Origin of the sequence: Congregibacter sp. (assembly GCF_965662665.1) — a bacterium.
Lineage (GTDB): Bacteria > Pseudomonadota > Gammaproteobacteria > Pseudomonadales > Halieaceae > Congregibacter.
The window spans coordinates 1-57,671 of the sequence record NZ_CBFIIF010000003.1; the positions used below are offsets into that span (position 1 = coordinate 1).

52 protein-coding genes (1 of these 52 running past the window's edge) are annotated in these 57,671 nt (G+C 54.4%); 16 read left to right on the forward strand and 36 right to left on the reverse strand.

The features are described from left to right. Positions 1 to 396: YebC/PmpR family DNA-binding transcriptional regulator (locus ACTG39_RS01875; RefSeq protein ID WP_439105823.1), on the forward strand; the 396-nt coding region annotated here is incomplete at its 5' end. 37 nt (positions 397 to 433) lie between these two features. On the opposite strand, the gene ACTG39_RS01880 is transcribed toward ACTG39_RS01875, so the two are convergent. Continuing rightward, the gene (locus ACTG39_RS01880; RefSeq protein WP_439105824.1) at positions 434 to 742 is read right to left on the reverse strand and encodes a 4a-hydroxytetrahydrobiopterin dehydratase; all 309 of its coding nucleotides are present in this window, start codon (positions 740 to 742) and stop codon (positions 434 to 436) included. A 255-nt stretch (positions 743 to 997) separates the two neighbouring features. Here ACTG39_RS01880 and ACTG39_RS01885 point away from each other — a divergent pair, with 255 nt between their 5' ends. Next, positions 998 to 1,879, forward strand: a complete 882-nt coding sequence (locus tag ACTG39_RS01885) for a hypothetical protein (RefSeq protein ID WP_439105825.1) — start codon at positions 998 to 1,000, stop codon at positions 1,877 to 1,879. 280 nt (positions 1,880 to 2,159) lie between these two features. Here the strand turns inward: ACTG39_RS01885 and ACTG39_RS01890 are convergent, their stop codons facing one another. Further along, positions 2,160 to 2,888: a hypothetical protein gene (locus tag ACTG39_RS01890; RefSeq protein WP_439105826.1), complete on the reverse strand. Its 729-nt coding sequence runs from the start codon at positions 2,886 to 2,888 to the stop codon at positions 2,160 to 2,162. 105 nt (positions 2,889 to 2,993) lie between these two features. Here ACTG39_RS01890 and ACTG39_RS01895 point away from each other — a divergent pair, with 105 nt between their 5' ends. Then, complete coding sequence (locus ACTG39_RS01895) at positions 2,994 to 3,608, forward strand: transporter (protein WP_439105827.1); 615 nt, start codon at positions 2,994 to 2,996, stop codon at positions 3,606 to 3,608. A gap of 299 nt (positions 3,609 to 3,907) precedes the next feature. Continuing rightward, positions 3,908 to 4,285, forward strand: a complete 378-nt coding sequence (locus ACTG39_RS01900; protein WP_439105828.1) for an MAPEG family protein — start codon at positions 3,908 to 3,910, stop codon at positions 4,283 to 4,285. 3 nt (positions 4,286 to 4,288) lie between these two features. On the opposite strand, the gene ACTG39_RS01905 is transcribed toward ACTG39_RS01900, so the two are convergent. Beyond that, entirely contained in the window at positions 4,289 to 5,566 is a 1,278-nt protein-coding gene (locus ACTG39_RS01905) for an alkyl sulfatase dimerization domain-containing protein (protein WP_439105829.1), read from the reverse strand. 103 nt (positions 5,567 to 5,669) lie between these two features. After that, on the reverse strand, positions 5,670 to 6,935 hold the full coding sequence (locus ACTG39_RS01910) for a cytochrome P450 (protein ID WP_439105830.1): 1,266 nt from the start codon (positions 6,933 to 6,935) through the stop codon (positions 5,670 to 5,672). A gap of 151 nt (positions 6,936 to 7,086) precedes the next feature. On the opposite strand from ACTG39_RS01910, the gene ACTG39_RS01915 reads away from it, so the two are divergent. Then, on the forward strand, positions 7,087 to 7,275 hold the full coding sequence (locus ACTG39_RS01915) for a hypothetical protein (RefSeq protein WP_439105831.1): 189 nt from the start codon (positions 7,087 to 7,089) through the stop codon (positions 7,273 to 7,275). 20 nt (positions 7,276 to 7,295) lie between these two features. Here the strand turns inward: ACTG39_RS01915 and ACTG39_RS01920 are convergent, their stop codons facing one another. From ACTG39_RS01920 to ACTG39_RS01935, 4 genes are all read right to left on the reverse strand, one after another. After that, positions 7,296 to 8,456: a DUF819 family protein gene (locus tag ACTG39_RS01920; protein WP_439105832.1), complete on the reverse strand. Its 1,161-nt coding sequence runs from the start codon at positions 8,454 to 8,456 to the stop codon at positions 7,296 to 7,298. 63 nt (positions 8,457 to 8,519) lie between these two features. Continuing rightward, complete coding sequence (locus tag ACTG39_RS01925) at positions 8,520 to 9,539, reverse strand: D-2-hydroxyacid dehydrogenase (RefSeq protein ID WP_439105833.1); 1,020 nt, start codon at positions 9,537 to 9,539, stop codon at positions 8,520 to 8,522. Then, positions 9,539 to 11,143: an N-acyl-D-amino-acid deacylase family protein gene (locus tag ACTG39_RS01930; protein WP_439105834.1), complete on the reverse strand. Its 1,605-nt coding sequence runs from the start codon at positions 11,141 to 11,143 to the stop codon at positions 9,539 to 9,541. The genes ACTG39_RS01925 and ACTG39_RS01930 overlap by 1 nt, the downstream gene beginning before the upstream one ends. An 8-nt stretch (positions 11,144 to 11,151) precedes the next feature. Next, positions 11,152 to 11,493, reverse strand: a complete 342-nt coding sequence (locus ACTG39_RS01935; protein WP_439105835.1) for a PBPRA1643 family SWIM/SEC-C metal-binding motif protein — start codon at positions 11,491 to 11,493, stop codon at positions 11,152 to 11,154. A 124-nt stretch (positions 11,494 to 11,617) separates the two neighbouring features. On the opposite strand from ACTG39_RS01935, the gene ACTG39_RS01940 reads away from it, so the two are divergent. Further along, complete coding sequence (locus ACTG39_RS01940; protein WP_439105836.1) at positions 11,618 to 12,637, forward strand: MBL fold metallo-hydrolase; 1,020 nt, start codon at positions 11,618 to 11,620, stop codon at positions 12,635 to 12,637. A 6-nt stretch (positions 12,638 to 12,643) separates the two neighbouring features. On the opposite strand, the gene ACTG39_RS01945 is transcribed toward ACTG39_RS01940, so the two are convergent. Beyond that, on the reverse strand, positions 12,644 to 15,754 hold the full coding sequence (locus ACTG39_RS01945; protein ID WP_439105837.1) for a WD40/YVTN/BNR-like repeat-containing protein: 3,111 nt from the start codon (positions 15,752 to 15,754) through the stop codon (positions 12,644 to 12,646). A 180-nt stretch (positions 15,755 to 15,934) separates the two neighbouring features. On the opposite strand from ACTG39_RS01945, the gene ACTG39_RS01950 reads away from it, so the two are divergent. The 4 genes from ACTG39_RS01950 (at position 15,935) to ACTG39_RS01965 (ending at position 18,387) form a co-directional block, all read left to right on the forward strand. Next, positions 15,935 to 16,636, forward strand: coding sequence for a spondin domain-containing protein (locus tag ACTG39_RS01950; RefSeq protein WP_439105838.1), 702 nt, complete (start codon positions 15,935 to 15,937; stop codon positions 16,634 to 16,636). Between the two features lie 14 nt (positions 16,637 to 16,650). After that, a complete protein-coding gene (locus ACTG39_RS01955; protein ID WP_439105839.1) occupies positions 16,651 to 17,364 on the forward strand; it encodes a spondin domain-containing protein in 714 nt (237 codons plus the stop codon). A gap of 25 nt (positions 17,365 to 17,389) precedes the next feature. Then, positions 17,390 to 17,800, forward strand: coding sequence for a response regulator (locus tag ACTG39_RS01960; protein ID WP_439105840.1), 411 nt, complete (start codon positions 17,390 to 17,392; stop codon positions 17,798 to 17,800). Between the two features lie 332 nt (positions 17,801 to 18,132). Further along, the gene (locus ACTG39_RS01965) at positions 18,133 to 18,387 is read left to right on the forward strand and encodes an ATP-binding protein (RefSeq protein WP_439105841.1); all 255 of its coding nucleotides are present in this window, start codon (positions 18,133 to 18,135) and stop codon (positions 18,385 to 18,387) included. A gap of 60 nt (positions 18,388 to 18,447) precedes the next feature. Here ACTG39_RS01965 and ACTG39_RS01970 read toward each other — a convergent pair whose 3' ends face one another. Further along, positions 18,448 to 19,743: a Xaa-Pro dipeptidase gene (locus ACTG39_RS01970; protein ID WP_439105842.1), complete on the reverse strand. Its 1,296-nt coding sequence runs from the start codon at positions 19,741 to 19,743 to the stop codon at positions 18,448 to 18,450. Between the two features lie 102 nt (positions 19,744 to 19,845). Here ACTG39_RS01970 and ACTG39_RS01975 point away from each other — a divergent pair, with 102 nt between their 5' ends. The 3 genes from ACTG39_RS01975 to ACTG39_RS01985 all read left to right on the forward strand — a co-directional run bounded on the left by ACTG39_RS01975 (position 19,846) and on the right by ACTG39_RS01985 (position 25,843). Beyond that, positions 19,846 to 23,079, forward strand: coding sequence for a VPS10 domain-containing protein (locus ACTG39_RS01975; protein ID WP_439105843.1), 3,234 nt, complete (start codon positions 19,846 to 19,848; stop codon positions 23,077 to 23,079). 23 nt (positions 23,080 to 23,102) lie between these two features. After that, a complete protein-coding gene (locus ACTG39_RS01980; protein ID WP_439105844.1) occupies positions 23,103 to 24,152 on the forward strand; it encodes a M14 family metallopeptidase in 1,050 nt (349 codons plus the stop codon). Positions 24,153 to 24,232: 80 nt separating this feature from the next. After that, on the forward strand, positions 24,233 to 25,843 hold the full coding sequence (locus tag ACTG39_RS01985) for an amidase family protein (RefSeq protein WP_439105845.1): 1,611 nt from the start codon (positions 24,233 to 24,235) through the stop codon (positions 25,841 to 25,843). An 82-nt stretch (positions 25,844 to 25,925) separates the two neighbouring features. On the opposite strand, the gene ACTG39_RS01990 is transcribed toward ACTG39_RS01985, so the two are convergent. The 4 genes from ACTG39_RS01990 to ACTG39_RS02005 all read right to left on the reverse strand — a co-directional run bounded on the left by ACTG39_RS01990 (position 25,926) and on the right by ACTG39_RS02005 (position 32,900). Further along, on the reverse strand, positions 25,926 to 29,030 hold the full coding sequence (locus tag ACTG39_RS01990) for a VPS10 domain-containing protein (protein WP_439105846.1): 3,105 nt from the start codon (positions 29,028 to 29,030) through the stop codon (positions 25,926 to 25,928). Between the two features lie 127 nt (positions 29,031 to 29,157). Continuing rightward, complete coding sequence (locus tag ACTG39_RS01995) at positions 29,158 to 30,453, reverse strand: M24 family metallopeptidase (protein ID WP_439105847.1); 1,296 nt, start codon at positions 30,451 to 30,453, stop codon at positions 29,158 to 29,160. 224 nt (positions 30,454 to 30,677) lie between these two features. Continuing rightward, positions 30,678 to 31,469 carry an alpha/beta hydrolase gene (locus ACTG39_RS02000; protein ID WP_439105848.1) on the reverse strand — a complete coding sequence of 264 codons (792 nt, stop codon included), beginning with the start codon at positions 31,467 to 31,469 and terminating at the stop codon, positions 30,678 to 30,680. Positions 31,470 to 31,580: 111 nt separating this feature from the next. Continuing rightward, a complete protein-coding gene (locus ACTG39_RS02005; RefSeq protein WP_439105849.1) occupies positions 31,581 to 32,900 on the reverse strand; it encodes an alpha/beta hydrolase in 1,320 nt (439 codons plus the stop codon). 85 nt (positions 32,901 to 32,985) lie between these two features. Here ACTG39_RS02005 and ACTG39_RS02010 point away from each other — a divergent pair, with 85 nt between their 5' ends. After that, positions 32,986 to 33,693, forward strand: coding sequence for a pseudouridine synthase (locus tag ACTG39_RS02010; RefSeq protein ID WP_439105850.1), 708 nt, complete (start codon positions 32,986 to 32,988; stop codon positions 33,691 to 33,693). On the opposite strand, the gene ACTG39_RS02015 is transcribed toward ACTG39_RS02010, so the two are convergent. From ACTG39_RS02015 to ACTG39_RS02030, 4 genes are all read right to left on the reverse strand, one after another. Beyond that, complete coding sequence (locus ACTG39_RS02015; RefSeq protein WP_439105851.1) at positions 33,671 to 34,045, reverse strand: DUF5329 domain-containing protein; 375 nt, start codon at positions 34,043 to 34,045, stop codon at positions 33,671 to 33,673. The genes ACTG39_RS02010 and ACTG39_RS02015 overlap by 23 nt on opposite strands. Next, on the reverse strand, positions 34,042 to 34,941 hold the full coding sequence (locus ACTG39_RS02020) for an endonuclease/exonuclease/phosphatase family protein (protein WP_439105852.1): 900 nt from the start codon (positions 34,939 to 34,941) through the stop codon (positions 34,042 to 34,044). The genes ACTG39_RS02015 and ACTG39_RS02020 overlap by 4 nt, the downstream gene beginning before the upstream one ends. Positions 34,942 to 35,084: 143 nt before the next feature. Continuing rightward, positions 35,085 to 36,524 (reverse strand): amidohydrolase, encoded by a 1,440-nt coding sequence (locus tag ACTG39_RS02025; RefSeq protein WP_439105853.1) that lies wholly within the window; start codon positions 36,522 to 36,524, stop codon positions 35,085 to 35,087. 109 nt (positions 36,525 to 36,633) lie between these two features. After that, positions 36,634 to 36,843 (reverse strand): zinc ribbon domain-containing protein, encoded by a 210-nt coding sequence (locus ACTG39_RS02030; RefSeq protein ID WP_439105854.1) that lies wholly within the window; start codon positions 36,841 to 36,843, stop codon positions 36,634 to 36,636. 197 nt (positions 36,844 to 37,040) lie between these two features. Here ACTG39_RS02030 and ACTG39_RS02035 point away from each other — a divergent pair, with 197 nt between their 5' ends. Then, positions 37,041 to 37,433 (forward strand): hypothetical protein, encoded by a 393-nt coding sequence (locus ACTG39_RS02035; RefSeq protein WP_439105855.1) that lies wholly within the window; start codon positions 37,041 to 37,043, stop codon positions 37,431 to 37,433. A 47-nt stretch (positions 37,434 to 37,480) separates the two neighbouring features. Here the strand turns inward: ACTG39_RS02035 and ACTG39_RS02040 are convergent, their stop codons facing one another. The 18 genes from ACTG39_RS02040 to ACTG39_RS02125 form a co-directional block, all read right to left on the reverse strand. Then, positions 37,481 to 38,413 (reverse strand): D-hexose-6-phosphate mutarotase, encoded by a 933-nt coding sequence (locus ACTG39_RS02040; RefSeq protein WP_439105856.1) that lies wholly within the window; start codon positions 38,411 to 38,413, stop codon positions 37,481 to 37,483. 20 nt (positions 38,414 to 38,433) lie between these two features. Next, complete coding sequence (locus ACTG39_RS02045) at positions 38,434 to 38,871, reverse strand: nuclear transport factor 2 family protein (protein ID WP_439105857.1); 438 nt, start codon at positions 38,869 to 38,871, stop codon at positions 38,434 to 38,436. Positions 38,872 to 38,969: 98 nt separating this feature from the next. Continuing rightward, positions 38,970 to 40,304: a DEAD/DEAH box helicase gene (locus ACTG39_RS02050; protein ID WP_439105858.1), complete on the reverse strand. Its 1,335-nt coding sequence runs from the start codon at positions 40,302 to 40,304 to the stop codon at positions 38,970 to 38,972. Between the two features lie 224 nt (positions 40,305 to 40,528). Beyond that, positions 40,529 to 41,365, reverse strand: coding sequence for a CvfB family protein (locus ACTG39_RS02055; RefSeq protein ID WP_439105859.1), 837 nt, complete (start codon positions 41,363 to 41,365; stop codon positions 40,529 to 40,531). 101 nt (positions 41,366 to 41,466) lie between these two features. Then, entirely contained in the window at positions 41,467 to 41,880 is a 414-nt protein-coding gene (locus ACTG39_RS02060; RefSeq protein ID WP_439105860.1) for a CBS domain-containing protein, read from the reverse strand. 34 nt (positions 41,881 to 41,914) lie between these two features. After that, the gene (locus tag ACTG39_RS02065; protein ID WP_439105861.1) at positions 41,915 to 43,357 is read right to left on the reverse strand and encodes an NADH-quinone oxidoreductase subunit N; all 1,443 of its coding nucleotides are present in this window, start codon (positions 43,355 to 43,357) and stop codon (positions 41,915 to 41,917) included. Next, positions 43,354 to 44,859 (reverse strand): NADH-quinone oxidoreductase subunit M, encoded by a 1,506-nt coding sequence (nuoM, locus tag ACTG39_RS02070; RefSeq protein ID WP_439105862.1) that lies wholly within the window; start codon positions 44,857 to 44,859, stop codon positions 43,354 to 43,356. Before nuoM ends, ACTG39_RS02065 begins: the two co-directional genes overlap by 4 nt. Further along, the gene (gene nuoL / locus ACTG39_RS02075) at positions 44,856 to 46,694 is read right to left on the reverse strand and encodes an NADH-quinone oxidoreductase subunit L (RefSeq protein ID WP_439105863.1); all 1,839 of its coding nucleotides are present in this window, start codon (positions 46,692 to 46,694) and stop codon (positions 44,856 to 44,858) included. The genes nuoM and nuoL overlap by 4 nt, the downstream gene beginning before the upstream one ends. Continuing rightward, positions 46,691 to 47,005 (reverse strand): NADH-quinone oxidoreductase subunit NuoK, encoded by a 315-nt coding sequence (gene nuoK / locus ACTG39_RS02080; protein WP_439105864.1) that lies wholly within the window; start codon positions 47,003 to 47,005, stop codon positions 46,691 to 46,693. Before nuoK ends, nuoL begins: the two co-directional genes overlap by 4 nt. Continuing rightward, positions 47,005 to 47,514, reverse strand: a complete 510-nt coding sequence (gene nuoJ, locus ACTG39_RS02085; RefSeq protein WP_439105865.1) for an NADH-quinone oxidoreductase subunit J — start codon at positions 47,512 to 47,514, stop codon at positions 47,005 to 47,007. The genes nuoK and nuoJ overlap by 1 nt, the downstream gene beginning before the upstream one ends. Continuing rightward, positions 47,511 to 48,038 carry an NADH-quinone oxidoreductase subunit NuoI gene (gene nuoI, locus ACTG39_RS02090; protein WP_439105866.1) on the reverse strand — a complete coding sequence of 176 codons (528 nt, stop codon included), beginning with the start codon at positions 48,036 to 48,038 and terminating at the stop codon, positions 47,511 to 47,513. Before nuoI ends, nuoJ begins: the two co-directional genes overlap by 4 nt. Positions 48,039 to 48,041: 3 nt before the next feature. Then, on the reverse strand, positions 48,042 to 48,995 hold the full coding sequence (nuoH, locus tag ACTG39_RS02095) for an NADH-quinone oxidoreductase subunit NuoH (protein WP_439105867.1): 954 nt from the start codon (positions 48,993 to 48,995) through the stop codon (positions 48,042 to 48,044). Continuing rightward, positions 48,992 to 51,739 (reverse strand): NADH-quinone oxidoreductase subunit NuoG, encoded by a 2,748-nt coding sequence (gene nuoG / locus ACTG39_RS02100; RefSeq protein WP_439105868.1) that lies wholly within the window; start codon positions 51,737 to 51,739, stop codon positions 48,992 to 48,994. Before nuoG ends, nuoH begins: the two co-directional genes overlap by 4 nt. After that, positions 51,739 to 53,040 carry an NADH-quinone oxidoreductase subunit NuoF gene (gene nuoF / locus ACTG39_RS02105; RefSeq protein WP_439105869.1) on the reverse strand — a complete coding sequence of 434 codons (1,302 nt, stop codon included), beginning with the start codon at positions 53,038 to 53,040 and terminating at the stop codon, positions 51,739 to 51,741. The genes nuoG and nuoF overlap by 1 nt, the downstream gene beginning before the upstream one ends. Next, positions 53,033 to 53,524, reverse strand: a complete 492-nt coding sequence (gene nuoE / locus ACTG39_RS02110; protein WP_439105870.1) for an NADH-quinone oxidoreductase subunit NuoE — start codon at positions 53,522 to 53,524, stop codon at positions 53,033 to 53,035. The genes nuoF and nuoE overlap by 8 nt, the downstream gene beginning before the upstream one ends. Continuing rightward, positions 53,524 to 55,272, reverse strand: a complete 1,749-nt coding sequence (gene nuoC, locus ACTG39_RS02115) for an NADH-quinone oxidoreductase subunit C/D (RefSeq protein WP_439105871.1) — start codon at positions 55,270 to 55,272, stop codon at positions 53,524 to 53,526. Before nuoC ends, nuoE begins: the two co-directional genes overlap by 1 nt. A gap of 94 nt (positions 55,273 to 55,366) precedes the next feature. Continuing rightward, positions 55,367 to 56,011, reverse strand: a complete 645-nt coding sequence (locus ACTG39_RS02120) for a NuoB/complex I 20 kDa subunit family protein (protein WP_439105872.1) — start codon at positions 56,009 to 56,011, stop codon at positions 55,367 to 55,369. Then, the gene (locus tag ACTG39_RS02125) at positions 56,011 to 56,421 is read right to left on the reverse strand and encodes an NADH-quinone oxidoreductase subunit A (protein WP_439105873.1); all 411 of its coding nucleotides are present in this window, start codon (positions 56,419 to 56,421) and stop codon (positions 56,011 to 56,013) included. Before ACTG39_RS02125 ends, ACTG39_RS02120 begins: the two co-directional genes overlap by 1 nt. Before the next feature lie 422 nt (positions 56,422 to 56,843). Here ACTG39_RS02125 and ACTG39_RS02130 point away from each other — a divergent pair, with 422 nt between their 5' ends. Next, positions 56,844 to 57,671: the 5' portion of an ABC-F family ATPase gene (locus ACTG39_RS02130; RefSeq protein WP_439105874.1), read on the forward strand. It continues 783 nt past the right edge of the window; the window shows 828 of its 1,611 coding nt (coding positions 1-828); its start codon is at positions 56,844 to 56,846; the stop codon falls past the right edge of the window.

Genomic DNA, 57,671 nt, shown 5'->3' on the forward strand with positions numbered 1-57,671 from the left:
TTTGGCGATGTGCGCCAATGTTTCAACAAGGCTAAGTGCAAGCTAGGCAACACCGGCAGCGTCAGCCACCTGTTCGATCACAGCGCCATTTTCGTGTTCTCGCATAGCGACGAAGAGGCCGTGCTTGAGGCGCTAATGATGGCTGACGTGGATGTTAGCGATATAGAAAGCGAGGACGGGAAAGTGACCGTTTTCGCACCTCACACCGAGTACTTCAAAGCCAGGCAGGCCATCATTGACGAATATGGCGAAACCGAATTTGACGTTGATGAGATACAGTTCGTGCCACAACTCACTACACCACTTGGCGATGAAGATCAGGCGATCATGGACACTCTCATCGATCTACTGGACTACCTGGAGGATGTGCAGAAGATCTATCACAACGCTGCCTAGCGGGCGGCGCCAGACCTACGACGCGCACGAGTAAGAGTCAGCCCACAGCGCAGTCGTTCATAAATACCGCCAAGGCGAAGTCTTTATCAGAAATGCCACCTACATCATGGGTCGTCAGTTCTACGCGGACGCGGTTATAAACGTTAAACCACTCTGGGTGATGATCTCTGCGCTCCGCAAAGAGCGCGACTCGTGACATAAAACCCCAGGCGGCATTAAAGTCGTCAAACTTAAATTCTTTCTCAAGTTTCCCGCTTTCGTTCAATGTCCAAGGGGCAGTGGATGACGCGTTCAACTGTTCGACCCTATCGTCCAAAGCGGCCCCCACCAATAATCGATCGTCCATGTCTTTTCCTTGTCTATGGCTCTCTGGGTGAAAGAATAGAAGAAACCAAGAGCCGCTAACAGAGCGTGTTCTTTCAGGACTCGGAGTACCCCACCCTACTCACATCCTCCTCTCACCCTCCTTCGACAACGCTTCTCAACGACTCACCCTATCGCGTAGTTAATTCAGTTCACCTGAATTCGATAGCGGATTAGATCGCTCGTGGCAGAATGCCGCCCACACTGAACTCCTCACCAACATCAACGGAAAGATAAAATGCAATCTTCACGGACTCGTTCCGCGCTGTTTCTCTCAGTGCTGGCCATTACAACCACTAGCCAAGCTCGAGAATATCCCGAGCTCGAAGGCCCTTACATGGGCCAGACAGTCCCGGGTAACCTTGCCGAAGTATTTGCGCCAGATATCGTTTCAACCGACGGCTGGGAGGTAGAAGGTGTCTTCGCGCCAGGTATGCGTGAGTTTTACTTCACTACCAATGGCGGCGAATACAGCGTGGCAACGGTGGTGGGCTTCCGTCAGGAAGGCAACATCTGGAAAAAGTACACCGAGTTCCAGCGCGACGGAGAAGTCACGTTCTCTCCCGATGGTCAGCGCATGCATATGGCTGAAGGATACAAAGATCGTGTAGGCGACGACTGGTCAGAGCGCAAAGAACTCGGCCCTATGTTCCAGCGAGAGGATTGGGGAATCATGCGGCTATCAGCCTCCGCAAAGGGCACCTATGTTTTTGATGACTATAAGAGCGGTGACCTGATACGGATCTCCGCGCTCGTCGATGGTGAACGCCCAGAGCCCGAAGAAATGGACCCCGTGGTTAACACCGGCGAGTGGACAGCCCACCCCTTTATCGCGCCGGACGAAAGCTACCTGATTTGGGATAGTGAGAGAGAAGGCGGTTTCGGAGACTCCGACCTTTACATCAGTTTTCGCCGCCAGGACGGATTATGGGGGCCCGCTATCAACATGGGTGAAAGGGTAAATTCCGATAAGTGGGATGCCTATGCCACCGTTACGTCCGACGGAAAATACATACTCTTCAATAGGGGGGTGGACCCGGAAAGCAACAACATAGATATCTACTGGGTCAGCGCAGACATTATTAGTGAGCTAAAAGCGAAGGACTTGCAGGAAAGATAAGGAGCAAAACCGCCGCCAACAAATGCGGTGCAGAGTTCGCCATAGACCTTGCTACGTCGGCATGCTTAGCCTTCCCCAGCTTCGCATGCGACGTACCAAACAAGTGGACATGGATCGCAGTGTTCTTCGACAGCATTCCATCCTCAACGGAGACCACACCACTCTCGGCAGCCACTAAATTGCTACTCGCTAAAACTAAGCCAGCAGTCAGGGCTGCTGATTTCAAATTTTTTGCTAAGACAAATTCCGGTCATCTTCATGCACTGGGATTTCGAGCGATTTAAGGACCAGTGGCGATATCGTTATCAAGGAGCGTTAGGATTTTATCGATTGAGTCCACGATGGGACCAATGTCCCGCAAGACAATCTGTTGATACTTGTATCGATCCAATACGTTATTGACAAGCTCTGCGTCGACCATCAACGGGGCTCTATTCTTTGGCTGGCCGACGTGCCCCGGAATCCCAACGTTAATTTCTGGATATACCGCCAGATAAGGCCCGATGTTTACCTTAGACTTTAGAAAGGGAATCCACCGATCCGCTAATCCCTCTTGCAGGAAACCATCTTCCTCCTGCAAATCTTCGACGATGCCCGGCCAGGCAAGGAGCAGATCTGCCAGTTGCTGATTGTCCACCAGCCTGGCGCCTTCGCCGTTTAAAAAAGCAGCAACCGCTCCGGCACCCGGATTAAAGGTTCGAGAGGTCAGAAACACCAGTGCAACCATACGATCGTACTCTGGTGTGGAGGGTACGGCCTCGCCTTCCGGGATACTCATCAGTGCGACACAAGCCGCACTTGTTTCCCGATGCTCGTCTTCAATCGGTAGTAAGGCAGATCGGATATCCACAAAGTCCGCTTTAAGACGCAAAAGCAGGAGCTGCTCGGCTCGTCGATCAGCGCGATCCTCCCACCAGGCATCGATAGCGAATGCCAGCAAAATACTTAATACAATCGCTGTCGCTTCGGCGAAAAGGCGTTTCCAAGGTAGTGGCTGAGAATCGGTCATCTCATAAGTATACGCGCAGATAAACGCCGCGTAGTGGTTGAGCATGGCGATCGCAAGCAAATGCTAAAGTATGCCTCTGTACCTTTCTGATAGGACTATCCCCCCATGCGCTTTTTGTTATTGATAGTGGCCGCGTCGCTTTCCGCACATGGATTTGCGCAGGATGATCTCGCCAAGGCGGCGCAAAACCCCATAGCGAGCCTCATTAGCGTACCGATCCAGAGTAACAACGACTTTGACTGGGGCCCCGACGGAGAGTGGTTTAGTGTCAGCAACATTCAACCTGTGATTCCTCTCGAATTAAATGACGACTGGAATCTTGTAACTCGCACTATCGTGCCGATAATTTCCCAGCCGGGTCTTACACCTTCACAGGGCAGGAAAACAGGCATCGGCGACACACTGCTAACCGCTTTCCTGGTTCCCAAAAACACGGGTAAGTGGAGCTGGGGAGTCGGGCCCGCAATACAGCTGCCTACCGCAACCGACGACAGGCTCGGTGGCGGAGAATGGGGAGCTGGCGCTTCTGTCGTCGCTTTAACCATGCCGGGGCGGTGGGTCATTGGTGGACTACTCAGTAATGTTTGGGGAGTTGATACTGACCCAGGCAACGAGATAAACCTTTTTACAATGCAACCATTTATCAACTACAACCTTGACGAAGGTTGGTACCTAACCTCCTCACCGATCATTACGCGCAATGCAGAAGCGGATAGCTGACAGGATTGGACAGTCCCTGTTGCAGCTGGGGTCGGTCGGGTGTTTGCAATAAAGAGCCAGCCGGTCAATGTTCAAGCGCAGGCGTATTACAACATCGAAAAACCTGACATCTCTGGCGACTGGGGGCTGCGCCTTCAGTTTCAGCTGATGTTCCCGAAATAGAATGGCGCCTACTCAGCTCGTCCTGCCGATCACCCGCGCATACTGGACTGATAGTGCTACGATGCGCATCGCAAACTAATAGATAAACATTTCTTCCTAGTTACCCCAGCCTCCGCGGCCCAATACAGAGGAACACCATGAACTACGTACACATCGTTGCAGTGCTCGCTGTTTTTCAATTCATCTACTTCGGAATAATGGTGGGACGCGCCCGAGGCCAATATGATGTTGCTGCCCCTGCCACTTCCGGACACGAAATGTTCGACAGGGCTTTTCGTATACAGATGAACTCCCTCGAACAACTCGTCTGCTTTTTACCGGCTCTGCTGCTGGCGGGTCTCTACTGGTCCAACGCGATCATTGCCGCAGTTGGTACTGTATATCTGATGGGCCGCGTTGTGTACGCAACGTCGTATTCAAAAGATCCTAAGACGCGTGGAACGGGTTTCATGCTAAGCATGATGCCTACGCTCGGCCTGCTTCTAGCGGCAGCTGCGGGCGCGATTACTGCCTAAAGCCTAATCGGAATTTGCTTTAGCCTTGGATTCGTTAGCAGCCGATCCAAAAATGCCCTTGGCCATGAGCGAGGTCTCCCCTGCCCGGCGCCGCTGATAGACCTCTGAACGCAGGGCATGAATCTCAGCATTCTCGGGCTCCGCCAGGCTCGCCATTTCAACAAGGTGGCAGGCACTGCGAATATCGGTTTCGGTAATCTCCAAAGCACGGCCCGCCAACTTCGCAGCGCCGCCAGCAAGGGCAGCAAGCTCCTGCGCAAGCCGATTGTCGGGAGCAGGCTTTAGATTTGCGGGATTACCGTCATACCAGCCTCCGTAGAGTCGCCATAGATTGCGAATCACGAACTCTGGCTCGTCATAGGTCGGCGCAAGCCAGGGCTTATCGGTAAGCGAACTCGGCACACTAACACCATGAATAATGTCGCTTAGACGCGCGCCCTCATTCATGAGGGTCAGCGTGTGCTCGACCAGGTATTCCAGAGCGCTGGCCACATCATCGAGAACGGTGGCGATGCGTTCCTTGCCGCAGATTGGCAGACCGTGGGCTGGTAAAAAGAGCTCGGCCTCCATCGCTGACATATCGCGGAGTGCTTTTGCCCACTCTCGAGGATAGCGCTGTGCTTTCTGTGGATTTCCCGCATTAGGAAAAGCCCAGATGAAGAAGTCCCCAGCACAAATAGCGCGCTGAGAAGGCACCCAGGCCCAGGTGTGGTCATCGGTTTCACCCTTGGAATGTCGCAGTTCAAAGCGCGTATCGCCGGCTACGAGGGTATGCGCATGATCGTAGGTTTGATCCGGGTCCGGTGTTGTGGCAGGAAGGAACTGCGCATCGCCTGCGAGGTCGTAGCCACGGCGTTTGAACTGACCGAACTGGCGTTCGTTGACCACCTTGTTGTAACCGTTAGTCATCCGATAACGCTCAAATCGATGCAAGACGTTTTCGTGGGCAACGACACTCGGCCTCTGTGCCTCGCTGCAAAAAGCACCGCAGCCGCCAACGTGATCGATGTGCCCATGGGTAAACACGACGGAGTGGAACGGATCATCGCTCCACTGCCGGATAGCGTCTACACAGCGCTTACCGCCCTGTTCGTTCGAGGTATCAAACGCCACAAGCCCCTCGTCCGTCTTAAACACTATGCAGTGCGAGAATGCCTCTACAACGGCGGTGTTCTCCGAAAGCTCAGATAGCTGGTGATTGATACGATTGAGTGGGCCTGACTGCTCGAGGTCAACTCGACCGTCAATGACCCCGGATGAAATCTCCAGCAAATCAGCCATAGATGCTTAAGCCCTTTCCCAATGTTCTTGATAGCCACAAACAAGCATGCTTCACCGAAGCTAGTCGCTTAGAAGGCACGCTCTTCAAAACGGAGTCACAGGCTTAGCTTGCAACCTTGGGGTGAAGCACCACAGGAAGCTTTGAGTAACCCATAACGAAGTTTGACAATACGCGTTCGGGCTCACCAACCACCTCAACGCGCTCAAACCGCTGGAGAATCTCCTCCCAAAGGATACGCAGCTGCATCTCGCCTACCCGGTTGCCCATGCAACGATGAATTCCAAACCCAAAGGACAGGTGTTGGCGCGCATTTTCACGATCAATGAGAAACTCATCCGGGCGCTCGATTACGTCTTCATCGCGATTTCCGGAGACGTACCACATCACCACCCGGTCACCCTTCTTAATATGCTGACCCCGGAACTCTATATCCTCGAGGGCAGTTCGCCGCATATGGCCCAGAGGTGTCTGGTAGCGAATAATCTCCGACACCATATTTGTCACTAAACCCGGATTTGCCGTTAGCTTTGCGTACTCATCGGGATTACGGTTGAGTTCGACCACACCCGCCGAAATAGAGTTGCGCGTCGTGTCGTTGCCTCCGACGATAAGCAGCATAAGATTCCCAAGAAACTCCTCGGGGTTATCAATCATGTCTCGTGTGTCTTCGCCGTGGGCCAGCAGCGAAATGAAATCAAACTTCATCGGCTGTGCCGCGCGCTCCCGCCACAAGCGACTGAAGTACTCGAGACACTCGCCCAGCACCCGCTGCCGTTCGTTCATATCCACATCAACGCCCACGGTCTCGGAGGTGGTCGTCACATCAGACCAATAAGGCAGCAAGTGTCGATCTTCAAAGGGAAAATCAAAGAGTGTGGCGAGCATCTGCGTGGTGAGTTCTTTTGATACGCGTTCTACCCAATCAAACTCTTCACCCACAGGAAGACTGTCCAAAATAGTTACAACGCGCTGACGAATAAGATCCTGAAGCTCGTTGAGTCGCTGAGGGGCCACCGCTGGCTGCACCGTCTTTCGCTGTACATCGTGCTTGGGGTTGTCCATAGCGATAAACATAGGAGGGGCAAAACCCTGCGGCTGATCACCGATGACAATGTCACGCTCGGAAGAAAAACGCGTGTGGTCTGTATCCACCGCCATAATGTCCTTGTACTTGGTGATTGACCAGTACGGTCCGAACTGACTGTCGGGACAAAAGTGCACCGGCGCTTCTCGACGGAGACGACGGAAATACTCACCGTGGGCATTGGCCTGAAAGATTTCGGCCTGGGCAACATCCAGGGTATCAAGAGGAAGGGAACCAGGATCGGGCACGTCGCTATGAACGCTTGCTAACGCCACTTCAGCCATGATTTTTCTCGCTTTGATTTGTTATTGGAATACCATCCCCATTAAAGCTTCCGGAGCGCAGAATGCAAGCGGTTTGAAACACGCGATAAGAGTACCCACTCGAGGAAGTATTCGAGCTATATTTCGAGCTGCGAATTAATAAACACGCTCTATGATTATTCAACGCTTCGCCAACGCGCTTCGATCTCAGGACTGGGTCACCGTGTTCATTGAGTTTTTCTTGGTTGTGCTAGGTGTGCTCGTCGCCCTCGAAGTTGATCGCTACAACGAGCGTCAGAAGGAACGCGCAGAGGATGCGCGCTTAGCAGGGGCATCGGACTGCTACCGCGGCACCAAGTAAAGTCCCGAAAACAACGCGGGCTAGCCGATGAGAACTTTCATGACGTTCGCGAGTAACAATCCAACATAGTTGCCTAAAGCCGTGCCCAGCAAACCAACCGCAATACCCGGCAAGATTAAGTTAGGTACGCCCCGTGCCCCGGCTATCGCCATAGCCGAAGACGCTCCTCCTATATTTGCTTGAGAAGCGATAGCGATCACTGTCGAGTCTATCTTGAGCATGATGCCCACACCGAAAATCATGACGCCGTGAATAAGCACCGTGCCTAAAGCAAAGTAGAAAATGGCCGGACCGATCTCGATGATCCTTGCGATAACCGAGACAGCCCCGTTGGTTGCTAGAAACAAGAGCAGTAAATAGTTACCCAATACGAGCGCGCCCGACAGTTTTTTTACAACCTGAAATTGCGCAAGAACCAGTACCAGGGTCGTGAGCCAAATGATCATAGGAATGACTGGCACCCAAGTACTAATCAGCCTTGATAACCACATACACACCATGACAATAGACATCAGCATAGCGAGATCACGAAGAGTAATCGGCTTGCCGCTGGAATAGAGCAGACTTCCAATACCTGTCTTCGCGCCTACTTCGTCACCACGATTCTCCATCGTCGAAGATTCGAGCTGCGGATCTCGCTTCCCAAAAAACTCGGGAATCGTAATACAGGCTATCAGCCAGATAGCGGTGACGATGACATCGGCGGCAACGCCCGCGGTAAAGTACTCGCTCGAGGTGTCCAGGGCCTGTCCTACTGCGGCGAAGTTCACTCCACCACCAATGTAGGTGGCGGCAAACTGTCCAGAGAGCTTCCAGGTATCGGCGCCAATGGCATCTACAAGCATAAAGCCCATTACAGCGCCCCCAAGTGCCGCACCACAGGCGCCCAGCAAAAAAGCTTTGAGCATCGGTCCGCCCGCTTGCCTTATGGAGGCTAAGTCCACCGTTAAAAGAAACAGCGTAATGCCTGCCAATACACCCGGCCCTCGAAAAAAGTCGTAAACCACTGACTCCCCTGGGATGACGCCGACGTTGGACAACAACATGCCAATGAGAATGCTCAGCGCTGCGGCGCCGATTTTCTTAAAGGTTTTGGTGTTTTTCTCGAGCCAAATCGCGCAAAGAACCGTCACTACCAGAATCAAAACGATAGCTGTGTTATCTGAGGTCGGCTCAAACATGGGTTAGTCCTCTACCGTTACTTTTACTTCTCAAGTTCCAAGCCGTAACTTGGCTGAAGGCGTTTACACCACGTTGATCAACGGCTTACCCGCAAGATACAGCCGCAAATTTTGGCAAAATAAATCGGTGATCAATTGATTCTCGTTGTTAGTGGTGCTCGCCGAATGAGGACTAACAATTACATTTGGCATGTCCCAAAGGGGGCTATCCTCTGGCAAGGGCTCCGTCTTGAAAACGTCTAAACCTGCTCCTCGCAGATGCCCGCTCTGCAGCGATGCGATTAAAGCGGGCTCATCGACCAGAGCACCTCTGCCAATATTCACCAGCACCGCACCGCCCGGCATCGAAGCAAACTGATCCTCGCCCATCATATTTTCAGTCTCGGCGGTATGCGGAGCGATCAACACCAAAAACTCGGCCCTAGGCAAAACCTTATCCAGAGCATCGGGAGTATAAAGCTCGTCAACATTCAAGGCGTCGAGATCTGCATGACTCGTTGATCGCTTTACTCCAATGACGTTCATCCGAAACTGCTTGGCCAGCCGTGCCACTTCTTGACCGACCTTTCCAAGGCCCACGATGACTATTGTTCTGTTGCTTAAATCAAAGCCGGCGTAACGCTCCCAACGCTTCGCTTTTTGCTCTTCCATCAGTCTGAGGAAGCCCTTGTTGAAGATCGTCATGACCATGAAGCAAAACTCAGCCAGAGGCTGGGCGTGGATGCCTGCGGCATTGGTAAACACCGTATTGGGCATACGTTCGCGATAACCGCGTTCACTCAGAAAACGCGCAACGCCCGAGCTTGTGGTCTGTAGCCAACGGGCATTAGGCGCAAGGCCCGGCAGGTCATCAAGGTGGGTCTGGTCAAAGTCGAAAACGACCTCTGCCTCAGCGAGGAGCTTTTGCCACTGCTCTTCTTGCTGCGCAGACCGTTCAAAGGGTTCGCCCTTGTGGTCAGCAGGGTAACGAGGCTTTGCGATGAGCGTCGGTTCGTAAATCACCTCAAGGCTCGAGTCGACCGCTCGAATTTGCTCGACGTATTCAGATTCTAGAAAGCTGGTAATGAGTATTAGGACAGGCATTAATTCGCCTGACCTACATAACCCGGGCCATACAAAACCCTTCCGGGCCTGCGACCCGTATGGCCTCCATTCTCTACAACCACCTCTCCATTAACCAGTACGTACTTCATACCAACAGCATACTGATGTGGATTCTCGAAAGTCGCCTTGTCGATAATTTCATCCGCATCAAAAACTGCAATGTCGGCGAAGTATCCTTTGTTAATAAATCCCCGGTCACGGATCCCAAGCCTGAGGGCTGACGCACTACTCATTTTGCGGATAGCTTCCTCAAGACTAATCACCCTCCGCTCTCGCACGTAAAGCCCTAAGACTCTGGCAAAGGAGCCGTATTGCCGGGGATGGGGTGCGCCCTCACCAAACACACCCACCGGACCGTCCGAGCCGATAGCGCTAGCGGGGTGCTGCATGATTCGGTCAACGTCCTCAGGGCCAATCGCGTGATAGACCGCAATCGCGCCACCCCCACGAATAATGTCGAACACAACATCGGCCGCGTTCTCTGGCGTGGGCTCTAAGCCTCGCTCCGAGGTTATCTCCGCTAAATTCTTTCCTTCGAGCTCTCGATCCCAGTCGCAGCCTGAGATAAAGATGTTCTTGGGATGACCACCGCCGCGGTCAAATAGGATTTTGTCGACAACAGCAGCTTTAACGACAGCTTGAGTCTCTGGATCATTGATACGCGCGAGCAGCTGCTCCCGCCCTCCTTCCTGGGCCCACTGGGGAATTAGCGCATCGATATAGGTTTGCGACGCCGTATAGGGGTAGTGATCTATAGTCAAATCGACGCCAGCTCCCCTTGCCTCGTCAACGAGACGCAAGGTTTCTTTTGATTCGCCCCAGTTTTTCGCTCCGATAACCTTGTGGTGGGTTATCTGAACCGGAATGTCTGCCTCGATTCCAATGCGGATCGTTTCTTTAACGGAGTCGATAATCTGAGCGGCTTCGTCTCGCATGTGAGATATGTAGATGCCGTCATACTCGGATGCGATCCTGGACAGCTCGATGATTTCTTCTGTGGGTGTAAAGCTCCCCGGCACATAGAACAGTCCAGTGGAGATACCGAGGGCACCGTGCTCCATAGCTTCTCGAACCATCTGCTTCATCTGCGACAATTCTTCCGCCGTGGCCTCGCGGTCGTCTTTTCCGATGACCGCTTCGCGGATCGTGCCCTGACCCACAAAAATCGCCCAATTAGGGCTAATCTTATGCGCGGCGATCGCCGCGTAATGCTCATCGATGGGGAACGGTGAGCTACCGTCATTACCCGCCGTGAGGGTGGTAACCCCCTGTAACAGCGAGCTCTCGACATTGGGTACTTCAAAAACACCCGGAAGCGCATGCGTGTGAGGATCGATGAAGCCCGGAGCTACAGTAAGCCCCGTAGCATCAATTCTGCGTGTAGCGGTAAAAGCGCCGAGGTCACCAATACTGACTATCCGATCACCAACAATGCCAACATCGGCCTCGTACCATGGATTCCCGGATCCATCGACAATTCGACCGCCCGCAACAATAAGATCAAATCTATCTTGAGCGTAGGCACCGGGGGCGAAGGACAGCATGGCAAGGAGCGCAATCAGTAGCACTCGCATAGAAGACATGAGGGTTCTCATCCGCAACACTTTTTATACTTCTTGCCGCTACCGCAGCTACAGGGCTCATTACGCGCAGGGGTCTTTTCAACCGTAACAGTAGGTCCTTTGTTCAATAGGGCCGTAAGCTCTTTGATCGACTCCTCAGCATCATTATTCGTATCAACGGTGATATGTGCGTGGAGCTTTGCATCGTCCACGAGGGCCTGCACTTCTGCCTGTCGCGCCGCACTGGTCACAACTAACTCCAGAGGATACTTTTCGCTGCCGGCAGTACTACCACCCTTCGCTTGATAAGCGCCTCCCGCATAATCCTGACGGGCATTCTGACGACCCTTGAAGAAAAACTTATCTGACATGCTTTGTCCTTACTGAAAATCGTAGATCGGATGTCGCTGGAGGACCGCGCGGATAGCAATCATTAAAACATGAATCTAACAGAATACTCTTACCTAGAAGCTGTGCCCCATTGTGCGAGAGCAGATGAATACAGATGCCATTCTGGTTTTGTCAGTGCTACTGTCAGAGCTATCTCGTGACCACCCACCTGATCCTGAGGTTCCCATGACCAAATTCCGCACAACTCGTTCGCAGTGTTTCGCAGCGTTACTGAGCATCGCAGCTTCAGCGCTAGCATTGGCGCAAACACAGCCACCTTTGGAAATGACCTACTTTGGCGCCGCGGGCTGGCGCATCACCGACGGTGAGACCATCGTTCTTGTGGACCCATGGCCGTCACGGGTCCAGTACGGCGGCGCCGGGCACCCCGACGATGAACGCCCAATCTACAAGCGCACCGACCCCGCACCCGTGGATAAGGACCTTGTCGACAAGCTCATTCCTGAAGCCGACTACATTTTGATGCAGCACGGGCACTTTGATCACCTAGGCGATGTGCCGTATATCGCAGAGAAGACGGGCGCGAAAGTCGTGGGCACAGAAACCGTCATCATGATCCTCAAGGCATACGGTATTCCAGACGAGCAGCTCTATCCCGTCAAAGGTGGTGAGGACTATCTGTTCGATGGTTTCAGCGTTCGCGTTGTGCCGGGACTTCACTCGGCACTCAATCAAAAACACTACATCGATAACCGGACCTACGACCAAAGCACTTACCTAAAGGCACCGCTGCGCATTGAGCAGTTTATTGAGGGTGGCGCATTGAGTTTTTTGGTGCGCCTGGGCGGTCGCAGCATACTAACCATGGGATCCATGAACTTTATCGAGCGAGAGTTCGAAGGTCTTGAGCCTGACATCCTCCTTGCGGGAATCAACGGTTCACGTCTCGGTCTTTATGACTACGACCGTCGCCTCCTCGAATCCACGGACTTTCCACCGATCGTCATTCCTACACACTGGGACAACTTTCGACTGCCTTATGGCTTCTCTCAAGAGGCTAACGTAAAACGAAACCTCATCCCCTTCGTCGAAACCGCAAAGCAAGTATCACCCAACTCGCGGGTGATACTGCCCGTGCATCTGGAGCCTATCGTTATCCCTTAGGCTCTATCAACGACGGGGCCAGTCGTCTCCCAAGCTCTGCAGGCCGGCCTTTTCGAGTGCCTCATTGAGCTTGGGTAGATCCGTGCTTATCGTTGACTCCAAATCCGAGAGCAAACCATCAAGCTCGTCTTTTAATAGCGCAAAAACATCCAGCTGACCTTGCGTGGGACGACCATCGCCACTCTCGGTACTCTTTTGCAGGTAGGCGAGACGGTTATTGAGTTTTATAGGAAAGTTAAGCGGATCTTGTGGGCTCACGTTCTTAACCTGATAAAGCTCCCCCTCTACCGCACTCAACTTATCGCTAAACTTCTCGGCAGCTCTCGCAAGGCGTTTTGAGGGTGCCTCACCCAATTGATCCTCGAGCTGTCTTTTCAGTTCACGAATGCGGATTACTCCTTTGTTGGCTGCATCCGTCGCGTCCCGGATCTGCATAGCAAATGCGAACTGCTCCTGAATATCTTCCTCAGGTACATCAAAGCGAGGATCAGACTTGAGCATAAAGGTCGCGCTCTGCGTGTCGCCATCCACCGTCATTGAGACCCTGTACTCACCGGGAGGAGCGATAGGGCCCAATTGCGGGCGACCTGACCAAATAATCATGCCCTCAAAATCAGCAGCACCGGCGTAGCGATTATTCCAGGACCAGACGTTAAGTCCCTTAGCGGTCGTCGGGGCTTTCGGTAACGCGCCATACCAGCGGGCGTAAGGGTCGTCGACCTCTTCCAGCTCGGGCTCCGTGCCAATCTTTTCAACAATGACATTGCCCTGACTATCAATCAACGAGATGCGAACTTCCTCAGCCTCTTCCGCTAAGTAATATTGAATTGAAGCTTCCTGAACCCGGCGTACCGCATACAAAGGCTCAAACAAATGGAACTTGGCCGCCGCTATTTCTGAGGAGTACTCTCGAAGGGGCGCAATATCATCCAGCACGTAGATTGATCGACCATGGGTCCCGACGACTAGATCTTTGTCGGTCACATGCAGGTCAGCGGTTTGTGTGTCAGGCATGTTGAGCTGCAAGGAGTGCCAGTTTTCACCGTCGTCAAAAGACACGTAAACCGCATGCTCACCACCGGCAAACAATAATCCGGCTTTGAACGGGTCTTCTCTGACCACATGGATAAAGTCGTCTTCGCGAATGCCTTTGACGATCTTTGTCCAGGACTTCCCGTAATTGTCTGTCTTCCAAATGTAGGGCTTGCGGTCGTCCATTTGATAGCGCTTTACCGCGATGTATGCGGTACCCGGCGAATGCGCCGACTCATCGATGATGCTGATACGCGAATGTTTAGGCAGGTCTTTGGGTGTAATGTTTTCCCAGGATTCACCGTGATTGCGGGTGATGTGCATCAGACCGTCATCGGACCCTGCCCAGATCGTATTCACATCGTGCTGCGAGGGCTCCAACGCAAAAATCGTTGCGTAGATCTCCGGGCCATTCATGTCATTGGTAATTACGCCGCCGGTTTTACCCATAGTCTCGGGTTCAGCATAGGTAAGGTCAGGACTTATCTTCGACCAGCTCTGCCCTTCGTCTTCGCTAATCCACACATGCTGCGACGTCGTGTAAAGCCGACTCGAGTCCACGGAAGAAAACACAATGGGGAAAGTCCACTGCCATCGCTCAGGTAGCGCACTGGCGGGCTCTCCCGAGAAAAAACGAGGAAAGACCTGCACGTCCCGTTGGTAACCCGTGGCGCGATTGAACTTGGTTAACAGTGCGCCCTGGCTTCCGGCATAGAACCAATCCGGTTTATCGGGATGCTGAGCGATGTAACCGCTTTCACCACCGCCAGCAGGATAGTAATACTCCTGCGAGGGTCCTCGTGCCTGTTTAAAGTCCCAACCCTCGTTCGGTATGCATAGGGTGGAGTTGTCCTGCTGGGCTCCGCAAACGTGATAGGGAAAGTCACTGGTTACCATGATGTGGTAGAGCTGCGAAGTCGGGAAATTTTGATCCGTCCACGACTCGCCGCCATTGATGGAGATGTTCCCTCCTCCATCATTTGAATTAGCCATTCTAAGAGGGTTGCTGGGATCAATCCAAAGATCGTGATTGTCGCCATGCGGGACCTTTATAGCCGTCTCAAAGGTCTCTCCCCCGTCTGTCGACTTATAGAACCCGGTGTTTAACGCATAGACGGTATCCGCATCTTTTGGATCTGCGTAGATGCGGCTGTAGTAAAAGGCCCGCTGACGCAGCTTTCGTTCGCTATTGGTCCGTGTCCAGGTTGCACCGGCATCATCCGAACGAAAAACCCCACCTTCGGCGGATTCGACGATCGCCCAGAGCCGATCAGAGTCCACGGGTGAAACTGTTACTCCTATTTTTCCGACAGGAGCCTCGGCCATACCGGGGTTACCCGTAAGCTCTTCCCACGTATCCCCACCGTCCGTGGATTTAAAGAGACCGCTGTCACCCGCACCTCCCCACATTTTCCAGGGCGTGCGATACACCTGCCAGATCGTTGCATAAAGGGTATCGGGGTTTCTGCGATCGATAATCAGATCAGCCGCGCCCGCTTCGTCGCTCAGGTAAAGAACCTTTTTCCAGGAAACGCCACCGTCCTTACTGCGAAACACGCCACGCTCTTTGTTAGGACCATAAGGGTGACCGAGGGCCGCAACGTATACAGTATCGGGGTCCGTAGGATGCACACGGACTCTCGCGATAGCCTGAGTATCCTTGAGCCCTACGTTCTCCCAGGTTTCACCCGCGTCGACAGACTTATACACCCCGTCGCCTTGCATAATATTGCCGCGAAGCTGTGTTTCGCCGGTACCGATGTACACGACGTCAGGGTTGGTCTCAGCAACGGCAACAGCACCCACAGACGAACTGCTCAGCTGGCCATCGGTCACTGGCTTCCAGTTAAGGCCACCATCGACGGTCTTCCACAGCCCGCCACCCACCGCGCCAAAGTAGTACTCATTTTTTCTACCCGGACTTCCAGAAATTCCGAGGGAACGACCCCCTCGGTTGGGGCCTATGTTTCGCCATTCCATACCCGTAATAACGTTCTGGTCAAAACTCGCTTCCTGCGCAGAAGTTGTGACTGAGAGCGCCAGCATCAGGGCGGACAACAAAAAAATGAGGGTGGTGTTTTTCATGGGCGGTTACCGCTAAACAGTGGACTGTCTCTAGCATACCCCAGAGCTGAACGGTCGTGGCCAGGCTGCTTTGAAAAGTAGCGAGACAAACATGTAAACAAATCGTGAGACTTTTGTGATAACTCCGACCACAGCTCAGCGCAACACTAGCGGCTCCATAACACCACTGGAGTCCCCATCATGAAAAAGACCTTTGTATCACTCGCTTTACTGGCTGCATCAATCGCACCGGCAGGTGCTGCCCAATTTGACGTCGAAATCATAAACCTCACTCGGGGAAGCTATTTCACCCCGCTGCTCGTTGCCGCTCACACCTCTGACGCGAGTTTGTTCACGAGTGGAGAACCCGCAAGTGCCAGTCTCCAGGCGATGGCCGAAGGTGGAGACATTTCCGCGCTGGTGGCGGATGTCGAGGGCATCAACGCCACCGTTGTGGCCAACCCCGCAGAAGGCCTCCTGGCGCCAGGCCAGCGCACCAGCGCCATGCTTAATACCGATGGCGCGCCGGACAACACACGCCTGTCCATCGTGGCGATGATTCTGCCCAGCAACGACGGCTTCATGGGCCTCAATGCCATTGAGATCCCCACAGAGCCGGGCCGCTATGTTTATAGCGTGAACGCCTATGACTCCGGTACCGAAGGTAACGATGAAGCGGTTGGTAGCGGCGCACCGGGAGAACCTGGATACCCTGCTCCCCCGCCAGTGCTCGCGGCCAGCGGTACCAATGGCACGGGTATTGACGCGACTGCTGAAGGCTTCGTGCACATTCATCGCAATGTCCTGGGAGACGACAACCTCAGTGGTGGCAACAGCGACATCGACAACACCGTGCATCGCTGGCTCAACCCGGTCGTTAGCGTTGTTGTAACGGTTAACTAAGGAGCACCTAGACCATGAGATATCTATATCTTCCGCTCATTGCCAGTGTTCTTGTCGCCTGCGGTGACAGCGGCGGCATCACTACACCCCCCGTCCCAGAGCCAACGCCGGCGCCCGTAACAAACGCCGGCTACGAGGTCAGCGTAGTGAATCTGACCATCGGACAACCGCTGTCCCCGGTAGCCGTTATGCTTCATGAGGACAGCCAGTGCGTGTTCACCATTGGTCAACCCGCATCGGCTGGCTTGGAGCTGCTTGCTGAGGGCGGCGACAATGGCGAGCTTCTGAATGAGTTTAGTGATGCCGTGACCGCTAGCGGGGAAGCGCCCGTAGGGCCTGGCGCTAGCGACATGCTGTCCTTAGAGATAGAAGGGGACGACACTTCCGGTGTGCGTCTATCCGTCGCAACCATGCTGGTTAACACCAATGATGCAATTACTGGCCTAAACAGTATCGACATTTCTCAAATGGCAGTAGGCGACTCGCTCTCCTTTAGCGCCATCGCCTACGATGCAGGCACCGAAGCTAACAGCGAAGCAGCGGGCACTATTCCTGGCCCGGCGGATGGAGGCGAAGGTCTCAACAGCGCTCGGGATGACCTGGCCGATCAGGTCACCATGCATGCTGGTGTTGTCACTGCAGATGATGGATTGACGGGGTCAGTGCTTAACCAAAATCATCGCTTTGACAACCCCGTCGCCCGCTTACGTATCACCCGGACGCAGTAAAATGGAACATAGCTCGAGAACTCGCGTGGACAGCAGTCCTCTAAAAGAACTGTTCCGCCTTGATTCCGAGCTACCCATGACTGAAGCGTCACTATCTAACTTCGATGCGCGATCAACCGACCTGAGTATCGTCGCAGCTCCTCCGCGCATTCTCATTGTCGAGGATGACGAGGATATCGCCCGTCTTATTGCTATGCATCTGGAAGACCTGAATGCGGAGTTGATTCACTCCATTCGTGGCGACCATGCCCTGGCGCTGGCGCGCGACGAGACCTGGAACCTCATCGTCCTCGATTTAAGATTGCCCGGCATTGGCGGGCTCGATATCTGTCGACGATTGCGCGAGCATGGAAGTATTACGCCTATTCTCATGCTTACTGCTAAATCCAGCGAGCTCGATCGAGTCCTTGGACTCGAACTGGGGGCTGACGACTAACTGACCAAACCCTTCAGCCCTAAGGACTGCGCACAAACACGCGCTGCGCCTCAACGAACTCATCGGTGAATTATTTGAACTCTCCACCTTGGAGTCGGGGAGTGTCGAGCCCCATTGGGAGAACTTCCCCGTCATGGAGCTCGTTCAGGACATTGTTCTTGATCATGAAATCTCCGCTCGGGAACAGGGAATTACGCTGACTACGGTGGCGCCCAGCGAAAGCTTGCAGGTGCGCGCCGACATCGCAATGATTCACCGCCTACTTGAGAACCTCATTCACAATGCGCTTAAGCATACGCCTGAAGGGGGCGCGATCACGGTGACGGTCACCAGTGACGAAGCAGCGGGTGCTTGTTCAGGTGTCCGACAACGGCGACGGCATAGCATCTCAGGACATACCGCATATTTTTGAGCGTTTCTATCAACGCGATACTGATTCAACGGGCGACACAGCGAATGCCGGGACAGGTCTGGGCCTAGCAATCGTTAAACGCATCGTGGATCTCCATCGCTCACAGATTGCCGTGCGCAGCGAGGGCCGCCTGGGTACGGAGTTCAGTTTCTGGCTCCCCCAGCCTGCCGTATAAATACCGCGCTTAGACGCGCCTATTGAGGCCGTCAAAGGCTGTGGGCGGGCCGGCCACGCATCACAGGTTTTTGTAGACCACACCACCCTTCATAACGAAAGGCACGGACTCGGTGATGCTGATATCTTCTAAGGGGTTACCCTCCACGGCGACGATGTCTGCGAGATAACCCGCCTTGATAGCACCCAGGTCATCCTGCTTCATGAGCGTGGCAGAATTTATCGTAGCGGCCTGCAGCGCCTGCATCTCGGTCATACCAAATTTGACCATGCGAGAGAATTGCCGCGCATTGAGTCCGTGGGGATAGATCGAGGCGTCACTACCAAAAACCATCTTTACACCCGCCTTGACCGCTGCGGAAAAACTATCACGCTGGACTTGCCCTACGCTTTCTTCTTTGCGTAAGTTTTCCTCCGGTACACCGTTCGCCCGACCCATGCTGAGCGTGTATTCGGTGTTATAAATATCCATAGACAGATAGGTGCCGTGCTCCAGCGCTAGCTCAATGGCCTCATCATCCAACATGCTGGCATGCTCCACGCTGTCGACCCCCGCAATGATTGCAGCCTTAATCCCTTCTGTTCCGTGGGCATGGGCCGCAACCACCAGGTCACGATAGTGACTCTCACTGACAATCGCCTGCATTTCTTCGAGGGAGTACTGAATGGCTCCGACTTTGGTACCGCGAGAAAACACGCCTCCTGTCGCGCAGAACTTGATGGTATCCGCGCCGTACTTGATGTTCTCCCGGACCTTCTCCCGAACTGCCCAAGGGCCGTTGGCTACGCCAGTATTCTTCTTTTTTTGCTCTGGTGGTGAAAAATTGTCGTCACAATGACCGCCGGTAATTCCAAGCGAGGGGCCTGCGTCCCAAATTCTTGGGCCCATGAGTTCACCACCTTTGATGGAGTCGCGCACCGCGATGACAGAATAGTCACCCATGGCACCCACATTTCGCACTGACGTAAATCCTGCCATCAATGTAGTCCTGGCATTAACTACTGCATTGACTGTCTTTCTTGGCACCGACTGAAAGCGTGATTCCAAAAAAGATACATCACCCACAGACCCATCCAGATGCACATGCATATCCATAAACCCCGGCAGCAGGGTCTTGCCTTTTAGGTGCATCTCGGTAGCACCCTCGGGTGCGGCCAGCTCACCCCGGGTACCCACAGCTTCGATGACGCCATCGGAGATTAAAACCGCAGGATTTGGTACCAGCTCACCACTGAGGGTGTCGACCATGTAATCCGCACTGAGCAACAGCTGCTCGGCTTGTGCGGATGGCCCTAAAGTACTGCACGCAAGGAGCCCGGACAGTAAAGCTACGGCAGACGGCTTGTTCAAAGACATGGATAAGGTCCTTCTAATCGCAAAGTGAGTTCAGATAATGAATGGAGCGGCAAAAAATTGTAGTCTACACGGCTACGAATTTGACGCATGGACTTTTCATCGATGAAAGCACTATCTCTGTTCACAAGCATTGTGAGCGCGCTCTTCCTGTCTGCTGCGAGTGCCGCCGCAAATCTGGACTCCGATTTACTGTCTGGTATGAAGGCACGCAACATCGGCCCCGCCGGTATGTCCGGGCGCGTCAGCTCGGTAGCCTCTGTAAGCTCTAACCCTAATATGATCGTGGTTGGAGCGGCCTCCGGCGGTGTGTGGCGCTCAGACAATGGCGGTATTACCTGGGATGCCCTATTTGATGACCAGTCCGTTAACTCCATTGGCGCTGTTGCCATCAACCAGACCTACCCGGACATCATCTGGGTGGGCACCGGCGAGGGCGCCACCCGAAACTCCACCTCTATCGGCGACGGTATGTACCGATCGACCGACGGTGGTCGCAGCTGGGTCAAAGCTGGACTTGAAGGCACCGAGCGCATCAATCGTATTGCTCTGCATCCTACGGACCCGGACATTGCCTATGTCTCTGCTCTCGGGCCGCTTTGGAACGACGGTGGAGATCGCGGTGTTTTCAAAACCACCGACGGCGGCAAGAGTTGGACCCCCATTCTCACGGGGCCCAATGAGCGCACCGGCGCTACCGACGTCAAAATGGATCCAGGCAATCCCAATAAGCTGTTCGCCTCTCTTTGGCAATTCCGTCGTTGGCCCTATCGCTTCGAGAGTGGTGGTCCCGGCTCCGGTCTCTACTACTCCCTCGACGCGGGTGATTCCTGGACTCAACTTACTGAGGAAGACGGTATTCCCAAAGGTGATTTGGGCCGCTCCATCTTTGCTATAGCACCCAGTGACTCATCGCGTGTTTACGCGCTGGTAGAAGCCAAAGACTCCGCACTCATTCGCTCAGACGACGCGGGTATGAGCTGGACCACCGTAAACGACGAAACGAATATCACGATCCGCCCCTTCTACTACATGCTGCTGGACGTGGACCCACAGGATCCCGACACCGTTTACAACGTTGAGAGCCGCGTGCGGCGCTCCATCGACGGTGGCAAAACCTTTAACTACATAGAAGCCATCGACTGTTGTACTCCCGGCGAGACGGTACACATTGATACTCACGCCTGGTGGATCAATCCGAATGATCCGGCCCATATGATCTCGGGGAACGACGGCGGTATTGCCATCACTCGTGACGGTGGAGATACCTGGCGGTTTATCGAAAACCTCCCCTTGGCTCAGTTCTATCACATCGCCGTTGACAACGCCCACCCTTACCACGTGTATGGCGGACTGCAGGACAACGGATCCTGGCGTGGCGACGCGGAGACCTTCGATGTGGGTGGCATTCGCACCCTGCACTGGCGCGAAGTGGGATTCGGTGATGGTTTTGATACGGTGCCGGACCCAGAAATCCCCGACACCGGCTACGCCATGAGTCAGGGTGGAAACCTGTCACGCTGGAACCTCAACACCGGTGAGCAGCGACTCATTCGCCCCAACCCCCCGACCCTGGATACCGATCTGCGTTTCAACTGGTCCGCTGGCTTTGCCATCGACCCCTTTGATCCGGCTACGATTTACTACGGTAGCCAGTTTCTGCACAAGTCCACAGATCGCGGACTGACCTGGTCTGTTATCAGCGAGGATCTCACTACGAACACGAGTAAGTGGCAGTCCTTTCGAACCTCTGGCGGAATCACACTGGACGTCACCGCCGCGGAGAACTACACCACCATCATCGCTGTGGCACCGTCTAAGCTTGAACAAGGCGTGATCTGGGTAGGTACTGATGACGGTCGAATTCACATCACCAGAGATGGCGGCGAGAGCTGGAGCAGTGTCGAAGACCGCGTTCGCGGCGTACCCAAGGACACCTGGGTACCCATGATTTACCCGAGCCCCCATGACGGTTCGACCGCTTACGTGGTATTCGATAATCATCGTCGCGGCGACTTCACGCCCTATGTTTATCGCACGGAGAATTACGGCAGAAAGTGGACGAAGCTTAGCAACGACTCTGTTAAAGGTTACGCACTATCGATTCTTCAGGATCCCAAGGACCCCGATCTCTTGTGGCTGGGCACGGAGTTTGGCTTGTTTCTCAGCCTCGATGGCGGTGAGGATTGGACCAAGTACACCGCTGGCGTCCCCACGGCCTCTGTCATGGATCTGGCTTTTCAGGAACGCGAGAACGATCTGGTTATCGGCACGCACGGCAGAAGTATCTATGTTCTGGATGACATAGCGCCACTACGCGGACTCGACGACGATGACTTCGAAGCACGTTTTACAGTGCTGGGCGCCAGTGTCGGACAGCAATACGACAGTAACCCAATCATCGGCAGCCGCTTTCTGGCTAATGGTGAGTACGTCGCCGACAACGAGGCTTACGGCGTCATCCTGACATTCATGGCAAACGGCGATGACCTCAAGCACCCCGATGCTGGCATGGAGAAGCTGCGCAAGGCAGAGCTTCGCGCCAACACAGACAAAGTCGACGAAGGCAAAGAGAGCACCTCCCCTCGAGCGACGTTTACGGTCAGCGACCAGAGCGGCGCGCATATTCGGACCTTTAGCACCGACGTTCATCAGGGTATCAATCGGGTGACCTGGAATCTAAAGCGCGACGGACTGCCACGACTTCCGGGAGATAAGAAAGAGTCTGACGTCGATCTCCCCAGCGGTATCGAAGTATTGCCAGGCAACTACTCCATAAGCGTTGCCTTTGATGGTGAGTCGCAGTCTGTGGACGCAGAGGTTCTCGCTGATCCGCGCGTCACTGTTTCGATGGCGTCTATGCAGGCCAATCAGGATATGCAGTTACAGCTCCAGGAGTTGAGCGCGACGATCAATCATGCGCTGAGCCAAATTGTCACGGCGCGGAGAGACCTAAGCACCATCGAAATCCTGCTTAAACAAGCCAGTAATCCCGAGGCATACGCCGATCTCGAAGACAAAGTTAAGACCAACCGGGAGACCTTAACGTCCCTGGAGAGGAGCTTGCGAAACCCCGAGGACAACAAGGGTCGCCCTTATACGGACGACATGGCGATCAATACCTTACGACGGGCGCGGTCATTCCTGACATCTACCTACGAGGCACCAAGCCCTACGGCTATGGTTTTTGCTGAACTTGCCGAAGCGCGAATCAACACTGCGGTATCAGCGATCAATGACTACCTCACCGGAGATTTTGAGGAGCTGCGCTCGGCCTTTGCCCAAAGCGACCTGGGACTGCTCACGCAGCAACCCGTGCCTCTCGACGGTGCTCCCTAATGCGACACCGTCGACGGAGAATTATGAAAGCGCTCAGCGCGTCATTGCTTTTTGTACTATTTGTCAGCGTGGGCTCCGCCACCCGCGCTGAACAATTCTCCGTAGCCGGCATAGAGGCCGCGCCCGGGACTCTCGTCTCGGACTTCATTGAGGTACCGGCAGGGGTCGATGCCGGCAGCCAGATTCCCGTAACCATTGTCCATGGCGCGAGCGATGGCCCGGTACTGGCTTTGCTCGCTGGTATTCACGGCTACGAGTATCCACCGATCACCGCTTTACAAGAGATCAGATCTCAGCTCGACCCCCGGCAATTGCGTGGCACGATCATCATGGTTCACATCGCCAACATGCCCTCTTTTCTCGGACGAACGATTTACTACAGCCCTGTCGATGGAAAGAACCTCAATCGAATGTTTCCCGGAGATCCCCAGGGGAGTCTTAGCCAACGCATCGCGCACCAAATCACCACGGAGGTCATCGATCAGGCCGACTACCTTATCGATCTGCATAGTGGTGATGGTAACGAAGCATTGCGCCCTTACGTCTATATGCCGGTCACCGGCAAAGCGGATTTTGACAAACAGATCCAAGGCCTGGCGGTCGCGTTCGGGCTCGATCACATAGTCATGGACACTGGCCCCCAGCACGCCTCTGGACCATCGCTATTCACAGATCAGACTGCCCTGGAGCGTGGCATACCTGCCATAACAACAGAAACCGGGCAGTCAGGCTCCAACGACGCCTACTGGTCAGAACTTGCCCAGTCGGGCATCTGGAACGTGCTGCGGCATTTGCACATGGTTCCCGGTGACGAAGTCCCCAATCCTGGTGTTACCTGGCTTACAGACTACGAGGTGGTAAAGAGCCCGGAGTCCGGGATATTCAAGCCTCTGACCAAAGACGGTTATACCGTGTCCGAGGGTGCGCTATTGGGCGTGCTAGTGGATTTCTTTGGCAAGGAAATCACTAAAATCCGTGCGCCATTTTCAGGCATGGTGAACTACGTCATTAGCACACCACCCGTGAGCAAGGGCGAACCGGTGGCGATGCTCAGTAAAATCAAGAGCGAGTAATCTCTCCTCACATCGGTAACCGGGGCATGCTCCCGACCGCAAAACATTCACGAATCAGCGATTTAGAACGGGCCCAGCTTATGCAGTACTTTCCCAACATCCGCAGCCTGACGGTCGCAGTTCTCATGGTCTTGCTGAGTGCTACCGCGCCTGGCAAAGCAGCGGAGATAGAGCTAACTCAGGCAACCATCATTGAGTTAAACGCGGCTATGGATGCAGGTGCGCTGAACTCCGAACAGCTCGTGCAGCGCTATCTCGACCGTATAGCGGCCTACGACCAACAGGGACCTACTTTAAACACCGTCATGCACTTGAATCCCAACGCCCTGGCGCGTGCCCGGGAACTGGATCTTGAGAGGAAGACAACGGGACGGCGATCACCACTCCACGGCATTCCCGTCATCATTAAAGACAACCTTGATACCGCGGATATGCCGACCACCGCCGGATCTTTTATGCTCGATGGCAGTCTCCCGCCCGACGACGCTTTTGTCGTACAACAGCTCCGCGATGCAGGCGCGATTATCCTTGCCAAGTTGAACCTCAGTGAATTCGCTTCCGGCGGCGCACTCAACTCCCTGGGAGGTGTCATCGCGAATCCCCACCACCTGGGCAGAACCCCTTCGGGATCGTCTGGTGGCACCGGTTCGGCAATCGCCGCAGGTTTTGCCAGCATGGGTCTGGGTACGGACACCGGCGGCTCTGTTCGTGGACCGTCTTCCGCCAACGGAATTGTGGGTCTGAAAACCACCCATGGTCTGTTGAGTCGGGACGGCGTTGTGCCGCTAGCGCTCTCCTTTGACACCGTCGGACCGATGACTCGCAGCGTGACAGATCTGGCGGTATCCCTTGGTGTAATGACGGGCGTGGATCCGGCAGATAAATCCACGCAAAAGAGCACTGGCAAGTCTTACACTGACTACAGCCAGTTTTTGGATGCAGACTCCCTCAAGGGCGCGCGTATTGGCGTTGCGAGAGTATTCATGGGTGACGATGGTGAAGTGGATTGGTTAGTAGAGTCCGCCTTGCAGTCCATGCGCGATGCGGGAGCTGAAATCATTGATGTAGAGTTCCCTGACTGGCTATTGGAGTCGCGCGGTAAGTTTTACCGAGCGATCCGCTACCCGGAGTTCAAGGCCCAGATTGCCGAGTATCTGGCCACGCTGGACGGAGACTACCCAAAGGACTTAGAGGGTCTTATTTCCGAAGCCATGACCTTGAACGCTGCGCGCGAGGATGGCGTTATACCTAATCCCAGTCGCTGGTCGCTGATGCAAAAAGAAGTGAAAGCCACCGATCTGGAGGGCTTTGAGTATCAAGCAGTAAAGAAGCACGCCTTGCCTTTGGTTGCTCAAACTATCGCAGGGCTTATGAACAGCAATACCCTCGATGCCATCGTATATCCGACCTCGAGCAGCCCTGCGGATCTCATAGAGAGGCCCGCTGGGACATCAGAGCCGGGCTCTGGAGGCTCTCCCGTGATACTTGCCAATCTGTCAGGGTTCCCGGACTTAATCCTACCCATAGGTTTCACAGGACGAGGTATGCCGGTCACCTTGTCGCTAATGGGCACAGCGTTTAGTGAGCCACGGCTTATAGGCCTGGCCTATGCCTTGGAGCAACGATTGCAAGCCATCCGTACGCCCGTCCATACGCCACCACTACCTGGCAGCGCTATCCGCTACGACTGATCAAAAAAAACGCCACGGTTTCCCGCAGCGCTTCTGTCTCGACTAGCGTCAGCTCCTCATGGAGTTGCTTCGTCCAGCCTAATCAAGGCGCGGAGAGCACCTCAATATTTTGCTTCGCAACCATCCCGTTGATTGCCGGAAGCTGCTCCTCGAGTAGTGCCTCCAGGGCTGCTAGCTCTGCATCAATCTGGCCTGCAACGACCTTCTTGTAAGCGACCGCCTCATCCGTAGGACGGAAGTCACCCCCAGAAGCGTGGGTCGCAAGATAGGCCAGACGATTATTGAGCTTGATGCCAAAGTTCAATGGATCTTGATAGGCCTCATTACGGGTCTCGTGGATGTTGTTTTCGATCACGGTCATCTCGTCATCCAGCGCCGCCAAAGCGGTCAGGATAGGCTCGACATCTTTGTTTCCATCAAGCTTGCCTTTCAGGTAGTCGAGATCCGTGCGCAGAGCTCGGATATCGAGCACCGCCTGATTCGCCTGGGACAGCTTATCCCGAACATCAATGAGAAAATCAAACTGCGCCTGCAGATCCTGCTGCGAACTGAAAACCCTGGGATCCTTGAGAATATCAAACTCGCGATCCATGCTTTCACCGTTCACGGTCAATCGCGCAGTGTACGTGCCGGGCACGGCTTTGGGCCCTTTGGTATTCGCTGAATATAGAATAAGCCCGTCAAAAGACACCGCATCCGGATAGCGCATATCCCACACGAAAAGATTAGCGCCCTCTTGTGCCTCAAGCTTGTTATCGCCCTGCGTAGAGAATCGCTTGATAAGGTCGCCATCGCTTTCCAGAATTTCCAAACTCACCACGTCGGACTCTTCGACGGCCTCATCCAGATAGTAGTACAGCATGACGCCCGCCGCGTGATTCTCACCTTCGAGGAGTGGATCTCGCTTGCCTCGCCCACCTTGATGAATGCGATAGCTCGGCTTGGGCGCGTAGAGATACATATCCGCGTCTGCGACGCTGTCATCAAGCTGATGCAGCGGCGAGAGATCATCGATAATCCAGAAACTGCGTCCCTGAGTAGCGACGATGAGATTGCGATCCCGCACCTGCAGATCCGTGATCGGGACTTCCGGCAGGTTTAACTGGAATGGCTGCCAGGACTTACCGTCATTAAAGGACGCATACATACCGTATTCGGTACCGGCGTAAAGCAGACCCTCGCGATCGGGGTCAGCGCGCACAACCCGGGTAAAGTGTAGAGGCTCTATGCCATTGGTGATCTTACTCCAGCTCTTACCGTAGTTTGTGGTTTTGTACATGTAGGGAGCAAAGTCCCCTGACTTGTACATGGTGCCCGCAATGTAAGCGCCGCCCGCCTGCGTGGGATGAACATCGATAGAGTTCCACATAATCATCTTGGGCGCTTTAGGTGGTGTCACCTCCGCCCAATTCTCTCCGCCGTCGCGAGTAACGTGAATCAATCCATCGTCTGAACCGGTCCAGAGCACCCCCTCTTCGTAGGGGCTTTCATTGGCCGTGAGAATCGTCGCGTAAAACTCGACCCCGGTATTGTCCTGGGTAATCGGACCGCCGGAGGAAACCAGGGTTTCGGGAATCGCCCGTGTCAGGTCTGGACTGATGACTTGCCAATTCTGACCTTCGGTTGTGGAGACATGCACCCGGTGCGAAAACGCGTACAACTTGTCTGAATCGTGATGCGAAAAGAAGGTCGGGAAGTTCCAGTTAAACCGGTACTTCATTACCTCAACACCGGAACCTGCCGGGTTTAGCGGCCAGGGGTTAATGGACCGACGCTGATTGTTCGCATGATTCCCACGATACATATAGCCCTTATAGGTGCCGCCATAAACGATGTCATTGTCGTCGGGATCGATGGCGTGATACGCGCTCTCGCCGCCAGTAGTCTCCTCCCAGTCGTCTTCGGTGATCGCTACTCCGTCGCTACGGTGGAGAATACGGACGGAGCTGTTGTCCTGCTGCGCCCCATAGATGCGATAGGGAAAATGGTCATCTGTGGCAATGCGGTAAAACTGAGCTGTGGGTTGGTTGTAGTAAGTCGTCCAACTATCACCCGCATCGGTAGAAATCTGAGCACCACCATCATCGGCAATAATCATGCGCTCATTATCAAAGGGATCGATCCAGAGGTCGTGGTGATCTCCATGGGGTGCACGACGAAGGCTGAAGGTCTTTCCGCCGTCTGTGGACGTGGCATAGGACACGTTCATCACATACACCTTATTCTCATCCTGAGAATCAGCAATGATGCGACTGTAATACCAGGCGCGAGATCGAAGCGCCCGATCACTGTTCACCTTCTCCCAGCTTTCTCCGCCGTCATCCGAACGAAAAACGCCGCCGTCCTCGGCTTCGATAATCGCCCACACGCGCTCAGTATTAACAGGAGACACCGTCACTCCAATGATGCCTCGTGGAGCCGCGGGCATATTGGGTAGATCAGTGAGCTTCTTCCAGGTTTCGCCGGAGTCTGTGCTCTTCCACAAATCGGAGCCGGGACCACCGCTGGACAGGCTGTAAGGCGTGCGGTGCACGTTCCAGGTACTGGCGTAAAGGATGCGCGGGTTACCCGGATCGAAGGTCAGATCCACTGCGCCAGAGTCTTCGTTGGGAAACAGCACGCGCTCCCAGTTAGAGCCTCCGTCGCTGCTCTTGTAAACGCCTCGCGCTTCGCTGGACTGCCAGAGGTCCCCCATGGCTGCGACGTACACGATATTCGGGTTTGTCGGATGGACGCGAATCCGTCCGATATGCCGGGTATCTTTCAGGCCGATGAAAATCCAGGTCTTACCTGCATCGGTAGACTTCCAGACGCCAAAATTAGAGGACACATTGCCACGGATGGTTTTTTCGCCAAGCCCAACATAAATGACATTGGGATCGGACTCGGACACAGCCACCGAACCCACGGAGCCGCCATAATAGCCGTCAGAAATATTTTCCCAGGTATTACCGCCATCCCCGGTCTTCCAAACCCCACCACCTACGGATCCAAAGTAGTAGGTATCACGATCGCCGGGAACGCCCACGACGGTACCGGAGCGTCCGCCTCTGTACGGGCCAATGAGGCGATACTCCATGGCATCAAAAAGCGCGCTGTCATAACTGTCTGCGGCAATACTCTGGAACGATAGCAGCATGCTCAGTGGCAACAGCACCACCAAAGATATTCTCTGGACTATATTCACGATGAATTCCCACTCCTGTCTTATTAGAAGATTAACGTTACCGTAGTTCAATACAGGAGGCAGCACAAACCGGCATTGCCCCGTCTCCCCTATCGGATCAGCCAATAAAAAGCGACCCCATCAAATGCTAATGAATCAGGTGAAATGATTCCTGGCGACCCAAAGCCCACATCCAACCGTTCTCCGTGAGCACCGCATCCTCTTCCATGGAGAACTTCACCGGCTGCCCCCCCCACTCGGGTACCTCTTTAACCACATTAAGCTCTACGGAATGCCAGGTGTTGGCCCGAAACTCGAGCTCTCCGCGAACGGGCACACCGTCTTGATAATCCGTCATGCCCAGAGGCACTCCGGCGGCATGGCCGTGGTAGCCAATAGAGTGCCAGTAGATCGTTGCATCCAGGCCCTCTTTTTTAGCCTTGGCTAGAGAGGCGGCCAATGCATCATTACCACTGCGCCCAACCCGGGATTCCTCACGGGTAATATCCTGCAGACGCATGGACGCTCGTAAACCCGCTTGCAATCCGGCAGGAGGTTCTACCTCACCGGCGCGAAGCACGTAAGCATTGTGCTGGGTGTCGGTAGCGAAGCCCAGGTACATGATGCCGAAATCCGTCCAGAGCATGTCGCCGCGCTGGATAACCTCGTCGCCACTGAAGCGGCCTTCTCTACCCTGTCTTTGAATACCCACAGAAGGGTGAAACCACCCTCCCAGACCGTACTCAGCCACTGTTTGTCGCATCCACCAACGAACATCGTTAGCCGTAGTGACACCGGGAACGATCACTTCATTCGAAAACGCACGCCCTATGACCGAATGGGCCACGCGCATAATGTGGCGGTACGCATCTGTCTCTTCGGGCAGCCGTGTCTCCAACCACCCCACTGCCAGCATCTCGGCACTGACGATGCGGTCTGTGTAGCCCTCGAGCGCCTCGAAGAGTGCATCGCGTTGCACCGCGGTTAGGCCATCAGCGTGATTCCATCGCTCTGACATATTGATGCCAATTTTGCGGGGATTGCGCTCTTCGACTAATGCACGCAGTCCTTCAAACTGTTTTTCATTATGGGTTGGCACCACCGTATACAGATTCTGATAATTAAAACGGCCTACGGAGAGAGTTTCGACACCGAGCTCCTCCCCGCGATCATGAAACACCAGAATCGTTCTGCGCCTCGAAGAGTAGGTCTCAAAAGGCGCCAGGGAACGAAACACCGGGTCGTCGTTGTACTCTCGGGAGATGACAATCCACATATCAATGCCTTCCCGACGCATGACCTCGGGGAGAACAGTTTCAAAGCGCTTCTCCAACCATCCACGTACGAGGGGTGCCTGTTCCCGGTGAGTGAGAACGCGTTCTTCAGGGACAAATGATGACTGCATCGGTACCACATAAGCGCCTTCTGCAGAACCGGCTGCCATCACTTGAATCGGCATCGACAGCAAAATGAAGGCTGCTGTACACAGTAAAGAACAGAGTGCAGAAAACCCCGATCTCTTCTGATAGGAGACTCTTTCAGAACTCTTGGAGCCAAAACTGAAGGCCGAGGGCATCGTCACATACATGGTCAATAATCCTTTTTCGGGTGATTAGTGAGGCACCTATCCTAATCCCTATACGCTTAGCGGGCGACTCATTCTTCAGGTCAGTTGCTGAGAATACGCTTCAGAACCTCAGCAACGCGATCACTCTCCAGGTGATAAAGGTGGCCGCTAAATCCCAAGTCCTCAAACTCACTGACGTCGACAACATCAACGCCGGTAGCCTGAAAGCCATGTGCCTGACCCAGACGCTCTCCAAGGTTGAGGGTTTGTGAAAGGAAAAGCAGACGGTCGGACTCGGACACCAGCAGAGCAATGTTTGTCACCCACTGCCTGAGTTGAGGCAAGGCCTCCACGAACACATCGGTATCAACATCGGCCGCGACAAGAATCAGGTTTTTAAATCGTTGCGTGGGGCCCTGTGCGCGAATCTCTCCAAGCACGAGGCGAGACCCCATGCTGTGAGCAACAATACTGACTTTCTCATAACCAAATTTTGCGCCAAGATCATCAAGGATATCGAGTATCGCGGGCATGCTTTCCGCAAGACGCTGTGCATCCTGAAGGTAGGTAACACCCAGTCGGCTCGCGGGCCAACTGACTAACAGAATTCGGTCTTTAAATCCCGTACGGTAGGCCAGCTTTGCGGCTTCACGACATGCGCGCTCTATGCCTGTGTTGTAGCCGTGTACATAGATTAAAACGTCGTCTCCAACTGTCTCCGCCAGGCTCGCCAGCACCTCGTCTTTTGACAGAGTGCTGAGAGGACCATTCACCGCCTCTAGCTCTTGTTGGCCGTGCAGGGAAACCTGACAACGCCCTCCAGACACATCGGCGACTTGAGTGGTGTAGCGAAGCTCACCGTCATCCGTCATCTCAACATGACGGGTTGTCATAAAGGAAATGTTTAGATCTTGCACGGAGTCTTCGTTTTCTAGTGCGTAGGCCGGCAGCAGTGACAAAAGACTACAAAAAAAGACCCAAAACCGACCACGGACTTGCAATGTCTAGCGCTCGCTCTGATCTGGCAGGGCATCAAAACCCATGTCGTCGCTACGAAGGGGAAGCTCGCCCCGACCCAAGCGCTCCTGCAGTCTCTGCGGGTAGTCAGCGGGGATACTCCACAACATCTGCTGATCAGTGGGCGCCAAACCCCTTTCCAGCGGCGAAAAATCGCTTCGAATAGACAGCAAAACATCCGTACTCGCCCAGGGGTGGTCAAACCAGTATCGGTGACCGGTAATATCAAAACCACGACCTTCCCAGTCCCTTGAAACATCCACGACTTCCAAGCGATCAGCAGCAGCTATCGCTTCCAGCGTGTCTGCACCGAGATTCTTCGCACGCTGACCAATGCGCGCGCCACCGCCCATAAACAGCTTTGCCATATCCAAGGCACCATCCTTGGACGAAACCGTCACCACAGTCCGGGACGACAAAGCATTGATCGCCGGTAAGGCATCCACGAATTCGGATTGGGGTACATCTGCCGCGGCGTAGTAAATTGTTCCCAGACGAAACTTCTCGCGAAGATCGACACCATCGCTTGCGTGTCGATCGTAAAGCTCCTTTAAGGCGGCGGTAACAACCCGGCCACCGGCGCTCCAGCACACTATGTGGATCCGTCGCGCTACGGAATTTTCAGCAAGCGTCTCGAGCACGGAAGTCAGCGCCGGGGCTGCCCGATATGCTCGCCTGACATCACTACCACTCCCATAGGCAACTATGCTTTGTCGCGTCGGCCAGGAAAACGCTATGGATGTCATATCCCGCCCCATAAAGTGGTCGAGCTGAGCTGCAAAGGCGTTTGCGTTATAGAAATTCACCTTGGCCCCGTGCACATAAATCATTAAGTCATCATCTCGTGATGCCTCAATGGCGGCGTTCATATCGTTCATCAGCCATGCCAGCGCACCCGATTGATCGAACAGTGCGGTCTCATTACTCGAGGGCTGAAACCGGCCAATCTCAACAAGTCCCGCGATCGATAGATCCACTGTGTTGTCTCTGGTCCCTTCTCGGGAATAATCGCTGAGCTTGTCCCAAGACAACTGCGGCGAACCGAATCCGACCAACGTCATCCCCACCGAAATGTCATTCGCTTCGTTATTCCCATAGTCCAGCCTTTGCAAATCATTCTTACGCTGGCGAGTCGTTGCATAGTAGACAAGCCGTGGGGACCATCGCTGCGCCTCGGGGATATGATCCATAGGACTGAACTGCAGCTCCGAAAAGAGCACGGGAGTGGGCATCAATGGCTGAACACTTGGACCAGAGCAGGCGGCCAGCGCTACACCGAAGATCAAAGGTGTCAGGGTTTTTTTCATGGAAGATCTCATCAGGACTTTGCACAGAAAGACCACTACTATTTACTCCCCAATGGTAACAGTGAACGAGTTGTAGAATAGAGAGATGCCGCGTCTCGATAAACACATTAGCGCCCACATAGGCACGCCCCGCAAAGCAGTGCGGCTTATGCTGGCACAGCGCAGGGTTACCGTTGACGGTGTCATCGAAAGAGATGCATCTAAGATAATCGGAAAGTTTAATCGGGTAGCTGTCGATGGCACTGCGACGCAAAACCATACTCCCTACTACCTCATGCTCAACAAACCCGCAGGGGTCGTCTGCGCCACCAAGGACGCTCGGCATAAGACCGTTATTGACCTGCTGGATCACCCCCATAAGGACCAACTGCATGTTGTGGGGCGCCTCGACTATCACTCAACGGGGCTGGTGTTACTCACTAACGACGGACAATGGTCGCGACAGTTATCAGATCCTGCGAATGGCTTGCTGAAGCGCTATCTCGTAACCACCGATAAGCCCATTACCAGGGATTACGTGGAAGCGTTCGAGCGAGGCATGTACTTCGCTTTCGAGGGCATAGAGACCAGACCGGCAAAGCTTACTGTGTTAAGCGACTTTACCGCCGAGGTGGGACTCACTGAAGGCCGCTATCATCAGATCAAGCGCATGTTCGGGCGCTTTGATAACAAGGTGTTGAGTATCCATCGATTTGCCGTGGGCGATTACACGCTGGACAAACTTGCGCCCGGAAAGTTTAGAAGCGTACAGCGGGACTCTTGCAGCGCCGCTATTGAGCCTGGGACTGTCTAAAGCTCATCAGTCTTTCTGTAAGCCAATCCCCGGACTTGTGATCACCCGTATCGGGGCACTTCATAAAGTACGGTTTTCCGGTCCATGAGCTTTGACTGGCGAGCCGATCAATAAACTGTTCTGCGCTCCCTGCATAGCGTTTACCGCGCCGATACTTTAAGCGCAGATGGTCAGCAGCATCGCCTGCAGCGTGTTCGTCACCATTGCGCTCAAAGACACAGCCACTGTTTTCCACACTGGAAATAAGAAATGTGATTTCCTCGTCGACCACATCGGCCAGTAGATGTTGGCCGACCGAGAGCAGCATCACAAGAACAAAAGTTTTAAAGCTTGCCAGCCTGCACAAAGTCATCGATCTGGTTCCAAATGGCCGCTATCAGCCGTCTCTAATGAAAAAGTAACCGCAATAGGGTTGTGGTCCGAAGAAGACACCGGAAAGACTTCGGCATCGCTCACTTGTAAGCCTCTAACAAAAACATGATCCAGCGGCCAGCCAAATGCTGTTTGCCGATAGTCCTGAGCAAAACGCACTGAGCGCAAACCTAGCTTTCCGGCAATCTCCAGCAGTGCGTTCTGACGACCCTTCCGCCAGGTATTTAAGTCCCCGGATAACAGGATGGGTCCCTCAAAATCAGACAGCACATCGACGATCGCGTTCAATTGCTCGCGATAGCTGAGCAAGCCAAAACTAAAGTTTAGCGCATGAATATTTACTACGATCAGGGTTTGCTGACTTTCTCGGAGACCGTATTCGGTAACCGTCGTCGACTTTGGTGTGCCCAACCACGGCTCCACTGCCCCTAAACGACAGTGGGATATTGGCTTCACATCGCTGAAAGTGACAACCCCGGTTATGTCCTCGTCTTTCACATAGCCGGGAGAGAATGCGGCAAAAGGAGTCTCCTGTAGATGCGATCCCAAGCGCATGCTCAGGGCCGCCTCTTGTAACAGCACCAGCTGCTTACCCACCACAAAACGTTCAAGATCAGCTTCCCAGCCCGTCTCTTCCCCTTTTTTAATGTTCCAATTCAGAATACTGAAGTGACTTGCATCGATCTCATCAGCCTGAATGGCGCTATCGGACCCCAGCGTTTGACGGCACTCCAGAGCCGTCTTTAGTGGTGCCAGCTGCAACCCCTGGAACTCCTCAATGTCATTCGCGTTCTCCAGAGTTCCCAGTTGCGCAGTCGCACAAGAGCCCAAAAGCGCAGCGCTAACAATCAGGATGAAATGTTTTTTGGTGCTCAAGCGGTGACCATTAACTTATCTGAGATAGTTGAAAACGAAGCAAGGCCATCAATGAGCCCTCGGAAGATCATGAGAGAGGGAGTCGGACGAGGCGAGACATCACTCCCGCCCGCCCTTCTGCGATTAGCCGTCTTAAGACAATGCTACTTTCGATAATCCAAGGCAGGCTCTCGATCGCCCAATAGCGCCTGGTAACGAAAATCAGGCCCCGTTCGCTCATCAAACTCGGCTTTGGCCTTTTTTAGAGTTTCGGGCTGTGTATAGAGATCCACGGCACTGAGGGCCAAGGTCTTGGCTGCTACCATCATAGCTTTGTACCCGATAGGCGTACCTCCTGCAGCAACCGCTTGCCAACTGTGCGCCGGCGTGCCAGGAACCCAGGTTGCCGCACGCATAGCTGCCATGGGCACGCTCCAGCTAACGTCACCGGTGTCCGCCGAGGCCTTACCTTTAGTGAACACCATCGGCTGCACTTTGCCTGCAGAATCAATAGCAGGGAGCTTGCCAGGCAATGTTTTTTGAATATCTCGCGCAAAGGCAATGTCTTCTTTACTGTATTCGACGCCTCCCACCTCAGAGAGATTGGCGTGCAAGGTTGCCGCGAGCGTTTCGTTAGGCAGACGCGGATAAGTCCCGCCAATAATCTCGTATTCCATCTCGGTCTCTGTACCTATGGCGGCACCTTCCGCGGTTCTCACAACTCGCGCCCAAACCGAGCGAACTTCATCGACATCTTCATGCCGGATCACGTAGTAGACCTCGGCTGTCTTGGGCACGATGTTTGGCGCATTGCCTCCATCAGTAATGACATAGTGGATTCTCGTGGGCTCGGTAGTGTGTTCACGGAGCATATTGACCATATCGTTCATCGCTTCTACACCGTCGAGGGCCGAACGGCCGCGCTCTGGCGCGGCGGCAGCATGGGAGGAACGACCGGTGAACCGGAACTTACCCGATATAGTCGCAAGGTTAGTGCCGGGGTTTGCGGTATTTGCGTCGCCTGCATGCCAGCTAATCACGGCATCAACATCACTGAAGAGACCCGCACGCACCATGTAGACCTTACCGGAACCGCCCTCTTCCGCAGGTGTTCCGTAGTAGCGGATAGTCCCGGGAGTCCCCGTCGCGAGCAGCCAATCTTTGACCGCAACTGCCGCTGCCAAAGAAGCTGTACCGAACAAGTGATGCCCGCAGGCCTGCCCGGGTGCGCCGTCGAGGAGAGGCTCCTCGAAAGGAACTGCTGCTTGCGACATACCGGGAAGAGCGTCGTACTCACCGAGAATACCGATGACGGGGCCATCTGATCCGAAGGTGGCAGTAAAGGCAGTCGGCATACCTGCGACACCCGCAGCTACCTTGAAGCCTTCGTCGCGCAATGCATCTTGTAAGAGGCGAGCGCTCTCTACCTCAAGGTAACCCAACTCCGGCTGTGACCACAGCGTCTCAGCAATCGATTGATAGCGATCGTAGTCACTGTTCAGCGCCGCAAGAATGCCGGACTTGTCTGTCTGGGCCGACGACAGGAGGGGAAGAGCGAGCAGAGCCAGAGGCCATAGCCGCTTGGTAAAACGAATTCCATACATAGTCACAGTCCTTTCAGCTGTTGATAGAAGACAAAGAGTGCACCCTCAACACGATCACAGCAACACTTCCCCTAGCCCCGAGGGCATCGTACTTGATGAACGCCACTGTTCAGCGCGTAAAGAAATCGAAAACGTTCCCCAGAGTCGACGCGTCTCCTTTATAAAACTCCGTATACCCGCATCGTTGACAAGTGACCGCCGAATACTTTTTATTCTGCACATCAAAAATACGTGACCAAAATCCCCCTGATACACGTATTTCGCCAGCATCGAATTCTTGGTGATTACATTTTGGACACTGCCAGTTGCCGTGTTGCATCTACGTCGCTCCTTAAAAAAACACAAACTACGCTAAGCCTACAGGTTTACGAAGAACCTCTCCTGATAGTCATCATTCGAGGTGGTTTTCAGTCCGAACTGTGACTAAGCTTCGGCGATTAATTTTGCTTGGCTCGGAGTTATTTCACGATAAAACGTTTATTAGCGGTGCTCTCTTTTACTCTTTTGGCAGCCTGTGTGAATACTGATTACACCGGTAAATCCTATGCCCCCACAACCGAGGTCGACGTCTATTTTAGCGCCGGGGATGTAAAGCGTGAGTTTGAAGTCATGGGGATAATCACTGCGACGGCGATGGAAGGCTGGGACAGCGATCAGATGATAGATGAGCTTCGCACTCAAGCTATGGCAAAGGGTGCAGATGGCCTGGTGATTCAAGGGGTTCACACCGACGTCGTGGGCTCCACAACCAGTACCTCAGGCAGCGCAAAGTCAGACCCAAAATGGGTGATTACTGAGGACGGCAAACTCAAGGACGTCAGTTCTTCGAGTAATAAGTACAACGAATACTCGATCACTACAGAGACCAAAGAGAAGGTGATCGACGCTGAGCTCGTCAAGTACCAATAGAATGCGGATGAGCCCCACCCCGATAAACGGGCGGTGCTTCATCGGCTTTAGTTATCCCTCAACCTTTGGACGCTGATAGTGACGCCAAGGGTATGGCTGGCACCGGTCGCAAGACGAACCAGATCCGCCCCCATGTTGCCGGTTTCCACGCAGACCATGCGCCGGTAGCCGCCCTCTACGAAGTCATTCATACCGGCGGACTTCTCTATCCACGGGTTCCAAACTACCGTCGAATCACTGCGGCTTTTCTGCAAGTGTATAAGCCGACCTCGCAGCTGATCATCGATGAATTCGTCGCCGCTGGTTTGCTGGTAGATTCGATCCAGCTCCGCATCAAATTGAACATTGCCTGACTGTGTAAACCTTCGACTATCCTGCAGGGCATCGATGTACTCCACCCCGTCCAAACCGCGTACAGAGGTACGGGCGATATCACCCACATCGAAATAGGAATGCAAGGCCGCTGTCAGTTCGACGGACTCCTCCGCAGAGTTCACCATGGTCAGTGCAAGGGATAGCGTCTTTCCCACAGACACTTTGAGCTGTAATTGAAAGGCGTGGGGCCACAGTAATCTACTCTGCTCGTCGTCCTCCAGACACAGCAAAACCTCAGTACATCCGTCTTCATCTTGCTTTACCGCAATCAGTTGCCAGAAAAGGTTGCGCGCGAATCCATGGGAAGGCATTGCCGGATCAGGATGCACACCGAACCAGGGCCAACAGATGGGAATACCACCGCGCACAGACTTGCCGTGTACGTATGCTGCGGTGTCACTGACCCACAACACCGGGGCCTCATCATGGGGTTGATAGCTAAGAACCTGCCCCCCATGCACGGCGATACGGACTGATGCCCAAGCATTATCGATTTCGACAACCGGAAATTCTGATGCCGCATCGACGACGCGTACGACGTCGTCAATAGCGAACTTAGCGTGCAGCTCAGCGGTCGTTGGGTGACCCGTTGAAAGTGTACTCACAATGAGATCGAGGAATGTTGTTACTGTGCAGCGTGTGTCGCCTGCCAGGTGCTCGCCCGCCACTCACTATCAGCACGCTCAAAAACACCGCTGTTCAAATAGTAGTCAACGGTGCCATCTTCAGACGTCGACACGAGGCGAAAAGTCACCACCGCAATATCTCTGCCAAGGATACGAATGTTCACCTGGTCTGAGGTATAGACGGCCGGAGCTTCATCAGACGCTGGCGCCTCACTCATCCCGTCCAGAATAGTTTGCTTTCCATAGCGCGCACCGCTGGAGCTGGTATAGACAAGATCGTCTGCCCAAAAACGCTCATGCATGGCCACATCATTGACCGAAGCACCAGCAAGGAACTCATCCAAAAGCGCCGCGATCTCTGATCGATCATCGGCCGTCACCGATACCGAACCCAGTATCAGGAGCATTACGAGACTTAGGCCTATTTGTCTGAACATCCAAGCATCCTTACCGACTCGCGGCGACATCAAAAGGAGGATACTGCGACAGAAGCAACCGCCTCGCAACTGTCGTCGCAACAGCCGCTTGGCTCTCCCTAGGCGGTGCGGCGATTACCATTGCTTGCACGACCTCGGGCGCCACCACCACTTCCACGTCTGGCATTCTGTCCACCGGCTCCGGGACGACCATTGCTTTGGGAGCGACCCCGCCCGGGCGCACTGCCTCGATTGTCGCCACGCCCATTGCTCTGCCGGCCCCCGCGGCCATTCTGAATCGGCTCAGCTTTGATACTAGGATCGATGTCAAAACCCGGGAGATTGATCTTCTTGATACTCGATCCAAGCAGCTTCTCGATGTCCCGAAGCAACTTCAATTCGTCTACACACACCAAAGAGATAGCGTGTCCTTCCTGCCCCGCGCGCGCGGTACGACCTATGCGGTGAATATAGTCTTCGGGGACATTGGGCAGTTCAAAGTTGACGACATGGGGAAGCTTATCGATATCGATACCACGAGCTGCAATGTCCGTGGCGACAAGCGCTCGCACAGCACCTGACTTGAAGTCTGCTAATGCGCGGGTACGAGCACCCTGGGACTTATTGCCGTGAATGGCGGCAGCACTGATCCCATCTTTGCCAAGCTGCTCAGCGAGCCTGTTCGCGCCATGCTTCGTGCGCGTAAAAATGAGGACCTGCTGCCAGTTGCCCTCGCCGATCTGCTGGGATAGCAATTCACGCTTACGGCCCTTGTCTACCGGATAAACCAACTGACTGACCAGCTCCGTCGCCGTGTTCTGCGGAGTGACCTGAATCTGCTGCGGCTTCTCCAAAAACTCCGAAGCCAGCTTCTTGATTTCACTGGAAAAGGTAGCGGAGAACAACAGCGTTTGTCTTGTCTTGGGGATCACTTTCATCACCCGACGGATGTCATGGATGAAGCCCATATCCAACATACGATCCGCTTCATCCAAAACGAGAATCTCGATTTTGGACAGATCAATGCTACGTTGTTGCACATGGTCGAGGAGGCGTCCGGGGGTTGCCACCACAATGTCTACGCCTTTGATCAGTTTCTGCTTTTGGGGATTTATGGACACTCCCCCAAAAATAACAGCCGAGCGAAATGGCAGATAACGACCGTAATCGATAACGCTCTCATGGACCTGCGCAGCGAGTTCTCGCGTAGGCGTGAGTACCAATACCTTTGGATAGCTCTTTCGGCCGTCCTGATGTTTTTGCTGCAGTCGCTGAAGCACCGGCAGGGTAAATCCTGCTGTCTTTCCGGTGCCCGTCTGAGCGCCAGCCAGCAAGTCGCCGCCCTGAAGAACCAAGGGTATGGCTTGCTGTTGTATGGGGGTTGCTTCGTTGTAGCCTTGCTTTTCTACCGCACGCAGCAATTCAGCCGTAAGGCCGAGATCTTTAAATAACACGTAATGTATTCCTGATTTTGTCTTGCGAGTCATCTGACAAACTTGCTTGAAAGATCTACCGTTGAGATGACCTGCCAAGCAGCGCTCGGTCCAGACTGGGATTTCTTTGGATACTAGCCGGCACAGTATGTACCGCTTAGCTTTGGCGCAGACCGAAGTACGCCAAGAAGGCGCGCACATTAACAGAGCTGGCGATAAATAAAAGCAAAGAATGTCGCTATTTTTTAGACAATGCGGATACCGTCACGCTCCAGCGCGATTACGCGCTGCTTGTAGAGCGCGCCAATAGCCTGCTTAAACACCTTTTTACTGACACCGAAAACCGCGTAAATCTCTTTAGGCGGACTCTTATCGGTAAGCGCCAAAAAGCCATCATTAGCTTCTAAGCGGGCAAGAATCTTGGCTGCAACGCCATCCATCTTCCCTTTACTGAAGCCGGGCTGGTTGACCGACAAGTCAATTTTACCGTCGTCACGAATACGCTGAACGAAGCCATCCATGACCTGGCCCTTTCGGACTCTTTGATACAACTCGTTGCTATACAAAAGCCCCCAGCACTCATGATTGATAATGGCCTTGTAACCCATCTCTGTGCGCTCAGCGACGATCAGACTAACGCGCTGCCCTTGCTTGAGGGTGTGGGAGGTATCGTTGATCCAGTGATCGATACGCGTAGACCCTGCCAGCCGCCCCTGATTGTCGAGATAGACCTTTACCAGCGTGTGGCCACCTTTCTTAAGTGGATGCTGCTGCTCCGCAAAAGGAACAAAAAGGTCTTTCGGCAGGCCCCAATCCACGAACGCCCCAAGACTGTTCACCTCAACCACTTCCAGCCACGCGACCTCGCCCACCTGCGCTGCAGGCATTTGAGTTGTGACAGCCGGATCGCCTTCGGCATCAAGGTAGATAAAGACACCAAGTGGGTCGCCCGGCTCCACATCACCAGGGCACTGTCTTAGCGCAAGGGGAAGTCTCCCCAGCTTTCCTCCATCAAGAATGGCGCTGTGAGCCCCAACTTCCAGGATGTCTAAGGTGTGAAATCGGCCGATTTCGCGCTGCATGTCGCTGTCCGTGCTTGTCCCTTTGCGCGACATCCTAGTGCATTGCTAGCTGCAGGTCGCCTACTTCACAGCAGGAGCACGGGCGCTGCCAGCTCTATGAGTTAGGCCACATTGGCTCCCTGAAACTCGCGCACCGCCTTGAGAAGCTGACGAATCGTTATCTGCCCGATGAGACGCCCATCCTCCACTACGGGTCGACGCCGCTTGTTCTGCCGGAGCATATCCTGAGCGACATCCACAATATCTTCGCCCGGATGGGCAACAATAAGATTCTCAGAGGTCATGTAATCCCTGACAGGGCCAAAGCCATCTTTGTTATAGACAGCACTGAGCACTGCACGCAGGCAGTCCATCTCGGAGAGCACGCCCACCAAGCGGTCGCCATCCTCAATCACGCACAAACCCGATATCTTATTGTCGCTGATGATTACCATCGCGTCGTACACACTGATATCGGGTTTCACCGTCACCGGATGCACCACCATGTAGTCTCGCAAATTTACTGACTTCAGCATTTTTTTCCTCCCGACGCCCTTCGCGTCACGGTCACTAGAATATGCTTTGAATATGTTCCATGAGCGCCTGCGGCAAGATACCCAGTAGCAGAATCACAAAAATGAGAGACATCACCACCAGGCGACCCGCGAAGTTCGAGGCAATCGCAGAATCAGTCTCTGCCGGCTTTTGGCTCATCTGAAAAATCACCCGCAGGTAGTAATAGATTCCAATGGCACTGCCTAAGACCAAGGCACCCAATAAAAGCCAATGCCCACCCGCCACGGCGGCAGCGAACAAATAGAACTTCCCAAGAAAACCTGCCGTCAGGGGAATACCTGCCAGGGAGAGCAACACCACCAACATCAAAGTCGCTAGCAAAGGCTCTCGCCAGAACAATCCCGAAAGATCATCGACCTCTGCTGTATCAACGCCCTCGCCCCCGGGGTTGAGCAGTGCCAACACGCCAAATCCCGCCACCGTCGCCGGAACGTAGGCAAAAAAGTAAAACACCGCTGCCTCGCCAGCGAGCGCCCGGTGCAGCGGATCCGCCGCGACAACAAGGACAATAAGCGCATAGCCCATATGGGCAATCGATGAGTAGGCCAGCATGCGCTTGATGTTCTGCTGCATGAGAGCGAGAAGGTTACCCACCAGCATGCTTAACACGGCGAGGGCCGAAAGCACCTCCAGGAAGCCCGCCAGTTCAAAGAACTCCGCCTCGAGGAGCAGTCGCAGCAAAACCACAAAAGGTGCGGCCTTTGCCACCGACGCAAGAAAGGCGGTGACTGTGGCAGGCGACCCCTCATAAACATCCGGCGTCCACAGATGAAATGGCGCTGCAGATAACTTAAATGCTAATCCGCTGAGAACAAGTACTGCGGCCGTCGCAGATACGGCGGGTCCCAACACTGAATCCTGCAATCCCCTGGCCATAGAAGAAAACTCAAGACTACCGGTCGCGGCGTACAGCAAGGCAAAACCAAATAGCATGGTTGCCGAAGCACCACCAGAGAGCACCAGATACTTGGTTGCGGCTTCCGCTGCAATAGGCACGCGGGACGGGTAAGCCACCAGAGCGTAAAGCGCTACCGAGAGTAGCTCCAGCCCCAGCAGTAATGAAGCCACGTGATTTGCGTAGACCAACACCACGGCACCCAGAGTCGCCAGCAACATCAGTAGGTAGTACTCATCGCCCTGATCGCTCAGTCCGGGAAGATAATCACGAGACCAAAGCAGACACACTGCCGTGGAAACGCAGAACAAGGCCGCAAAAAGGGTGGCTAGCCCGTCTGCCTGCAGTAGCGGCGTAACTTCTCGACCATCTCCGACATCGACCCACACACAGGTCCCCAGAGCGATCGCCAGTACAAACAAGGCGGTATAGCGACTGAGGGAAAGATCTCGGCGCAGGGCGATTTGCAACATCAACACTGTCGCGCCCGCTGCGAGTGCGACGATCGGTGCTATGGCCGCGAGATCTGCGCTATTGATCATGGCAGCACTCCTGAGGCAGTAGAGGCTGTTGGGAGCATTTCTGTGACCCCGCGCAGCATGGGTCCTGCAAGTTCAAGGAGGGGCTGGGGATAGAGCCCCATCCATAGAAGAGCCATCATCATTACCGCCATCGCGCTCATCTCGCGCAGCCCAAAATCGGACATTCGACGATCGGCCTTAGGCTCACCGTAGAACGACTGCTGCATCAGCCACAGCGCATATACAGCTCCTGTAACCATGCCCACCGCTGCAACAGCTGCGACCCAGGGTGCGACGGTAAACAGACCCAGGAGAACCAAAAACTCCGCTACAAAGTTACCCAGACCAGGCAATCCCAGCGATGCCAGAACAAAGAACATAGCGCAGGCGCCCATACGTGGCGCTGCCTGCCATAAGCCGCCCATCTGGCGCATGTCGCGGGTATGCAGGCGATGCTGCAAAGCCCCAGCCATCATAAACAGCGCGGCAGAACTCACTCCATGAGTCAGCATCTGCAATACCGCACCCTGAAGGGCGAGCTCGTTAAAGGCGTACACTCCCAGCAGCACAAACCCCATGTGACTGACACTGCTGTAGGCGACCAAACGCTTGAAATCAGTCTGCGCGAAGGCCAACAAAGCGCCATAAACAACGCCCATGACGCCCAGGGTCATCGCCGCTGGCGCTATCACTACGGATGCTTCTGGAAACAGCGGCACGGTAAAGCGAAGCAGTCCATAGGCTCCGGTTTTAAGCAGAATTCCCGCAAGCAACACGCTACCCGCCGTGGGTGCCTGGGTGTGTGCATCGGGTAGCCAGGTATGAAACGGAAAACCTGGGAGCTTCACCACAAAGGCAATAAAGAACCCCAGCATCAGCCAAAAGCCCATTCGTGGTGTCAAATCCAAACCAAGGAGCACGTCATAACTGAAACTCAGGCTGCCATTTTGCGCAGCCCCCTGAGCACCCAAGGCAACTATCGCCAGCAGCATGAGCAGCCCTGACACCTGGGTAAAGATAAAGAACTTCATCGCCGCGTAGCCGCGATTTTCATGGCCCCAGATGGCTATGAGCAGGTACATTGGTACCAGCATGACTTCCCAGAACAAAAAGAACAGCACCAGATCGAGAGCAAGAAAAACGCCACAAACTCCCGCCAGGGTCCATAGCAAATTGGCCTGAAAAAATCCGGGACGCGTTTCAATTTCAGACCAGGAAGCTGCCACTGCGATGATGCCGAGCAAGAAGGTCAGTGCCAGCAGCAGTAAACTGAGACCATCCATACCAAGCTCAAAGCTAATACCAAAGCGCGGAATCCAGTCGACACGCCCATAGAGTAACCAGCTGCTATCGGTGGTCGCAGCCCCATCTGACAGGGGCAGTGCAAGAAAAGCTAGAACTGCAAGGCCCAGACCGCAGCTAAAGAGAGATATCCAGCGCGGTAGCTGGGTATCGAGTCTCTCGGACAGCCAGGCAACAACGCCGCCGAGCAAAGGTATGGCTATAAGTAGCGCCAGGCTCACAGGCTAGACCTCAATACAATTGCCAGGACACCAATCAAACCGATCACAACCGTGGTGAAGTACCAGCGCAGTTCCCCGGTCTGTAGTGCTGCCAAGCCACGATGCCCCATACGATTGACCGCCACGACACCCGAGTAAACGAGGTCCACGGGCTCGCCCTTAAAGCGCCGAGCGAGTGCCTTGTAAGGCGAGACAAGCAGAGCATCGTAAAGCCCGTCCACGCGCCAGCCACTGAGGAAAAGCCGCGTAAGAAACTGCCCAAGCGCCGAGTCTCTAAGCGCACTGATGGAAAGCGTCCCTCTAAGGAATACAAAGTACGCAAAGACAACGCCCACAATCGGGGTTCCAATACTCACCCATTCGATAAGATGGGGAACATCCGCATGAACTCGGGCGGGTAATACACCATCCAATGGTTGACCGATGGCCCCACCCAAAACCGATAGCGCGCACAAGAGAAGCAGCGGCACGGCCATACGTAATCCAGGCTGACGATCGGGCTCGATCTGCGCCTCGCCAAAGAACGCCGTAAACAACAGTCGAAAACTGTAGATACTCGTCAGCAGAGCTCCTAACAATCCGCCCGCCCACAGCCAGGGACCTGAGCCCTCTGCCGCAAACGCCGCCAAAAGAATCCCGTCTTTACTATAAAAACCTGAAGTAAATGGCAGCGCGGCGAGCGCTGCACTACCGATAAGGAAACTCAGAAAAACCACTGGAAGACGAGTGCGCAAACCGCCCATGCGGAAAATATTGTGCTCGTGATGCAGACAGTGAGTAACGGCGCCTGCAGCCAGGAAGAGAAGTGCCTTAAAAAACGCATGGGTCATGAGATGAAAAACACTGTAGCTGAAGGCACCGACGCCCAGCGCCAAAAACATGTACCCAATCTGACTAATGGTCGAGTAGGCCAGAATCCGCTTAATGTCGTGCTGAACCAGCGCTGCACTAGCGGCCAAAAGCAAGGTCGCCAAACCGATCCACGCGACCACAGTCATGGTTAGGGGCGCCAGCAAAAAAAGTTCGTGCAGACGCGCGATAAGGTATACGCCCGCCGTTACCATGGTTGCCGCATGTATCAAGGCCGACACCGGTGTTGGACCCGCCATCGCATCGGGTAGCCAGGTATGCAGTGGCAATTGCGCAGACTTACCTACCGCGCCGCCCAAAAGTAAGAGGGTTGCAAGCACGGGGAACTGCCCACCGACTTCCCACTCTAGATTGGCAGCTGCCAACAGGGGCTGAATATTCAGGGTACCCAGCTCTGTGAACAACAAAAACAGGCCCAGAGCCATGAGTGCGTCCCCCACGCGCGTGACCACAAATGCCTTGCGGGCTGCTGCACCGTTTGCAGGGTTGCGATACCAAAAACCGACCAGCAGGTAAGAGCACATGCCCACACCTTCCCAGCCCAGGAACATCAGCAATAAATTGTCCGCCATGACCAGCAGGAGCATGGCGCCAACGAACAAGTTCATGTAGGCAAAGAAGCGGCTAAAGCTTTCGTCTTCCCACATGAATTCAATGGAATAAAGATGAATCAGAAATCCTATGCCCGTGATCACCGACAGCATCACGACTGTTAAGCCGTCAATGTAGAAAGCGATGCCCACATTCAAATCAGCAACACTCATCCACGTCCAAAGCAGGGTCGTGGTCGGAGTCTGATCGCCAAGATAGGTCAACACCTGGCCTGCCACGAGCAAAGCGGCAAGGCCGATAGACCCCGCACCTATAAAAGCAACTACCGGCCTGGGTAGACGTCCTCCGAAAATAATGAGGATAGCTGCCGATAACAGTGGCAGACCGGGAATTGCAGCCAGCGTGAGATTCATCCGTTCAACCTCGTCACCGCGTCCATATCCAAGGTTTTATAACGCCTCTGTATCTGCAAGAGGAGACCCAGTCCTACGGCCACCTCTGCAGCCGCAACGGTCAATACGAGGAGAAACATCACCTGGCCGTCTGCCGCCTGCCAGCGGGCACCTGCCGCAATAAAAGCCAGAGCCGAGGCGTTGAGCATCACCTCAAGGGACATCAACATGAACAGCAGGTTTCGCCTGAGCATGAGCCCGCCCAGCCCGCAAACGAACAATATCCCCGCTAGCAGCAGCACATGCTCCAAAGGCACAATCAAGCCGTCCATTACTGAGCTCCCTGTCGGTCAATAAACCGCCGCGCCACGTGGTAGGCGCCCACCAGTGAGGCCATAAGGAGCATGGACGCCAATTCCACAGCGAGGACATAAGGACCAAAAAGAGTCATACCGACTTCCTTCGGCGACACACTCTGGCCTTGCAATGCCACACCGGAATCACCGAACACCAGCAACATCTCAACTAACAAGACAAGCGTGATGATCCCCGGAACAATCCATACACGGGGCATCAACAAAGCGCGCTCCCGATCTTCTCCTGAATCCCCCAGATTGAGCATCATGACCACGAACACAAACAGCACCATGATCGCGCCGGCGTATATCAGTATCTCCAGCGCTGCGGCAAACGGTGCGCCCAACATAAAGAACATGACCGCGACAGCCAGCAAAGACAAAATGAGATAAATCAGCGCATGCGACGCATTGGGACGGGTAAGAGCGACGAGGGTTGCCACAATCGCCAGCGCTGCTGTCAGATAGAAAAACAGCACCATCATGGCAGAAGACTCTTTACGTCGATGGGGGGAGCTTCGTTCTGAGCGTCACCCTTATCCTTGCCCGCGATAGCCAGTCCGGCTACGCGATAGTAGTTGTAATCGTGATACTTCCCCGTGCCGGCAATCTGTAAGTGCTCTTTCTCGTAGACCATGCTTTGACGGTCGTACTCGCACATTTCAAAGTCCGGCGTAAGCTGGATCGCGTTGGTGGGGCAAGCCTCTTCGCACATCCCACACATGATGCAGCGCGAAAAATTGATACGGAAAAATTCGGGATACCAGCGCCCATCCTCCCGGGTCGACTGCTGCAAAGCGATGCAGTCCACGGGGCAGGCAACCGCACAGAGATTGCAGGCCACACAGCGTTCTTCACCGTCCGGGTCACAGGTCAATACAATGCGTCCGCGATAACGTGGCGCGAGGTAAGGCTTTTCTTCGGGGTATTGGACGGTCTCGGCACGAGTAAACGTGTGCTGAAGAATCGTCATGAGTGTCACAAGCTGACTGCGTATGGCTTCCCACATAACTTAGCCCTCCATTGCCAATGCAAGAGCGCCTGTCACTAACAGATTGAGCAGGCTGAGTGGCAACATGTATTTCCAACCCAAATTCATGAGCTGGTCGTAACGGGGCCGCGGTATCGCGGCGCGCAGAAGCACAAAGAAGCAGATCAACACGAAAACCTTTATGCAGAACCACAGGATCGGCGGCAGGAATGGCCCCAACCAGCCGCCGAAGAAAAGCACGGTCATCATGCAGCAGATCAGAATGAGCCCGACATACTCCCCAAGCATGAACATGGCAAACTTCATCCCGCCATACTCGGTGTGAAAGCCGGCGGTAAGCTCGTGCTCTGCCTCGGGAAGATCAAAGGGAAGTCTGTGGCTCTCGGCGATGCCCGCGATCGTGAAAACGAGAAGACCCAAAAACTGCGGGATGGCAAACCACAGATCCTCCTGGGCAATAACTATATCTCGCAAACTAAAGCTGCCGGCGAGCATGACCACCCCCATGACGGAGAGTCCCATGAACACCTCATAGCTCACCATCTGAGCTGCACTTCGCAGCCCACCGAGCAAGGCGTATTTGTTGTTCGACGCCAATCCGCCTAAAAGCACGCTATATACCGCGAGTGATGACATCGCCAAGAAGAACAACAATCCGATGTTCAGATCCACAACTTGCAGGTTCGGGCCAAAAGGAACGACCGCGAACCCCAGCATCATTACGATCACAATAACTGCGGGTGCCAGTACAAACACAAACCTGTCCGCAAAGGGCGGAATCCAGTCGTCTTTAGTGAGGAGCTTGAGCATGTCGGCAAGCACCTGAAACACGCCAAATGGGCCGAGACGGTTGGGGCCATAGCGATCCTGCCAGATACCCAGCAAGCGTCGTTCAAACCAGGTGAGGAATGCCGCTCCCCCTACCGCTGCGCCAATAATGGCCAGACCAAACAGTGTTGTACTCATCTCGTTCATGAGACACCTCCGTCGCTGGCTATGAGCGCGGCGTTATCCCGCTCCCAATCCTGCGCTTTGGCGATTTGCACCACAGTACGAGGCTTTAGCTCTTGGCACCCGGCTAAGCCCGGTGCATAGGCCACGCAGCTCTGTCGCAGCTGTGGATCAATACGAACTTCAAAGGCGACTGTACCGCCGTCAACGGTCACACCGTCGCCGGCCTCCAGGCCATGGAGACTCGCATCAGCGGGACTGAATTCGAGATAAGCCCGGGGAATGAGCTCCGACAAACCCTCACTCAGCGCACTGAGTTCATCGCTTCCGAAAATTCGGGGCCGGGGAATCAGCTCCAGTGCATTCTCTGATGTAGGCCGCGGGGAAGCGCTAACGCCTGAAGAAGCATATGCTCCTGAATTACTTTCGATGAGCCGCACGCCCGCCGTACCCCCGCGAAGCGCGCCGCCCACTTCTGCCTGAAACTTATGCAGCGATTGATTGGAGTTCCAACCAGGAGCCCACACGTAAGGCAACAATGAGCCTGGCTCATCCCGGTTTAAGCCCTCCATGCTGTAAGACAGTGGGGACTCCTCATCTTGAGTCTGCTTGGGTTCATGCACGCTGACATTTGCGCGCATTGCCGTGCGACCACTATAACGGTGAGGTTGCCGAGGGATGCGCATGCCATGGCTTCGATACTCCTGCCCCGGCGCAGCATCGTTGATACGCGAAAGCGCGGGTACTGCAGCTGCACAGGCCGTCACCACATCGTCCACATGCTGCAGCTGAGCAAAGCTATCGATTCCCGCCGCAGCCGCTCCCGACAACAACCACTGCAACGCCGACCGACGCCCCTCGGACACCGGGAACACTGGGAAATACCGCTGCGCCCGTCCCTCCATGCTGACAAAGGTACCCTCCGACTCGATGGCCGTCGCCGTGGGTAAAACCAGGCTCGCCGCGGAGCAGCTGGGCGTCTCAATGCAGTCCAGGACAATCACGTCGGGCACCGCATTCAGTAATCGATCGACCTCAGCACCGGGAACTCGACGATAGAGGTCGTTCTCCAGAATCACCAGGGTATCGATTTCCCCGGCCTCTGCGCTGGCAGTAAGTGCGCTAAGATCTGGCGCGCCTTGCTCGAGCAATAGGGCCTGTCCCAAGCTATTGGCCTCGGGGACAATCAACGACAACATTACCCGCCGCTCACTGGACGACAATGCTTCTGCAATCTTTAGCGCCGCATCAGCTATGGCCGGTTCGCAAAGAGAGGTTCCGGCAACAATCAGAGGGCGCTTCGCTGCGCGAAGAATCGCTGCAATCTCCGAAACGCTCGTCGTCTCGTCTACATCACTTGAAGGCGCAGAAAGAAGCGCCTCTGCCAGGGCATAAGCCCCCGTCGCAATCTCTCCCGGAGCCAAATGGCGCTTGATCTCAGCGATATCATCGAGACGCGTACTGCCGGGCGCCATGCTGACCAGCGGACTGCGCTGTTCCTGAGCAAGATTGCGAATCGCCGCGTCCTGCCAGCTTTGCAACTTGAGCTCAGCCGCCATTTCATAGGCTTTATTACGCACGCTCTGACGCAGCGCCAAGGCCAAACGCGGGGCGGTGTGCGTAACATCCTCGCCGAGGATGAGAACAGCATCAGCAGTCTCCACATCAGCGATGGATGGCACCAGCGCCGACGTAGCAACAAGTATCTCCGCCACCTGATTGAGCATCGCCTGCTCAGCACTGGATACACCGGCAGTGAAATTCGTCGCACCGACAAGCTCGCGCAACAGATAGTTAGACTCCAACGACGCTCGAGGCGAGCCTATGCCCGCTAACCGTTTGTCCTTAATCAGCGACGCAAACTCTGCGGTGGCACTTTGCTCATCGAGCGCGTTAAAACGACCATCGGTATCTCGCAGACCTGGATAATTCAGCCGCGCATCACTGTTTACATAACCCGAACCATAGCGACCCCGATCGCAGAGAAAATAGCCATTAACTTCTGCATTGAATCGATTGTGAACGCGCTTGAGTTTTCCGTAGCGCTCTCCCGGGAGCGTGTTACATCCCACGGCGCATCCCGCGCATACAGAGGGCGCGGACTGCAAATCCCACTTTCGAGTGTAGCTCCCCACCAGCGTTTTGTCGGTGAAAACGCCCGTAGGGCAGACCTCAACAAGATTTCCCGCAAACTCACTCTCGAGCGTGCCCTCAGCGTGCCGTCCGAAATACACGTGGTCATGCGAAGCGAGAGCGGCAAGATCAATGCCGCCGGCATAGTCTCGATAGTAGCGAGTGCAGCGGTAGCAGGTGATACAGCGATTCATCTCATGGTTAATGAGCGGACCGAGATACTGATTGCGATGGGTGTTTTTGCGGCCACGATAGCGGCGATCGCGATGCCCGGTCATGACCGTCATGTCCTGAAGATGACACTCACCACCCTCTGCGCAAACGGCGCAATCATGGGGATGGTTGAGCATCAGCGATTCGACAATAGCCTTGCGAAACCCGCTTGCGCGATCTCCTCCCAGAGAGAATATGGCGCCCTCGGATACGGGCGTCATGCACCCCATAACAATCCGCCCCCGGGTGTCATTTTCGTCTTGATATTGCACCAGTGCACACTGGCGACAGGCTCCCACGGAACCCATGGCGGGGTGCCAGCAGAAATAGGGCAAATCCAAACCTGCCGACAAACAGGCCTCTAATACGTTTGCGCCTTCGCGAACTTCATACTCACAGCCATCAACAAGAATCTTCGGCATCAGTGCGTACCCTCCGCATAGGGGCAGCAGCCTTGTTCGATATGTGCTTCGAAATCCTCGCGAAAATATTTCAGGGCGCTCTGTACAGGCTCCATCGCTCCAGGCGCCAAAGCGCAGTGCGTATTACCTATCGCCCCGATGTATTCAACCTGGTAGGCCAGTGTATCGAGATCCTCTGGCCTCCCATCACCTAGCTCCAGGCTCTCCAGCACCTGCGCACTCCAGGGCAAGCCATCGCGACAAGGGGTACAAAATCCACAGGACTCCTGAGCGAAAAACTTTGTGAGATTGTGAATAAAGCCTATGGGGCAGGTTTTATCGTCGAGAATGATCATCGTGCCCGTGCCCATACGACTGCCGACCTTGCCGATGCTCCCGTAGTCCATGGGTACATCCAGGTGCTCTGGGGTCAGAAAGTCGGTGGACCCTCCCCCGGGAAGAAAACCTCGCATGGTGAAGCCATCCTCCATACCGCCGGCATGTTCTTCCAGAATTTCGCGTACCGTCGTACCTATGGGCAGCTCCCAACAACCCGGCCGCTTAACTCTGCCGCTCACTCCATAGAGTTTGGTTCCCGCATCCTCTCCATTACCCAGGGATTGAAACCAGTCCGCCCCACGCTCAAGGATGTGGTGGATGTTGCAGAGAGTCTCTACGTTGTTAACGATGGTAGGGCGCCCCCAAAGGCCGCTCACCTGAGGAAAGGGTGGTTTTGCGCGAGGATTAGCACGCTTGCCTTCAAGGGAACTAATGAGTGCGGTTTCCTCTCCACAGATATACCGTCCCGCACTAGCGTGGACGTGCATTTCCAGGTCAAAACCCGAGCCCAGTATATTTTTACCCAGATAGCCTTTAGCACGGCAGTCCGCGATGGCTTTACGTAGCAATGAAGCCGCAAGCAAATACTCCGAACGAATGAATATGTAGGCAACATCGGCCTGCAGTGTGTAGGCCGAGAGAATCATGCCCTCAATGAGCTGATGGGGATCACACTCCAGTAACAGGCGGTCCTTAAAGGTACCGGGCTCCATTTCGTCAGCGTTACAGATCAGGTACTTGGGTCCTGGCGTGGTGGGCTCCTTGGGGACAAAGCTCCACTTAAGACCCGTTGGAAATCCGGCACCACCGCGTCCCCGGAGATTGGAATCCTGAATAATTTGCAGACAGTCTTCGGGCGCGCGCTGCCCCACCGTCATCTTGAGCGCGCGGTAACCCCCGTTAGCTTCGTAGGCCAGCATGTCCGTGGGCGTCCGATCGGAGCGCACATTTCGAGTCAGCGGATTCGTCAGCACATCACTCATCGCCAGCTCCTTTTGCGAGGGCTTTATCCAGCGAGGCCAGATCAAGATCCTGATGCAACTCGTCACCTACCATCATCACCGGAGCACGATCGCAGGCTCCGAGACATGTCACCGGCAACAAAGTAAAGGCATTGTCTGCTGTTGTTTCCCCGGGCTTAACGCCTAATCGTTCGCTAATCGCCGCTTCAATCTTTTCGCAGCCTTTGATCCAGCAAGTCACGGAGTTACACAGCAGGATTACCCGATCGCCCACCGGCCGGCGAAATATCAGATTGTAAAATGTCGCCACCCCTTCGAGCTCTTCGGCGGACATTTCAAGATGACGGGCTATAGCGCGGAGACTCTCATCGGACACCCAGCCGCGATGAGCCTGCACTATTTTCAATGCATCAATGGCGACAGCCGACCGATAGGGAACATGGGAGATTTCGGCATCGATCGCCGCAATCTCAGCATCACTCAGCACAGGAATAAGCTCAGTCATTATCGATCCACATCCGCCATCACAAAATCAATACTCGCAATAATCGCAATCAAATCTGGTATCAACAGGCCTCGAGAAATCAAAGGAATCTGCTGTAGCGCAGCGAAAGACGGCGTACGAATGCGGGTTCGATAGGACGAAGTTCCCCCATCGCTTATGAGGTGATAGCTGTTAAAACCCTTCGTGGCCTCGATAAGTACGCTCGACTCTCCCGGCGGTACAGCAGGCCCCCAGCTCACGTTCAGGAAGTGATGAATTAGCGTCTCGATATCGTTGAGGGTGCGCTCCTTTGGAGGAGGTGTCGTGAGCCGATGATCACTCTTATAGGGGCCGGCGGGCATTCGCTCCAAACATTGGCGGATGATTCGCAGGCTCTCGCGAATCTCTGCGACTCGCACTACTGCGCGATCGTAACAATCCCCTCCCTTAGCAACGGGCACGTCGAATTCAAAATCCTCATAGCCGGCATAGGGCCGGTCCCGACGCAAATCGAAATCGACCCCCGTGGCGCGCAAAGACGCGCCAGTGATACCCCAGGCAACGGCCTCCTCTGCGGTGTACGCGCCGATTCCCACGGTACGATCCTTGAGAATGGAGTTGTCCATAGCCATCTTCTGGTAATGATCCAGACGCTCAGGCATGACATCAATAAAATCGCTTATCAGGCGCTCCCATCCTTCGGGAAGGTCATGAGCGACACCACCAATGCGGAACCATGCGGGGTGCATCCGACCACCGGTGATCGCCTCGACGATGCCAAAGAGACGCTCTCGATCGGCAAACATGTAAAACACCGGTGACATCTGTCCGATGTCCTGCACGAAGGTGCCGAAAAACACGAGGTGACTGGAAATGCGAAACAACTCGGCCATCATGATGCGAATGACTTTGGCTCGCGGTGGAACCTCGATTCCGGCGAGCTTTTCTACCGATAGCACGTAGGCAAGATTATTCATCACACCGCCGAGGTAATCGATGCGGTCGGTATAGGGTATGAACGTGTGCCAACTCTGGCGCTCACCCATTTTCTCGGCACCCCGGTGGTGATAGCCGATGTCGGGCACCGCATCGATCACCACTTCGCCATCTAATTGCAAAGCGATGCGAAAAACACCGTGTACCGAAGGGTGATTAGGGCCGAGATTAAGGAACATAAACTCGCCATCGCCGTCGGAAGCGGCCATACCCCACTCTTCGGGTCGAAAGCGCAAAGCTTCCTGCTCCTGCTCCTGCTTTTCGGCGTCGAGGCTAAAGGGATCCATCTCCGTGGCGCGCGCAGGGTGATCCTTGCGCAGCGCAAAGCCATCCCAGGTCGGCGGAAGAATTATTCTGCGCAAATTGGGATGCCCGACAAACTCAATGCCAAACATGTCCCAGGCTTCCCGCTCGTACCAGTTAGCATTCGGCCATACGGGAACCGCGCTGGGCACCTGTGGCCGGCTCTCGGATACAGACGTCTTTACTCGGAACTCCTCTCGGCGCTCCAAGGAAAAGAGGTGATAAACGACGGTAAAATCCAGAGCGGCGGCCGGCTTGTGCTCCCGAAGACGCTCATCGACACCAAACACATCAAGGAGCATGGGAAACTTCGGTTTTAGATAGCGCAGCAGCTCAATCAATCGGCCGCACTCCACCCAGACGGTAGGCGTACCATCCGAGGTCAGCTGTTGCGACAGTTTGGCATCAGCAAACTGCCGAAGGACTTCCTCCAGCTGGCCTGAGCCTGTTGTCGCGACCGCATTCACCATGCGCTCTCCTTACCGGGCTGGTCAGGCCTCCTTAGTTATTATGTGACCCAGCTATGCCAGACGATGACTCGCCAGGCTTTCGCTCCATTTACTGTTAAGTCTGGTCAGGGCTCCTCAGCGTCGTTTGCTGACTGCGTTCCTGCTGGAGAATATCCCGCTGGGAAGGCATTTGGGGCTTAACCACCTGTTGATCTCCTGCAACCCAGGACAGTGGCCGGCGCTCTTTGCCGACGGCATCCTGAAGCATCATTAGCCCTTGCATAAGAGCCTCGGGCCTGGGAGGACAACCAGGTACGTAAACGTCCACAGGGATAAACTTATCCACACCCTGAACCACGCTGTATATGTCGTACATGCCACCGGAATTAGCGCAGGACCCCATGCTGATGATCCAACGCGGCTCCAACAGCTGATCGTAGAGATGCTGAACCACCGGGGCCATTTTTCTAAACACCGTTCCCGAGATAACCATCAAGTCGGCCTGTCGCGGCGTAGCCCGAATGACCTCTGAACCAAAACGTGCAATGTCGTGGCGACTGGTAAAAGATGTCGCCATTTCGACGTAGCAACAGGACAGTCCAAAATTAAAAGGCCACAGTGAGTGTGCCCTGCCCCAGGCAATCAAATCCTCAAGATTGGCAAAAAATACATTGCGTTCAATCTGCTCTGCCATATCCAGCGAAGCAGTGCCTGGGGATGTGGCGATAGTGTCTTCGGGACGCGTAAGATTCCAATCCATTAGGCGGCACGCTCCAGCTCGTACGGTTTCGCAGGTGAGCGCTGCTTAACGCCCCAATCCAAAGCTCCAGTACTCAGCTCATAAATCAGAGCCACCACCAGAATCAAAATAAACAGCGCAACCGCGATAAAGCCCGACCAGCCAAGCTCAAAAAAAGCCACGGCCCAAGCGAGAATAAATACGGTTTCCAAATCAAAAATTACGAACAGAATGGCTACGAGATAAAACTCAACAGACATTCGGACCTGAGAGCTGCCTACAGAAACCACACCCGACTCAAAGGGCATGTTTGTAGCAGCGTTAGCTCGGCGTTGACCGAGAATTGAGGAAAGTAACAACATGGTTGCAACAAGCAACAGTACGCCACAGGCGTAGACGACAAACGGCCAGAACGTGGGCTCAGCCGTCATGGACACCCGTTCGCTGCCGCAGCTGCGCCAAGAGGTCAGTGGTCGATTTGTGTATTCTTATAATGCGCACATCGTCCTTAGTCGTTCGATCAATAAGTGACGTATTGCTTTTTTGGGTTACTGCGTTCTTTTTGCAATGCAACCCAGCGTTAACTCGACTGCCTGCATTCAGGCACGTCTGTAAAAAAAACGCAAGCCAGCCATCTAAAAAAACTTAGCACACGCAAAAGCGACGCTCCACTTTGCTCGATCACGCAGAGCGCCGAATAAGCGATCAATGGCAACAGTTCGACAGGGATTATTCCCAAGGTCTGTGCTCGACCTGACAGCTCGAGTCCATTACTGTGCGCAGTTTTCCAAATCAGCGCATCAGCAACGCAGAGGCAGCGCGACCTTCTGTGTTCTGCATCAGGACCTGTCAATTGATCTCTACCGCCAATATCACCATGCAGTTCGCTGCCAAGCCCCTCTTTGAGGACATCTCCGTCAAATTTGGTGACGGCAATCGCTATGGACTTATTGGAGCCAACGGCTGCGGTAAATCCACGCTCATGAAAATCCTCGACGGGACGCTTACTCCCAGCGCGGGAAACGTGTCGATATCACCGAATGAGCGCATGGGCAAACTCAGCCAGGATCAGTTCGCCTACGAACAATACACCGTGGTCGACACCGTGATGATGGGACACGCGGAACTCTGGGCAGTGAAGCAAGAGCGTGATGCGATCTACGCTAACCCCGATATGTCTGAAGAGGACGGCATGCGGGTTGCCGATCTCGAAGTTCAATTCGCCGAGATGGACGGCTATTCAGCCGAAAGTCGAGCCGGAGAGCTTCTTACCGGCGCAGGTATTGCTCAGGAATTGCATCATGGGCTCATGAGTGAAGTGGCGCCCGGCTGGAAACTGCGAGTGTTGCTGGCTCAGGCACTGTTTTCCGATCCAGATATCCTGCTTTTGGATGAGCCCACGAACAACCTCGATATCGACACGATCCGCTGGTTGGAAACCGTCCTCAATCAAAGCAAATCTACGATGATCATCGTGTCTCACGACAGACACTTTCTCAACGCGGTCTGCACCCATATGGCGGACATCGACTACGGTGAACTTCGCGTGTATCCCGGCAACTATGACGACTTTATGACCGCGTCCACCGCGGCGCGTGAACGCCTGCAATCACAGAATGCAAAAAAGAGTGCCGAGATCGCCGATCTTAAACAATTTGTTTCCCGGTTTTCGGCCAACGCC

Coding starts and splice junctions, on each gene's coding strand:
- ACTG39_RS01920 (WP_439105832.1), bottom strand. CDS start 8,456: ATGTTTGAGCCGACCTCAGATAACACAGCTATCGTTTTGATTCTGGTA.
- ACTG39_RS01995 (WP_439105847.1), bottom strand. CDS start 30,453: ATGGCAGCCGGTTCTGCAGAAGGCGCTTATGTGGTACCGATGCAGTCA.
- ACTG39_RS02065 (WP_439105861.1), bottom strand. CDS start 43,357: ATGATCAATAGCGCAGATCTCGCGGCCATAGCACCGATCGTCGCACTC.
- nuoL (WP_439105863.1), bottom strand. CDS start 46,694: ATGAATCTCACGCTGGCTGCAATTCCCGGTCTGCCACTGTTATCGGCA.
- nuoC (WP_439105871.1), bottom strand. CDS start 55,272: ATGGTGAATGCGGTCGCGACAACAGGCTCAGGCCAGCTGGAGGAAGTC.
- ACTG39_RS01955 (WP_439105839.1), top strand. CDS start 16,651: ATGAGATATCTATATCTTCCGCTCATTGCCAGTGTTCTTGTCGCCTGC.
- ACTG39_RS01925 (WP_439105833.1), bottom strand. CDS start 9,539: ATGCCTGTCCTAATACTCATTACCAGCTTTCTAGAATCTGAATACGTC.
- ACTG39_RS01970 (WP_439105842.1), bottom strand. CDS start 19,743: ATGTCTTTGAACAAGCCGTCTGCCGTAGCTTTACTGTCCGGGCTCCTT.
- nuoE (WP_439105870.1), bottom strand. CDS start 53,524: ATGACTGAGCTTATTCCTGTGCTGAGTGATGCTGAGATTGCGGCGATC.
- nuoI (WP_439105866.1), bottom strand. CDS start 48,038: ATGTGGGAAGCCATACGCAGTCAGCTTGTGACACTCATGACGATTCTT.
- ACTG39_RS02060 (WP_439105860.1), bottom strand. CDS start 41,880: ATGCTGAAGTCAGTAAATTTGCGAGACTACATGGTGGTGCATCCGGTG.
- ACTG39_RS02030 (WP_439105854.1), bottom strand. CDS start 36,843: ATGCAACACGGCAACTGGCAGTGTCCAAAATGTAATCACCAAGAATTC.
- ACTG39_RS02010 (WP_439105850.1), top strand. CDS start 32,986: ATGCCGCGTCTCGATAAACACATTAGCGCCCACATAGGCACGCCCCGC.
- ACTG39_RS01885 (WP_439105825.1), top strand. CDS start 998: ATGCAATCTTCACGGACTCGTTCCGCGCTGTTTCTCTCAGTGCTGGCC.
- ACTG39_RS02055 (WP_439105859.1), bottom strand. CDS start 41,365: ATGCAGCGCGAAATCGGCCGATTTCACACCTTAGACATCCTGGAAGTT.
- ACTG39_RS01895 (WP_439105827.1), top strand. CDS start 2,994: ATGCGCTTTTTGTTATTGATAGTGGCCGCGTCGCTTTCCGCACATGGA.
- ACTG39_RS01985 (WP_439105845.1), top strand. CDS start 24,233: ATGCAGTACTTTCCCAACATCCGCAGCCTGACGGTCGCAGTTCTCATG.
- ACTG39_RS02025 (WP_439105853.1), bottom strand. CDS start 36,524: ATGTATGGAATTCGTTTTACCAAGCGGCTATGGCCTCTGGCTCTGCTC.
- nuoH (WP_439105867.1), bottom strand. CDS start 48,995: ATGAACGAGATGAGTACAACACTGTTTGGTCTGGCCATTATTGGCGCA.
- nuoK (WP_439105864.1), bottom strand. CDS start 47,005: ATGGACGGCTTGATTGTGCCTTTGGAGCATGTGCTGCTGCTAGCGGGG.
- ACTG39_RS02005 (WP_439105849.1), bottom strand. CDS start 32,900: ATGAAAAAAACCCTGACACCTTTGATCTTCGGTGTAGCGCTGGCCGCC.
- ACTG39_RS01950 (WP_439105838.1), top strand. CDS start 15,935: ATGAAAAAGACCTTTGTATCACTCGCTTTACTGGCTGCATCAATCGCA.
- ACTG39_RS02045 (WP_439105857.1), bottom strand. CDS start 38,871: ATGTTCAGACAAATAGGCCTAAGTCTCGTAATGCTCCTGATACTGGGT.
- nuoJ (WP_439105865.1), bottom strand. CDS start 47,514: ATGATGGTGCTGTTTTTCTATCTGACAGCAGCGCTGGCGATTGTGGCA.
- ACTG39_RS01940 (WP_439105836.1), top strand. CDS start 11,618: ATGAATACAGATGCCATTCTGGTTTTGTCAGTGCTACTGTCAGAGCTA.
- ACTG39_RS02120 (WP_439105872.1), bottom strand. CDS start 56,011: ATGGATTGGAATCTTACGCGTCCCGAAGACACTATCGCCACATCCCCA.
- ACTG39_RS01910 (WP_439105830.1), bottom strand. CDS start 6,935: ATGGCTGAAGTGGCGTTAGCAAGCGTTCATAGCGACGTGCCCGATCCT.
- ACTG39_RS01900 (WP_439105828.1), top strand. CDS start 3,908: ATGAACTACGTACACATCGTTGCAGTGCTCGCTGTTTTTCAATTCATC.
- ACTG39_RS02125 (WP_439105873.1), bottom strand. CDS start 56,421: ATGACGGCTGAGCCCACGTTCTGGCCGTTTGTCGTCTACGCCTGTGGC.
- ACTG39_RS01980 (WP_439105844.1), top strand. CDS start 23,103: ATGAAAGCGCTCAGCGCGTCATTGCTTTTTGTACTATTTGTCAGCGTG.
- ACTG39_RS01905 (WP_439105829.1), bottom strand. CDS start 5,566: ATGGCTGATTTGCTGGAGATTTCATCCGGGGTCATTGACGGTCGAGTT.
- ACTG39_RS01890 (WP_439105826.1), bottom strand. CDS start 2,888: ATGACCGATTCTCAGCCACTACCTTGGAAACGCCTTTTCGCCGAAGCG.
- ACTG39_RS01945 (WP_439105837.1), bottom strand. CDS start 15,754: ATGAAAAACACCACCCTCATTTTTTTGTTGTCCGCCCTGATGCTGGCG.
- ACTG39_RS01915 (WP_439105831.1), top strand. CDS start 7,087: ATGATTATTCAACGCTTCGCCAACGCGCTTCGATCTCAGGACTGGGTC.
- ACTG39_RS01975 (WP_439105843.1), top strand. CDS start 19,846: ATGAAAGCACTATCTCTGTTCACAAGCATTGTGAGCGCGCTCTTCCTG.
- ACTG39_RS02000 (WP_439105848.1), bottom strand. CDS start 31,469: ATGACAACCCGTCATGTTGAGATGACGGATGACGGTGAGCTTCGCTAC.
- nuoF (WP_439105869.1), bottom strand. CDS start 53,040: ATGAGTGATGTGCTGACGAATCCGCTGACTCGAAATGTGCGCTCCGAT.
- ACTG39_RS02015 (WP_439105851.1), bottom strand. CDS start 34,045: ATGACTTTGTGCAGGCTGGCAAGCTTTAAAACTTTTGTTCTTGTGATG.
- ACTG39_RS01930 (WP_439105834.1), bottom strand. CDS start 11,143: ATGTCTTCTATGCGAGTGCTACTGATTGCGCTCCTTGCCATGCTGTCC.
- nuoG (WP_439105868.1), bottom strand. CDS start 51,739: ATGCCGAAGATTCTTGTTGATGGCTGTGAGTATGAAGTTCGCGAAGGC.
- ACTG39_RS01880 (WP_439105824.1), bottom strand. CDS start 742: ATGGACGATCGATTATTGGTGGGGGCCGCTTTGGACGATAGGGTCGAA.
- ACTG39_RS01935 (WP_439105835.1), bottom strand. CDS start 11,493: ATGTCAGATAAGTTTTTCTTCAAGGGTCGTCAGAATGCCCGTCAGGAT.